Source organism: Desulfosediminicola flagellatus (assembly GCF_005116655.2).
In the GTDB taxonomy this organism is placed as follows: domain Bacteria; phylum Desulfobacterota; class Desulfobulbia; order Desulfobulbales; family Desulfocapsaceae; genus Desulfopila; species Desulfopila flagellata.
On sequence record NZ_CP050698.1, the window covers coordinates 5,302,743 to 5,360,413 of the forward strand.

The 57,671-nt window shown below is 45.4% G+C and carries 50 protein-coding genes and 1 riboswitch (2 of these 51 cut by a window edge); of the genes, 23 read left to right on the forward strand and 27 right to left on the reverse strand.

From position 1 onward, the window contains the following. Positions 1-469, reverse strand: partial view of a transporter substrate-binding domain-containing protein gene (locus tag FCL46_RS21940; RefSeq protein WP_136808895.1) — the 5' portion only. Its footprint begins 332 nt before the window's first position; only the first 469 of its 801 coding nucleotides appear in the window; the start codon lies at positions 467-469; its stop codon lies beyond the left edge, outside the window. A gap of 74 nt (positions 470-543) precedes the next feature. Beyond that, positions 544-705, reverse strand: a complete 162-nt coding sequence (locus FCL46_RS21945) for a hypothetical protein (RefSeq protein ID WP_167505965.1) — start codon at positions 703-705, stop codon at positions 544-546. A gap of 422 nt (positions 706-1,127) precedes the next feature. Here FCL46_RS21945 and FCL46_RS21950 point away from each other — a divergent pair, with 422 nt between their 5' ends. From FCL46_RS21950 to minE, 8 genes are all read left to right on the forward strand, one after another. After that, positions 1,128-2,048, forward strand: coding sequence for a DMT family transporter (locus tag FCL46_RS21950; protein ID WP_136808894.1), 921 nt, complete (start codon positions 1,128-1,130; stop codon positions 2,046-2,048). Positions 2,049-2,197: 149 nt separating this feature from the next. Then, positions 2,198-2,614: a GNAT family N-acetyltransferase gene (locus tag FCL46_RS21955; RefSeq protein WP_167505964.1), complete on the forward strand. Its 417-nt coding sequence runs from the start codon at positions 2,198-2,200 to the stop codon at positions 2,612-2,614. A 523-nt stretch (positions 2,615-3,137) separates the two neighbouring features. Continuing rightward, positions 3,138-3,356, reverse strand: a riboswitch (cobalamin riboswitch). A gap of 245 nt (positions 3,357-3,601) precedes the next feature. Next, the gene (locus FCL46_RS21960; RefSeq protein WP_136808892.1) at positions 3,602-4,180 is read left to right on the forward strand and encodes a PhnA domain-containing protein; all 579 of its coding nucleotides are present in this window, start codon (positions 3,602-3,604) and stop codon (positions 4,178-4,180) included. A 217-nt stretch (positions 4,181-4,397) separates the two neighbouring features. Continuing rightward, positions 4,398-4,814, forward strand: coding sequence for a GNAT family acetyltransferase (locus FCL46_RS21965; RefSeq protein WP_136808891.1), 417 nt, complete (start codon positions 4,398-4,400; stop codon positions 4,812-4,814). Between the two features lie 54 nt (positions 4,815-4,868). After that, positions 4,869-5,471 (forward strand): DUF3786 domain-containing protein, encoded by a 603-nt coding sequence (locus FCL46_RS21970; RefSeq protein ID WP_136808890.1) that lies wholly within the window; start codon positions 4,869-4,871, stop codon positions 5,469-5,471. A gap of 487 nt (positions 5,472-5,958) precedes the next feature. Further along, positions 5,959-6,666: a septum site-determining protein MinC gene (gene minC / locus FCL46_RS21975; RefSeq protein ID WP_136808889.1), complete on the forward strand. Its 708-nt coding sequence runs from the start codon at positions 5,959-5,961 to the stop codon at positions 6,664-6,666. Between the two features lie 18 nt (positions 6,667-6,684). Continuing rightward, positions 6,685-7,497, forward strand: a complete 813-nt coding sequence (gene minD, locus FCL46_RS21980; protein WP_136808888.1) for a septum site-determining protein MinD — start codon at positions 6,685-6,687, stop codon at positions 7,495-7,497. A 1-nt stretch (position 7,498) separates the two neighbouring features. After that, entirely contained in the window at positions 7,499-7,765 is a 267-nt protein-coding gene (minE, locus tag FCL46_RS21985; RefSeq protein WP_136808887.1) for a cell division topological specificity factor MinE, read from the forward strand. 344 nt (positions 7,766-8,109) lie between these two features. On the opposite strand, the gene FCL46_RS21990 is transcribed toward minE, so the two are convergent. The 3 genes from FCL46_RS21990 to FCL46_RS22000 all read right to left on the reverse strand — a co-directional run bounded on the left by FCL46_RS21990 (position 8,110) and on the right by FCL46_RS22000 (position 14,345). Next, a complete protein-coding gene (locus tag FCL46_RS21990) occupies positions 8,110-9,468 on the reverse strand; it encodes a TRAFs-binding domain-containing protein (RefSeq protein ID WP_136808886.1) in 1,359 nt (452 codons plus the stop codon). 280 nt (positions 9,469-9,748) lie between these two features. Further along, complete coding sequence (locus FCL46_RS21995; protein ID WP_136808885.1) at positions 9,749-13,189, reverse strand: AAA family ATPase; 3,441 nt, start codon at positions 13,187-13,189, stop codon at positions 9,749-9,751. 202 nt (positions 13,190-13,391) lie between these two features. Beyond that, complete coding sequence (locus FCL46_RS22000; protein WP_136808884.1) at positions 13,392-14,345, reverse strand: SPFH domain-containing protein; 954 nt, start codon at positions 14,343-14,345, stop codon at positions 13,392-13,394. Between the two features lie 400 nt (positions 14,346-14,745). Here FCL46_RS22000 and FCL46_RS22005 point away from each other — a divergent pair, with 400 nt between their 5' ends. Then, a complete protein-coding gene (locus FCL46_RS22005) occupies positions 14,746-15,255 on the forward strand; it encodes a ferritin family protein (protein ID WP_136808883.1) in 510 nt (169 codons plus the stop codon). Positions 15,256-15,259: 4 nt separating this feature from the next. After that, positions 15,260-16,168: a tRNA modification radical SAM protein MnmL/YtqA gene (gene mnmL / locus FCL46_RS22010; protein WP_136808882.1), complete on the forward strand. Its 909-nt coding sequence runs from the start codon at positions 15,260-15,262 to the stop codon at positions 16,166-16,168. A 133-nt stretch (positions 16,169-16,301) separates the two neighbouring features. On the opposite strand, the gene FCL46_RS22015 is transcribed toward mnmL, so the two are convergent. Then, positions 16,302-17,705: a hypothetical protein gene (locus FCL46_RS22015; protein ID WP_136808881.1), complete on the reverse strand. Its 1,404-nt coding sequence runs from the start codon at positions 17,703-17,705 to the stop codon at positions 16,302-16,304. Between the two features lie 270 nt (positions 17,706-17,975). Between FCL46_RS22015 and FCL46_RS22020 the strand changes: the two genes are divergently transcribed. Beyond that, entirely contained in the window at positions 17,976-18,536 is a 561-nt protein-coding gene (locus FCL46_RS22020; protein WP_136808880.1) for a DJ-1 family glyoxalase III, read from the forward strand. A gap of 416 nt (positions 18,537-18,952) precedes the next feature. On the opposite strand, the gene FCL46_RS22025 is transcribed toward FCL46_RS22020, so the two are convergent. Beyond that, positions 18,953-20,065, reverse strand: a complete 1,113-nt coding sequence (locus tag FCL46_RS22025; protein ID WP_136808879.1) for an META domain-containing protein — start codon at positions 20,063-20,065, stop codon at positions 18,953-18,955. A gap of 386 nt (positions 20,066-20,451) precedes the next feature. On the opposite strand from FCL46_RS22025, the gene FCL46_RS22030 reads away from it, so the two are divergent. The 3 genes from FCL46_RS22030 to FCL46_RS22040 all read left to right on the forward strand — a co-directional run bounded on the left by FCL46_RS22030 (position 20,452) and on the right by FCL46_RS22040 (position 23,259). Continuing rightward, a complete protein-coding gene (locus tag FCL46_RS22030) occupies positions 20,452-21,135 on the forward strand; it encodes a FadR/GntR family transcriptional regulator (protein ID WP_136808878.1) in 684 nt (227 codons plus the stop codon). Positions 21,136-21,242: 107 nt separating this feature from the next. Next, complete coding sequence (locus FCL46_RS22035; protein ID WP_136808877.1) at positions 21,243-22,256, forward strand: alpha-hydroxy-acid oxidizing protein; 1,014 nt, start codon at positions 21,243-21,245, stop codon at positions 22,254-22,256. Positions 22,257-22,464: 208 nt separating this feature from the next. Then, positions 22,465-23,259 (forward strand): sulfite exporter TauE/SafE family protein, encoded by a 795-nt coding sequence (locus FCL46_RS22040; RefSeq protein WP_136808876.1) that lies wholly within the window; start codon positions 22,465-22,467, stop codon positions 23,257-23,259. Between the two features lie 111 nt (positions 23,260-23,370). Here FCL46_RS22040 and FCL46_RS22045 read toward each other — a convergent pair whose 3' ends face one another. Continuing rightward, on the reverse strand, positions 23,371-23,871 hold the full coding sequence (locus tag FCL46_RS22045; RefSeq protein WP_136808875.1) for a molybdopterin-dependent oxidoreductase: 501 nt from the start codon (positions 23,869-23,871) through the stop codon (positions 23,371-23,373). A gap of 291 nt (positions 23,872-24,162) precedes the next feature. On the opposite strand from FCL46_RS22045, the gene hppD reads away from it, so the two are divergent. The 4 genes from hppD to fahA all read left to right on the forward strand — a co-directional run bounded on the left by hppD (position 24,163) and on the right by fahA (position 28,899). Then, complete coding sequence (hppD, locus tag FCL46_RS22050) at positions 24,163-25,248, forward strand: 4-hydroxyphenylpyruvate dioxygenase (RefSeq protein ID WP_136808874.1); 1,086 nt, start codon at positions 24,163-24,165, stop codon at positions 25,246-25,248. Positions 25,249-25,566: 318 nt separating this feature from the next. Next, positions 25,567-26,724 carry a homogentisate 1,2-dioxygenase gene (locus FCL46_RS22055; protein WP_136808873.1) on the forward strand — a complete coding sequence of 386 codons (1,158 nt, stop codon included), beginning with the start codon at positions 25,567-25,569 and terminating at the stop codon, positions 26,722-26,724. Positions 26,725-26,738: 14 nt separating this feature from the next. Then, positions 26,739-27,626, forward strand: coding sequence for a hypothetical protein (locus FCL46_RS22060; protein WP_136808872.1), 888 nt, complete (start codon positions 26,739-26,741; stop codon positions 27,624-27,626). A 25-nt stretch (positions 27,627-27,651) separates the two neighbouring features. Next, positions 27,652-28,899 (forward strand): fumarylacetoacetase, encoded by a 1,248-nt coding sequence (gene fahA, locus FCL46_RS22065; protein WP_136808871.1) that lies wholly within the window; start codon positions 27,652-27,654, stop codon positions 28,897-28,899. A 330-nt stretch (positions 28,900-29,229) separates the two neighbouring features. Here the strand turns inward: fahA and FCL46_RS22070 are convergent, their stop codons facing one another. From FCL46_RS22070 to FCL46_RS22080, 3 genes are all read right to left on the reverse strand, one after another. Next, positions 29,230-29,607: a PDC sensor domain-containing protein gene (locus tag FCL46_RS22070; RefSeq protein ID WP_136808870.1), complete on the reverse strand. Its 378-nt coding sequence runs from the start codon at positions 29,605-29,607 to the stop codon at positions 29,230-29,232. 691 nt (positions 29,608-30,298) lie between these two features. Beyond that, positions 30,299-31,900: a sensor domain-containing diguanylate cyclase gene (locus FCL46_RS22075; RefSeq protein WP_167505963.1), complete on the reverse strand. Its 1,602-nt coding sequence runs from the start codon at positions 31,898-31,900 to the stop codon at positions 30,299-30,301. Between the two features lie 167 nt (positions 31,901-32,067). Next, entirely contained in the window at positions 32,068-34,434 is a 2,367-nt protein-coding gene (locus FCL46_RS22080) for an SLC13 family permease (RefSeq protein ID WP_136808868.1), read from the reverse strand. Positions 34,435-34,907: 473 nt separating this feature from the next. On the opposite strand from FCL46_RS22080, the gene FCL46_RS22085 reads away from it, so the two are divergent. After that, positions 34,908-35,255 carry a phasin family protein gene (locus FCL46_RS22085; protein WP_136808867.1) on the forward strand — a complete coding sequence of 116 codons (348 nt, stop codon included), beginning with the start codon at positions 34,908-34,910 and terminating at the stop codon, positions 35,253-35,255. Positions 35,256-35,656: 401 nt separating this feature from the next. Continuing rightward, positions 35,657-37,435: a class I poly(R)-hydroxyalkanoic acid synthase gene (gene phaC, locus FCL46_RS22090; protein WP_136808866.1), complete on the forward strand. Its 1,779-nt coding sequence runs from the start codon at positions 35,657-35,659 to the stop codon at positions 37,433-37,435. Positions 37,436-37,559: 124 nt separating this feature from the next. Here phaC and FCL46_RS22095 read toward each other — a convergent pair whose 3' ends face one another. From FCL46_RS22095 to FCL46_RS22170, 16 genes are all read right to left on the reverse strand, one after another. Further along, positions 37,560-38,111 (reverse strand): nitroreductase family protein, encoded by a 552-nt coding sequence (locus FCL46_RS22095; protein WP_136808865.1) that lies wholly within the window; start codon positions 38,109-38,111, stop codon positions 37,560-37,562. A 41-nt stretch (positions 38,112-38,152) separates the two neighbouring features. Beyond that, entirely contained in the window at positions 38,153-39,571 is a 1,419-nt protein-coding gene (locus FCL46_RS22100; RefSeq protein ID WP_136808864.1) for an MFS transporter, read from the reverse strand. Between the two features lie 115 nt (positions 39,572-39,686). Then, complete coding sequence (locus FCL46_RS22105; protein WP_136808863.1) at positions 39,687-40,394, reverse strand: hypothetical protein; 708 nt, start codon at positions 40,392-40,394, stop codon at positions 39,687-39,689. A gap of 54 nt (positions 40,395-40,448) precedes the next feature. Further along, positions 40,449-40,910 carry a glycine/sarcosine/betaine reductase selenoprotein B family protein gene (locus tag FCL46_RS22110; protein ID WP_136808862.1) on the reverse strand — a complete coding sequence of 154 codons (462 nt, stop codon included), beginning with the start codon at positions 40,908-40,910 and terminating at the stop codon, positions 40,449-40,451. Positions 40,911-40,961: 51 nt separating this feature from the next. Then, positions 40,962-41,633 carry a DUF2293 domain-containing protein gene (locus FCL46_RS22115; RefSeq protein WP_136808861.1) on the reverse strand — a complete coding sequence of 224 codons (672 nt, stop codon included), beginning with the start codon at positions 41,631-41,633 and terminating at the stop codon, positions 40,962-40,964. Between the two features lie 42 nt (positions 41,634-41,675). Next, positions 41,676-42,302, reverse strand: a complete 627-nt coding sequence (locus tag FCL46_RS22120; RefSeq protein WP_136808860.1) for a LysE family translocator — start codon at positions 42,300-42,302, stop codon at positions 41,676-41,678. Between the two features lie 91 nt (positions 42,303-42,393). Next, a complete protein-coding gene (locus tag FCL46_RS22125) occupies positions 42,394-44,283 on the reverse strand; it encodes a transketolase C-terminal domain-containing protein (protein ID WP_136808859.1) in 1,890 nt (629 codons plus the stop codon). Positions 44,284-44,504: 221 nt separating this feature from the next. Beyond that, positions 44,505-45,272, reverse strand: a complete 768-nt coding sequence (locus FCL46_RS22130; protein WP_136808858.1) for an IclR family transcriptional regulator — start codon at positions 45,270-45,272, stop codon at positions 44,505-44,507. Positions 45,273-45,465: 193 nt separating this feature from the next. Next, positions 45,466-46,434: an ABC transporter ATP-binding protein gene (locus tag FCL46_RS22135; RefSeq protein WP_136808857.1), complete on the reverse strand. Its 969-nt coding sequence runs from the start codon at positions 46,432-46,434 to the stop codon at positions 45,466-45,468. Continuing rightward, positions 46,431-47,432: an ABC transporter ATP-binding protein gene (locus tag FCL46_RS22140; RefSeq protein ID WP_136808856.1), complete on the reverse strand. Its 1,002-nt coding sequence runs from the start codon at positions 47,430-47,432 to the stop codon at positions 46,431-46,433. The genes FCL46_RS22135 and FCL46_RS22140 overlap by 4 nt, the downstream gene beginning before the upstream one ends. A gap of 5 nt (positions 47,433-47,437) precedes the next feature. After that, positions 47,438-48,352: an ABC transporter permease subunit gene (locus FCL46_RS22145; protein WP_136808855.1), complete on the reverse strand. Its 915-nt coding sequence runs from the start codon at positions 48,350-48,352 to the stop codon at positions 47,438-47,440. Positions 48,353-48,355: 3 nt separating this feature from the next. Next, a complete protein-coding gene (locus tag FCL46_RS22150; protein WP_136808854.1) occupies positions 48,356-49,366 on the reverse strand; it encodes an ABC transporter permease subunit in 1,011 nt (336 codons plus the stop codon). Between the two features lie 123 nt (positions 49,367-49,489). Next, positions 49,490-51,088 carry an ABC transporter substrate-binding protein gene (locus tag FCL46_RS22155; protein ID WP_136808853.1) on the reverse strand — a complete coding sequence of 533 codons (1,599 nt, stop codon included), beginning with the start codon at positions 51,086-51,088 and terminating at the stop codon, positions 49,490-49,492. A gap of 277 nt (positions 51,089-51,365) precedes the next feature. After that, positions 51,366-52,682 (reverse strand): uracil-xanthine permease family protein, encoded by a 1,317-nt coding sequence (locus tag FCL46_RS22160; RefSeq protein ID WP_136808852.1) that lies wholly within the window; start codon positions 52,680-52,682, stop codon positions 51,366-51,368. A 215-nt stretch (positions 52,683-52,897) separates the two neighbouring features. Next, entirely contained in the window at positions 52,898-53,524 is a 627-nt protein-coding gene (gene upp, locus FCL46_RS22165; protein ID WP_136808851.1) for a uracil phosphoribosyltransferase, read from the reverse strand. Between the two features lie 235 nt (positions 53,525-53,759). After that, the gene (locus tag FCL46_RS22170) at positions 53,760-54,662 is read right to left on the reverse strand and encodes a DMT family transporter (protein ID WP_136808850.1); all 903 of its coding nucleotides are present in this window, start codon (positions 54,660-54,662) and stop codon (positions 53,760-53,762) included. Between the two features lie 433 nt (positions 54,663-55,095). Here FCL46_RS22170 and FCL46_RS22175 point away from each other — a divergent pair, with 433 nt between their 5' ends. The 3 genes from FCL46_RS22175 to FCL46_RS22185 all read left to right on the forward strand — a co-directional run. Beyond that, the gene (locus FCL46_RS22175) at positions 55,096-55,863 is read left to right on the forward strand and encodes a DeoR/GlpR family DNA-binding transcription regulator (RefSeq protein ID WP_136808849.1); all 768 of its coding nucleotides are present in this window, start codon (positions 55,096-55,098) and stop codon (positions 55,861-55,863) included. 249 nt (positions 55,864-56,112) lie between these two features. Next, entirely contained in the window at positions 56,113-56,577 is a 465-nt protein-coding gene (locus tag FCL46_RS22180) for a hypothetical protein (RefSeq protein WP_136808848.1), read from the forward strand. 64 nt (positions 56,578-56,641) lie between these two features. Further along, positions 56,642-57,671: the 5' portion of an ABC transporter ATP-binding protein gene (locus FCL46_RS22185; RefSeq protein ID WP_136808847.1), read on the forward strand. Its footprint extends 59 nt past the window's final position; 1,030 of the gene's 1,089 nt are visible here — the first part of the coding sequence; the start codon lies at positions 56,642-56,644; its stop codon lies off the right edge, out of view.

Here is a 57,671-nt window from a genome sequence, read left to right on the forward strand (position 1 = left end):
GCTCACCAGTGGTGCCAAGCTTGGAAGCAACAGTATATTTTGGATCGTTAAGATCTTTGTAAGACTTGATATCAGCAGCAATTTTGTTAGATACAATAATGGACTGACCGATTTCGATGTATGGAGATGCAAAGTTGATAGTCATGTTACGCTGCTGAGTCAGGGTCATACCGGACATGATGATATCAAACTTGTCGGTAAGAAGCGCAGGGATGATTCCGTCCCATGCGGTAGAAACCAGCTCAAGCTCAACGCCCATAGCTTTAGCCATGCGCTTAGCCATATCAACGTCAAAACCGATGATCTCACCTTTCTGGTTGGTAAGCTCAAAAGGCATATAGCCTGGCTCCATACCAACTCGAAGTGTCTTGCGCTTTGCAATATCATCAAGGGTACCAGCCATTGCAACACCGGTTGATACAACCATTGCAACCATCATGGCTGCGCATACTTTAAAAAATCTGTTCATACATAATCTCCTCGTGTTCTTACGTTACGAATAAAAAAAGGGTCCACCACGACCCTTTTTTCTATAATATCTCCTCAATACGACTTCCCTTCGTCCAGAAGCTCTTCGATTATCATTCTGGTGCCTTCACATTCAGGGTTCGGGCAGTGTGGAAGGTCCTCGATTGGAAGATAGACAATCATAGTCTCCCGGCATTTCGGGCAAACAAGCAGTACAGGTTCATTTTCACCACGCATGATTAACCTCACATACAGGTTCAGATTATACCTCGAAACACTGGTGATCCAGTCGCTCTTTTTAACATAGGAAAACAGGCAGGACAACAGCGTTTTCCAACGCCTGGCCTAAAAAACATACCACATTTTTGTAAGTATTGACCAAACCATTGCTCATATCATACTGCACAAATGGTGGTAAAGCGTATAAAGATATTCCAAATACACGAAAAACAAAGAACTCGACAAAGATGTAAAATAGCCGTATCCTCTGCCATTCTCAGTTGTGTGGTCACGATCAGAAAACCGTTCAAGTCATTTTAGTCAGACGTTTTACAAAAAATAACGGTTTGTCGATTTCTCTCAGATAATCTCCACAGAACTCAAGTTATGTGCCTTCCTGCTCCTTCAGCAATAATTTTAACAAGGCCAACTACTATCACATGAAACACAACTCCAGCCTCATAACCTATATCGCTCTGGCACTTGCTGTAATCTTTTGGGGATTTTCTTTTGTTGCAACCAAAGTTGCCCTAAAAAGCTTTACTCCTTTCTGCCTTATATTCTTTCGTTTTATTGTAGCTGCAACATTTTTTATCTGGCTGCTTATGCGAACAGGGTTTCCTTCATTCACTCGCAGCAACTTTAAAAAACTCGGTATCTTAGCCATATTTCAACCTGGACTTTATTTTACCTTCGAAACACTGGGGCTCCAATATACAAGTGCCACAAAAACGTCACTCATTATCGCGACGATACCTATTGTTGTGTTACTTATCTCGATAGTATTCCTTAAAGAAAAAGTACGGTTGGTTAATGCTCTTGGTATTGTTATTTCAATGGCAGGCGTAGGACTATTAATATTTGGCGGCGACAATGAAGCACCGTTAGGTGGAGCACTTCTCGGAGACCTTCTCATTGCCGGGGCGGTTATTTCAGCGGCTGTATATATGGTTCTTACTCGACATATCGGGCAGACCATAACTCCCATTCAGATTACAGGAATACAGATTATCTTCGGGGCAATCATTTTTTTCCCGGCCTTTCTATATGATCTACCAAACGTTAATTGGGCGGGTGTAAGCAGAGAAGGTATCGTCGCCCTTATAGCACTCACGGTCTTTGCCACAATAGGAGCATTCCTCTGCTATAATTACGCCCTCACCCTCATTCCAACTGCACGTGCTGCAGTTTTCCTTAACGGTATCCCGGTTGTGACTGCTTTTGGCGCATGGATATTGCTTGGCGAAACACTCTCCAACCTGCAATTCCTGGGAGGGGTGATAGTTGTTCTTGCAGTCTATCTTGCCAACTATTCTTCGCAAACGCCCAAGCATGAAGCAGAAGTTGTGTTGAATGTCTAAAATCGCAGTTTTTCGGTAATCAGCAAAAAATTTGACTCTGTATATGTTTTGCCGACAATACGAGCTATGGAGATTTGATAATAATCAATATCGAGGCCCTATAAATGATAACATCCTTCGACGTGTCCGATCTTAGTGATCTGAATACAATGATTCATTCAACAATCGATTATTCCTATCCCACAGTTTATCCTGGTCGAGCCGTCATTTTTTTTAAAGAATATCATTCTGAAAAGAAAATTTTAGATCGTTATCAAAAAGGTAAAGTTCTCGTCATTAAAAATAATGATTCGATTGTCGCGACCGGTTCCATCGTTGAGAATGAAATTTCAGGAGTATTTGTCGCTCCTGCAAATCAGGGAAGCGGTCTTGGGCAAAGCATAATGTCAGAGCTTGAGCACCTTGCAAAAGAAATGGGTGTTTCTGAAATCGAAATCCATTCCTCTTTACCGGCAAAACAGTTCTACCAAAAGCTCAATTATACATTACTCGCGAAAGCTCATTTAGATGTAGGCGATGGGCAGCACTTGGAGTATTGGCCTGGGACGAAAATAATCGTCCCTTAAGTGACAAATAACAGCCTCAAACCTCGTATTGAAGCCACCTCACCCTCACCAGAAAAACGCCATTTTGAACATGTCCTTTTTTCTCTGATACCACTACACCCAAATCAAATGGGCATAAAGCGAGTAAAGAGATTTGTAACTATTCAGCAGCACCCCACCTGCCCCCGATCGGGACGCTTCGCATAGGCATACTATAGCCAATCGTCCCGCTTGAGACCAGCTGGAGCACTGCTAAACAGTTACGGCCTACAGAAAAGGGTACGTATGAGGTCTTGACTGAATAGTTACAGAGAGATTTTTTTTAAATTCATTGTTAACTACATGGGATAGATGGTGAAGTGTCAAAAAGAACCGCGGCCTTGCTCCTCAGGTATGGGTGGTATCTGGTGGCGTAGAAGCAAGGCCGCAGGGAGGCGCGGTGATATGGGCATAAAAAAACCCCGAACCAATGTAAAAATTGATCCGGGGATGCCCTATTATCCACTCAGATTTGATGCAGGAATATCTGGTCCGCGAATAGTTCCTGTCTATATTGTCTCAGGTAGGTCTTCTGACTTTCCGTCTCCTTCAGCGGCCTTCCCGCTCTGATACAGAGCAGTGACACACAAGGCTGAGAGAGTTCCTCTGACGTTTAACAATGGTATTTCTGTCAGAGGCAGGATTACAGCGGCGGGCCCGTTCCGGATTTGCACCGGATTCCCTTTTGATCCACAAATGTGGAACCTGAATATACGTAATATTTCTACTAGTACCCGGCACGTATGTCAATATATTTAAGTGCCTTTTACTATTTCTCTAACACGAGTGGAAGCGATGTGTAACCTGTTAGGCTTAAGAGATATGAAAAATATAAATATTCACCAGGCTGGACAAGCGTACAGTCATCCAATAGAGTGCTTTTGATATTTCACCGGATAAAAGAATTATAACAATAGAATTTTCTCTGCGATTAGTCGCATTAGTATAGATTTTAAGGAAAAGTGAGAAATGAGTTTAGAAAACGAGCTACTTGCACGTAGCGAATCAAAATGCGAACTGTGCAATGCAACAGATGATCTTAAACCCTACGAGGTACCTCCTACCTCTCACGGTAGTGCCGACCAGTGTGTATTGCTTTGCGACACCTGCCTCAACCAGATCGAGAACCCTGACACGATGGACGTCAACCATTGGCGCAGTCTCAACGATACCATGTGGAGTCAAATACCTGCAGTGCAGGTAATGGTGTGGCGTATGCTCACCCGCTTACGTACTGAAGGCTGGCCTCAGGATCTACTCGAAATGCTCTACCTCGATGAAGAGACACTGCAATGGGCACAGGCAACCGGTGAAGGTCAGAGCGAAGAAGATACAGTTACCCATCGCGACAGCAACGGCACCCTGCTTGAAGCCGGTGATTCCGTAACACTTATCAAAGATCTAAACGTAAAAGGTGGAGGCTTTACTGCCAAACGCGGTACCATCGTACGCAACATTTCTCTTGTTGCGGACAATCCCGAGCATATTGAAGGACGAGTTAGCGGTCAGCAAATTGTAATCCTTACCCAGTTTGTCAAAAAGGCGTAATTTTACAGACTGTACTAACCCGTTTTTTCATCAAAGCCAGAATCTGAACGTGGTTTCCACTCGGGCTAAGCCATAACGAGTGACTATTTCGACAAAACATATTACATCGATATAGATACAGATAGAGAATCAACCCAGATTCTGGCGATTTATCATGCTCTTACCTGATGCTGATCGCCTATACGTTAATCACCAGTGCCTCAAATAAGCTCAGACAATGAAAATTCGACCCATTACAATCCAAGATGCCAATGCCGTCATTACTCTCTGGCAGGCTTGCGGCCTTGTGGTTTCCCATAACGATCCCCGAAAAGATATCGAGCGAAAGCTCAAGGTAAATCCCGAGCTTTTCCTGGTCGGGGAAGTAGATGGGGAAATAATCGCCTCTGTGATGGGCGGCTACGAAGGCCACAGAGGCTGGTTGAATTACCTGGCTGTCAGCCCGAACCACCGCCGCAAAGGTTACGGACAACAGATCGTCGCTGCCGTAGAAAAACTCATCGCAACCAAAGGTTCACCCAAAATTAACCTGCAGGTCAGATCTACCAACGCTGAAGTAATCGAATTCTATAGGTCCTTAGGTTATGGAGAAGACAAGGTGCTGAGTATGGGCAAACGACTCGTGCAGGACTGACCATCCTTACATCCATTTCGCTCACTCCACACCATCACCAGAACAGGAGCAGTCATGACAGAGATCATTAATCCAAAGCATTATGATGAGTTGGCTAAACTCGATCCTGCAGATGTATGTAAACGCGCCGTATGTATATACGATGATTTGAATAACTGTTACACATTGAATGTCCTTGGTTCAGATTATGTAATCTATCCCAAAAAACAGACAATAGAATGTGCTGACCATTCTGACCCGCCAAAAGATTTCCTGTCCCTTTTTGCCATCCACTATCTCCTGACATGCGTTGAAACCAGTCCAAGCGGTAAATGGATCTCCGAAAAAGACATGGTTGGAGGAGTAACCTTTTTTCGCGGCCCACACGAAATTCCAACCGCACTTATCTCAGATAACGTCAATAATTCACTCGAGCAATTTAACGCACTAGGCCAGAAGTTTAACGGACAAAAGCTCGATATGGGTGATGCTGCCTTTAGCTTCAAGGTTACCGAACGCATCCCGATGGCTCTTCTCTACTGGCAAGGCGATGAAGACTTTCCCGCTGAAGCTAAAATCCTGTATGACTCGAGCCTGCCAAAACACTTTGCACTGGATATTGTCTATGCCCTGGCAGTAGGATTATGCGAAAAGTTTGGAAAATCCTTTGTTGCCTGACAATACACGTACAGACAGGCAGGCAGGAGAGTAACTTAAGGACCACCACTCTCCTACCCCTTTGCTGGCCCACAGATGATATCTCATCTTTGTTCCTGTTTTCTTTTTTGCATCCCGACTCAAAACTCCTTTAACCAACCGAACCTTCAGGCACCATATCAGCACTTTACGAAACCAACACATTTGGTATCTTTATTTCAGGTCGTATTGTTGATTATTTTTTAGTGCCTATCTCGGTCTTAGATCTTTTTTTGTAGTGCGAGAGCGTAAAACATATGTTCAAATCGATCCCTTATTGAGCTTCAGTCAGGCCCATGAAAAAATCAACTCCAGCCTTTTTACCTGTAGCTCAACATTTGATACGACGACAGCTGTAAGTACCTCTTCAAAGGTAAACCTTCATCACCAGATATGCTCTACTCTGGTTGTGCAGGATACGGCTGATTGTCACACTGTTTCACTGAGTCGTTAAGAGGTTGCACCAACAATGCTGAAATCATTAAGTTTCACCATGCTTGTCGTAAGCGTCGAAAGCGAAAACTTGTCCCTGTTATCAGAACAACTCCATAAAAAACGGCTGATGGCCCCTGATTTCTTTAGTAATGCGCCGATAGTTGTTCAAATTGAAAATAGCTCTTTAGAATTCGATTTTAACGCATTGCATAACGTTGTTCGCGAGCAGGGGTTTATGCTGTCCGGTATTTCAGGTGATTTATCTGAACAACAAACAGAAGCAATACATCGCAATGGCATTGCGACCTTAACAAGCTCAATTCGACAACCCCGAAAAAAAGAACCGCAGGTTTCAAAAGAAATTGAAACAGTGGAATCCGAATCACCGCAAATGCCAACCAGTTATGTAAAAACCATTATTCATAGCGGCAGGGTTCGTTCCGGCCAGCAAATTTATGCCAAAGAAGGTGATCTTGTCATAAATGGTGATGTCGGGGCTGGTGCTGAGGTGATTGCCGATGGAAACATCCATATTTATGGCACTCTACGAGGTAAGGCTCTGGCAGGTGCAATGGGGGAACAAAACGCCTCGATTTTCTGCATCTCAATGCTCCCCGAATTAGTGTCAATAGCCGGTGTGTATACACTCAGCGAAGATTTACCACCCGAATATCAAGGAAAGAGTTGTATTGTTTCATTGGTAGACAAACACATTAAATTAGCAAATTTACTTCAGAATTAACTGATTTAAGGAAAAATTATGGCAAAAGTAATAGTCGTAACATCAGGAAAAGGTGGTGTAGGTAAAACTACAAGCAGTGCTTCTATTGGATGCGGCCTTGCGCTCACCGGTGCCAAAACGGTTGTAATCGATTTTGATATCGGCTTACGAAATCTTGATTTAATTATGGGCTGCGAAAGGCGTGTAGTTTATGATTTTATCAATGTTATTAATCAGGAAGCAAATCTGCAGCAGGCCTTGGTTAAAGACAAGCATATTGAGAATTTGTATATTCTCCCGGCGTCTCAAACCAAGAACAAGGACGCCTTAACTAAAGAAGGCGTTGAACGGATTATTGATGATTTAAAAGCAAGTGGCTTTGAATATATCATCTGTGATTCTCCTGCAGGTATTGAGCAAGGTGCTATGATGGCACTCTATTTTGCAGATGAAGCCATTGTCACAACCAACCCAGAGGTATCTTCTGTCCGTGACTCCGACCGTATTACAGGAATGTTATCCAGCAAATCCTACCGTTCAGAGCAGCAACTCAGCCCGGTAAAAGTCCATTTACTGATAACCAGATACTGTCCTGAGCGTGTGGAAAGAGAGGAGATGCTGAGTATTGAAGACATTGATGACCTGCTTGGAATAGATCTGTTAGGGGTAATTCCAGAATCTCAGGATGTCCTCAGCGCCTCAAACCTCGGCGAGCCTGTAATCATGAATCAGGACTGTGATGCAGGCCAGGCCTATCAGGATGCAGTTGATCGATTAATCGGTATTGAACGCGATCTTCGGTTTGTCACCTATCAGAAAAAAGGCTTTTTCAGCCGAATATTTGGAGGCTAACATGGGATTGTTACAATACTTCATGCCTGCCAAGGCAAAAAAAGGAAGCGCGAAACGAGCGAAAGATCGATTGCAGATAATCGTCGCACATGAGCACTCAAGTGCAGCCAAGCCAGCCTATTTGCCGCAGATGCAACAGGAAATTGTTACAGTAATTCGAAAGTATATGGATATTTCTGCAGACGATGTCAAATGTGAATGCAACTATAAAGCTGAAGATGATATTTCGGTGTTAGAGGTTAATGTTAATTTACCCAAATTTGGCTGATAGTTACCCAAAAACAGGACTAAGGACTAAGGACTAAGGACTAAGGACTAAGGACTAAGGACTAAGGACTAAGGACTATCGTCATCTGCTGACTCAAAGGATGCAAGAGATATTTATAGAGTAAATACGTTTTAGCAAAGGTACCATTCCAGCATGTCTCCCCGTGGAGGCATGCTGGCTTTCCACTTTTACAATCCTTACTGTACGTTGCACATCACACTGCGCAAAACCTTTCCACACCACATGAAGAGTCTCATAACATTAGACGTATTTCAAATTATCGCCTGCCTTGAACTTGAAAAATTTTGCAGGTTTTCGTTCAAGCACTACTTGAAAATATTTCTTTAGTTCAGCTCACGTTCGAACTCCTCCAATAACTCCTCAAGCCAGTCGACATCCTGCTTACGGTCTTTTCGCAAGGTGCAAATCATCCTCAGGTTATTTACGGTAGTGGCACCCTCCCAAGGCTCACGCATTTTTCCCAACGCCAGATTTAACTGGGTAAAAGCATCAGCTTTATCTTCTATAATCACAGCAAGCTCAAGTAGCGTTGCATAGTCCCAGTAATCCGGACTTGCCACAGCAATACGACGTTCGACAGCATAACGGACAATGGGGTAAAGCTCCATCTTACGCGGGTCTGGCGGCTCACAGTGCTCCATCAGGGTAAGCACATTGATTCCTGGATAAAAATCACGCCAGTCAGTCTCAAAACCTAACAGATACGAATTGATAGCCTGCTGAAGCAAACCATGCGCCCTGGCTTTCTTTCCGGCCTTAAGCGCCTGTTGCCAACGGTCTTTGTAAACCCGACCAAGGATACCGTAGGTTTCGCTTGAGGGTCCCCGTTCTTTTATCAACTCGTTTAACACCCGTTCGGCCTCATCACTGCGACCGTCACGGTTCAATGCCATGGCATACTGTTCGCGGACAAGTACAGTATCCCGCAGCTCCGGCGGCATAGCCTCCACAACCTCAATCATCCGGTGCCAGCCATCCACCGCCCTGTAGGAAAGCAACAGGTCGACAAGCACGCCAAAATCAGTCTCGGGGAAACATGTACATTGTGTATTGCAAACCTTATCCAGCGCAATAAGCGCAGCATCCTCGTCATTCTGAGCCAGGTCACGAGCCAATGCCAACTGTGCTTTAATCTCTTTCTCATACTGGACCCGGTCACGGAACACATCGGTCTTGTGATGCTGTACTTCGGGGAAATCTTCAACCAGCTGGTAGACAGGACTGTCCTTAGGAGGACCACCCACATCTGCTAGACAGGCTTTAAGCCGCCCGGCCAATGCTTGAATATCACTTTCGACATTTGCCGGTTTACCATCAGCCCCAAGTTGATACGGCAAACCTCGCAGACCGTTGACATCAAAAGGCAACTGTCCAACTCCAGTCGCAAACATCAGTACCGTTGCAGAAGGGCGCGCAGCATGACGCACCCCAAGCTCATAAAAAACATTGGCGTTGGCGGTGGTAAGATCGGCGATCGCATATTTGCAGAGAATCAGTCGCTCGAACATCGCCTTGTGTATTATACCACCATCCTGCTCCTCATCTGCACGCAGCGGCTCCATCTCAGCGAGTTTCACCGCCGGAACAATGATCTCTCTATATACAGCATCAAAATCGATGGTCCGGCCACCCGCCCCCGGTTTTTTACCAAAAGGCATCAAAATAAAACATAAGGGATCCATTCTCGCCTCCGCCCTTAGCTTTTCATTACATTATCGTATTTGATTACCACCAAAGCTCAGCTAAATGATGTGAGGCGTCAGGAGTGAGGGGTGAGGAGTAACTGCATAAAACGACAACACTCTACTTAAATAGATAGAAATATTACCAATTATAGCGGGTAGCCACTTCTCGACTTCCCACACCTCACACCTTACGCCTCTCCCCTCACCTTAACAGGCTGAGGATTAGTGGTAATCATCTTATCTTATGATATCTAATCACCTTGCGTTACACGGAATACTATTCTGCACCAACCTCCACCGCCTTACTGCCAAACAATTTTGATTTAATAGGTTCAAATACCCCCATAGCCTTCTTTATAACTCTCGGTTTCTTTTTCCCATGCTCCGCAAAGATAACATCGATTGAGGTGAACGGATCATTATCGGGATCGCTGATATACTCGCGGATTGCGCCGAGTTTTCTAATTATCTCTGCTTCAGCCTGCTGTCTGAGTATTGCTCTATTACGAATAATTTTTTCTTTAATCGCCTCATCCCGCTCGTTATGCTGGTATTTCTTGAGCTTGTATTTTATGCGCAGATCAATCAGTTCGAGCAGGGTTTTTTCATAATCATCGTTGAGCCAGATAGTTTCCGGGACCAGATCACCAAAATAGGTAACCGCTAAAATATCTTTGTTCTGGCTCCAGTAACCGAGCAGAAAATCGAGCTCCAGGCTTTTATAATTCTGCCGAGGCATATACATCCTGCGCAGATATTGAAGAACCTTCTCCGATTTCTTCTTCTGACCACCAATAATTACCGAACCACCGACCTCAGCTTTGGTAACTCCTTTGGTCCATGGTGCACCGGTGATACCAAAATCGTGATAGATCGGAATATGCAGGATAGCGGATAGCGTGTTGAGTGCCAGCGCATAACCCGCAGAAGGTCCACCAACATTATAGGATGCTGAAAGGAGTTGATGGTGAATGGTATATTTAGCCAGAAATTCACCAAGCAGCTTCACCATAGAAACTTCCGGGCTAAGCGCCTGAAAGTAATTTTTAACCAGAGTTAACGCTTCCTGAGCCGACTGCTGGGTCATCTGTACCGCCATCTCCATCTGGGCACCTTCACCACCTGAAGCCGAGACAGCACCTGTCACCAGCACTTTATCCGCAGACAGGCTATAGGTAAGGCTTGTGGCAATTGGTAACAACACGCCTTCGGTATCATTTGCACCAACCCCAACAATAAAGCCCTTTTGCGGTTCTTTGCTGAGTTCTGTCTCAAGAAAATCGTCAAGCTCAACCTTACCTTTTCTGGTCGGGCTCTGTGAGAGTTCTTTTCTGGCATTCAGCAAATGGGCTTCACAAAGTGGGTAATCACTATCGCGACTGATCTCAGCAAAACGGGCTATCACCTCATCATATTTATTTAAAAACGTCGCAGGAGATTCACGCAACACCTGCACAAGCTGATTACTATTTCCCAGTGCCTCAAGTATCCCTATAATGGTTTTCACATTGAATTTAAGGAACTTTTCCTGTTTTTCCCGTGGTAATGAAGTGATCGTCCTGAATTTTTTCAGCACCGTGAGTTCTGTTGATCTCAGTGATAATCCTTTTTCAACAAATGCCGAATAATCAGCCGGGGTATGACAAAGACCTTTTGCAGACTCAATCACATTCTCAGCTGTAAACCCGTCCGCCACAGGAATATTATGAAGCGCTGCGCCGATAATGCCGCTAATGTCCCGTCTGCCGAGCTGACCTGAGACCTCCATCACCTTAAGACGTTTAGAACGGATAAGTGCAGGGTCCAGCAGATCAAGCCTGTTGGTTGTGAGTACCGTCAAAACATTTGAAAGCGGCACTTCACCATCGATTATTGAGAGAAACTTATTGGTCAGACGATCTGAGGGATTTCCCCCGGTTGCAGATCGCCTGGGTGCCAGTGCATCACCCTCATCAAAGAAAACCACTGCAGGTGCAATCATCTTTGCAATATCGTACACTTTCATCAGGTTTTCGACAGTACCGTCAATGGGATTAGCAGGATTATGCAAGGTAGACGGGCTTGCACTTATATCATGTATTTTCTTGTTTTCGCTTAGCCAGCTACGTACCAGAAATGTTTTTCCGCTACCCGGAGGCCCATTCAAAACTACACCTTTTTCTTCGTTCACGTGGTAGAGCAGGCAATTGTTTGCCATCTCTGAAAAGGTATTTTTTATATCACCTACATAGTCGTCCCAATAGGCCGTCCGATCGATACGATTAACCACTTTTTTAAACAGATCACCAAAGGCATTTCGAGCCACCATCTCAAAAGCGTTTCGTACCAGCATACTGTCATCCATAAACTCGGAACTAAACGATCCCTTGATATTCACCAGAAAACCAACGAGCTTACGCACATAAGCTGGAGTTACCTGCAACGAACGCTCAGCAAAAACATGATACACTTTGCCGACAGCAATCATCAGGTCCTCGGGTGTGATCCACCGTATTGACTCATGCTGAAAATGTTGTTCCTTCGGTGCCACACGGATATTATGGCGCATTAACTCTATGCGGACTATTTCCCGCATATTTTTTTTATTTTTCCAATAATCAGAAACGTCTATAACCAGCCCTTTTTCTGTAAAGCGTCGATAAATTGCTGAATCAAACACTTCAGGCTGATCTGAAGTTGCGATTAATACACAATCCCGGCTACCGCTGATGATCTCATCGAGTATGATATTTGAGGTATCAACAAGTGTTCCCTGCTGCCGTTCAACACCACCACTTGCCCCACCCGTACTTTCTTTACGGGCAAAGGCGCTATGTGCCTCTTCAAGGTGTCTGATTGAAGTTTTAAGCGGATTACCAAATGCTTTTTTAAGGTAATTACCAGGTTCTCCGGCCAGAGAAGTTTGAAAATCATTTGGGGTAATTTTGGCGTAGTCGACCACCAGACTCTGCTCTTCGAGATCACTCAGGTTCCGGGCAATCTGTTTTTTCAAAATCCAGCTGATACCAGGTATACGCGACAAGGATTGATACCAGTGCAGACGCTTTCTCCGCGCCATCTCCTCTGCAAGGTCGGGAGAGACCTCATCAAGCGTCTTCCAGAATGGCACGCTTGCCATGATCCGTGTTTTCTTGAGGGAAAGATCAATTTCAGGTCGTACATCGCTGCCAAAGATCACCTGCTCAATGGCTTTTATCGCCGTGGCCGATTTACCTGAACCACTCGTGCCAATGAAGAGTATCAGCGGTGCCTGCGGCGCATCAGGATCAGACATATACTCCTTTCGTATATGCGCCCTGTATACCTTCTGAAAAAGTGTCGCCAACTCATCAGGCAGATGTACATCGTTCATCTCCTTATCGAGCAGAGCAAGTAGAAATGCTCTATCCTTGGCGGTTATCTCTTTTTCCAGAATCGCGTTCCAGGCCTTTCGGGGTGATGCCTGGCCTGACATTTCAAACCGCTTCTGCCAGTCAGTGATCATTTCAGGATCGCGAAGTATACTGAAATCATCCTTCTTTTTAGCTGTAATAAACATCCATTTCATGATGGAGTTCAATGTCCACCAGAACCCTTTGGGCGGACTGTACTGGTTGAGACGCGCCCGCATAAACTCCTTGGTCTCAAACGGCCAGGCTGCGACGATCTCCTCCATGTCCCTGATCCTTTTTTCAGGCAGGCAGATGTATTGTATCTTCTTTGTCAGTCTGCGAGGCATAAATTACACCATCCGGCTTATGATCCTCGGGAATTCACCAGTAGCCCCAACCTTCCTGAGCCAACAGTTCAGCTCCCGAATTTGTATTGTGATTATAGTGATACTGCGACTATCCGAGAATAGACTTCTTGCTCAAAATCGATAGATTGCAAAAAAATACCGAAGAATTTGACAGCTAAACGAAGACTCCGCAGCAAGGTCATTATCGGACTGCCTCCAGATTAGCTTGCACAGGGGTCTCTTTACTCAGTGAGGGCAGAGTAACCTGAGGCACATTATCAGTATTTTGAATCACTACAGTATTCTGGCCCGTCTGGTTTTTTTCGTATGCGGACGCCCACTTCTGCTGTACCAGAAATTTAAGCAGCGCATCATCTGAACTTCCGTCAGCGCGGCCAACTTCTTTTTGCAAGAGGCTGATACCCTCAAGATAGGCTGCGTAGAGTTTACGAATCCGACTCGCTTCCTGATCCGCTGCATAGTTCTCTGCCTCTGCGATCAACTCACGACGCTTTTTTTCATCCGATGCTGCTACCAGCTTGTCACCAAATCGTGTCTCTTTAAGCACAAAGCTGATAACTTCGATGCCATACTTCTGCTCAAGTGTTGGTCCACCTTCATTAATAGGTCGCGATTTCAGAGACCTGAAAATTGTTTCTTTAACCTGTTGCCTGTCACTGATAAGATTAGCCACTGTTTCGGCCTGAAGCTGATCTTTGACAATACCGTCGTAATCACCTTGCAGTAGTGTCATCGGCTGTAGATTCTCAATTGCCCAGGTGTCGAGATTTTTGATGCGATAAGTGAGCAGCGCCGAGGTCCAGAGCGCCACGTTTTCGCGGGTAATTATTCGCTTGGGGTCATCGCCTCCGCCAAGAAAGAGCGTCTGATTCATCAGCGTCACTTCCTGTTCAATTCTGGTAAAGAAGGGCAACCGTACATGCCAGCCCACATCTGTTACAGCGAGCCGGTTGCCTCCCAGCTTTTCCAGCACCACTGCATAATTCATCTTGACCTTGAAAATCGTTTTACTGGCGTATACTGCAGCAATAAGACTGTAGATAATGAATACAACGAACATGCTGAGCAGGGCGATTCGCCCCATACGCATAACAAATGATCGTTGAACGATATTCCACACCGGCTTCTCAGACATAGTGACTCCTTTACCACCGTTAAAAAGGGGACTAATCTGTTTAACTGTCAGGCATTACCCGATAATTTCAGTGCTCATTTTGTTGGATATGACTGTATTCGGATGCGACAGCAAATCTGCAACTACTGAATACGTACGGCTGGGCAGAAACTCCTTTACAAAGAGTATAAGAAAACCTTACTCTCTGTCAAATATCGTCTGAATTTTCATACATCTGCAAAAGTGCAGGCAAGAGTGTATACAACAGCGTGGTGTACCAACCACCTGCCCGCCGGAGCCATTGTATTGACAGCCGAACATCGACAAATGGACGTGAGGTTGGTATCGTATTGGTATCCAGTTGCGTTGGAAGCAACCACAAAAAATCTGTACAGAGATTCATATAATAAAGGGTGAAAAAATGGATTCAATTGAGATTTTTAAGACAGCAATCGCGTTTGAGGAAAAAATACGTGATCTTTATCTCTCTGCCGACAAGATAGTTGATGATAAACGGGGCAAAGCAATTTTCAAGGCTCTTGCTGATGATGAGCAGTCACATGTGGACTTTCTTCTCTATTCCATTAAACAATTGGAAGAAAGCGGTGTAATTGATCATGAACGCCTCACCAGCCCGATCCCTTCTAAAACGGAGATCGAAGCAAATATTGAATCGATGAAGGCTCAAATTCCCGAGCGGATGCTTGGAGATATCAAAACTGTTTTAAATAGCGCGCTGCAACTTGAGAAAGAGACCTCCGCCTATTATAGAGAAGCTTCCAAGAAAACAGATGGAGATATCAAAATAATAATGGAAATGTTTCAGGAAATCGAAGACCGTCATGTGGATGTAGTACAGATCGAACTGGATCATGCTTCCAACAACGGCATGTGGTTTGATTTCATGGAAGGTAATCTGGAAGTAGAATAGTTCGATGATCACTCCCCGTATCAACACATTTAGTCATCATTACCGAAGCATATATGGGGAGTCGATTGGCAAAATACCTATCGATACAGGAACTCTCTGCCCGAACCGGGAGAAAGGCGGCTGTATCTTCTGCAGGGCTGCAAGCTTCACTCCAAACTATCTGAGTAAAGAAGATTCATTAGACAACCAGATAGAACGAGGTAAAAAGCATATATTAAAAGGCAGATTTAAAAAATACTTTGCCTACTTCCAGCAGGAAACCTGTACTGCTTCTCCGGCTGAAGAGTTGCTTCACGCTGTACGATATCTACTCAATGATGCCAATTGTGTGGGTCTTATTCTCTCCACCCGCCCTGATCATGTGCCGGATGAACTTCTGGTACCAATTGCAGAGCAGATCCGCCAAGCGGGGAAAGCATGTCTCTGGGAATTAGGTTTGCAAACAATTCATGAGCAGAGCTTGCATCTACTCAATCGTAATCACAGCTACACAGACTTTACCGATGCCATACAACGAATAAAAATTTTCCCGGAATTTGAGGTCGGTGCGCATCTTATCTTCGGCATACCCGGTGAAAGTAATGCAATGATGCTTGAAAGTGTACAAACCACCTGCAATCTCGGTATCGATGCGCTTAAGCTGCACCATCTTCAGGTTATTGCCGATACCGAACTGCATAGAATGTACGACGAGGGGAATATACGCCTGTTTTCACTCAAGCAGTATATCGACTTTCTTCTTCTCGCCCTGCCTCTTATTCCGGAAAACGTAGTTATTCACAGGCTCTGGGCGACCTCCCACCCGAACCTACTTATCGCCCCGAAGTGGAATGTACTTGCCGCACACCTCAGCAACACGCTACAGGAGAAGATGGCAGAGCGTAATATCCGCCAGGGACAACAACAGGACTGAGGTTAAAGAGGATAGGACTGAGTACATTGCATTGATAATGTAATAAGCTTCTGAGGCACTCAGTCCTTTTGCCTTTGGGCCAAGTCCTCATGCACACTTCCAGTATATGTGGGTAATAAATAGGCAGCTCTCTCTAGAGGCGCGGTATGCTCCACATGCCGTCAGCACTGCGACAGGCAATCCCCAGATAGGATTTATGTAATTCACCAGCCTGTATCTGCTGCTCATACTTGCGGCATGAGATATTATCAGCCGCCACATAGCGATCCTGGGCTGTCATGCTGATAGTCAGCCTGCCGGAAGCAGTCATCCAGAGATCCATCTCGCCGTCTTCGTTGCTTTCAAGCACCTCCTGAAACTGCTCCTGCACCTGACGGGAATCGTCCGCCTCAGCTGTAAGAATTGAGAGATCCGGCACGATAGCCACAAGTTCTTTTCTACGTTCAGCTTCTGCACCCCGTTTTTCCTGTATCTCCAGAACCCAGTGTTGAATTTCCGGAGCATAGTACCAGGTACGATACTCTCGGGCGCGGTATTTAGGATATGAATAACTATCGGCATAGCGTGCACAGCCGATACGCCAGGTATCAAACTCTCCAGCCACAACCTGTATTTTTTCAGCAGCTTCAACATCACAACGCCAATATGAATCATAGACCCGTTCAAGCCCGTCAACTCCTATCCAACGCCCTTTTTCATCAAAACGGGTTTTATTACCTACTCCAAGAGGCCATAGAGATCCGGTAGGCTCGTCAAACAAGAACTCAGTGGGTTTAAAACTCCGCTCGCCCATGCTCCGGCTTGTCTCCCATTCTGCACGTTTGTAGGTAAAATCCACGCTGCCGCTGGAATAATTCCCCTGATGATTCGACCAGGTAATAGTTTCTGAGTTTATATCGTTTACCCTTTCCCAACTGCCATCCGAATAAATAAAGGCATCACCTATCGCATAGCTCGGAAGCGGTGTGGGCATAAGCAGAAGTTCATCAGTTGGTGAAGAGTTTTCTCCATTTGAGCTTTTGCTGTCACCTGACTGAACCGGAGTGAGCTCACCAAGTGCTTCAAGTTTCTGTAAAAGCCACTCAGTGGATTTGCTTTTGCCAAGGCCATCCAGTTCACCATACGGCGTTGCAGCTATTGCCATGGGATTATCCATCCCATCATTGATGTCGTTATCCGGGTCATCCGTATCTTCATCATCGGCATCATCGGAGCGATCATTGCCTTCGCTGTCAGCATCTCTTTCATCGTCACCGTTGTCATTACCGCTGTCATCAGGGCCGTCCCCACCTGAATCGCCTGAATCACCGGGGTCACCTGAAGTATCACCACTTCCGGCATCACCACCTGAACCGGGATCTGTACCTGGATCATCACCATCCGCTGCATAGGCAACACCAGAGATAGGAATAGACAAATATGAGCCACTCATTCCGAGCACAATCATACACACCAGCAGCAGATATAGAGCACTTTTCACTACTACTTTTTCACCCGAATTAAACGATTTCCGTAACAGTAGCCTGATCTTTCCCATTTACGTCTCCCTGCTTCAAACCCCAACCACCTGTTTTGCTTCACCTCTCCCCCAGGACATACCACATATGCAATATATATCAGCAATACGACGGTCTGCCACTACCGCAGCACTATAGCAAAAGCGATCGAAGAGTTAAAGGAGCGTAAAAAGAATTTCAGCGTTTAATTTCACGATTCAACCTTGCTTCAACCAGCCGTTTTATTTACTCTGGAGCATTAGATTGCCAGGCAGCATCTCACTCTCAAAACTCCAACCGAGGATCACACTATGGAAAAAAAAATCCTGGTACCTGTTGCAGACGGTATAGAAATGATTGAAGCCCTCAGTATCGTCGATGTTTTCAGAAGAGCGGGAGCCACCGTCGATATTGCATCAGTAAACGATAAAGTCATCACCTCCTCACATAATGTGAAAATCGAGGCGGATAAGCTGATTGATGAGTGTATGAATGAAGAGTACGATCTGGTCGCAGTTCCCGGTGGAATCCCCGGAGCCACCAACCTGAAAAATTCAGCTGCGCTTATTGAGATCCTGAAAAAACAAAATTCCGCAAACAAACTCTACGGTGCCATCTGCGCCTCTCCTGCTGTTGTACTTAAAGCACATGGTTTGCTTGACGGGAAAAAGGCTACCTCTCATCCACTCTTTATTGCCGACCTGAGTGATGTTGGTCAGGCTCAGGAGGCAAGAGTGGTCATCGACCAGAACTGTGTAACCAGTCGGGGAGCAGGCACTTCAGTTGACTTTGCTCTGGAACTTCTCGGCATCCTCATGGGTGACGAAAAAAAGCGGGAAGTTGCTAAAGGAATGGTTGTTGAGGTCGATTGATTTACAGATTTCGTTACACGTGTCATGATGTCGTAATAATCTGAAGCTTTTTCTCTTCCTGCAAGGCATGACTGATGGAGCATAGCAACGCTATGTAACTGAAGGAGTAACAAAGTCAGGAAGTGAAAAAGGCAAGTAGAATTAGACATCTGAGGCATGACAGCACACTGGCATTTAAGGCAACAGTCTCCAACTCAAACACCAGCTATAGAAAGGAGACTGTTCCTTCATGGCCGACCGAAAAGCACCAATTTTTTGTAACTTTATCGTTGGTCTCAACGTATAATCATCAGGTAAGCGAGGCACGAGACTCCAGGTAAGCGAGGCACGAGACTCCGAGATACTTTATGTATTCATCCGGTTAAATTTATCGATCGCCTTGAGCTTGAAAAAATTTGCAGGCTTTCGTTCAGGCACTACTTGGCTCCAGCCTTGAAGACTGCCCGTACTGTATCATCGCTATCTATGAGTTTAAGTTCATCCACCTCTATCTCAAACGATGCTGTCTCACGAAGGGCATCGAGAAAAGCATTTTCAAGCTCCAACCCTTTAAAGCAGGCATAACGCGGCACCGGCGTCCGGTTTATCTGCAGCATATCTTCTTGAAGCCTGAATGTGCCCGTCAAGTTGCGACATCCTCCAAATCCTACCATTGAAGAGTCCTGTTCAAGAAGGAAATATGGTGTTTTTTCTGCAACAAAATTTTCTAATTGGCGTCCGTTTAACTGCTGCAAAGTCCATAACGTTTCTGTGAGAGTCACCCGCATAATATTGCCCTCGCAGTCAATGCGTGGATAAAACTTTTTGAAGCCGGTAATAGTAATAGCCTCTTCTGCCTGATCATCAAAGTAATCAACCCTTCCGAGCACGCCCTCAAATTCAAGCAGCACAGGAGTACCATAACTATGCGGTATTGCAGCATAGCGACCTACAGCTTCTGTATAAAGGCCATAATTTGAAACAGGAAAAACATTCCCGGTAGAACATTCCTCTATAACAGCACGACCGTTCCCCAAACTGAACATTCCACGCATATGAACCATATCGTCAAATTGCTCCAGAGTAGTTACCTTGTGCAATTCTCGATTGAGCTGTGATTCCGGGTGAACATGTTCAATGTCGAGCAGTTCAATGGTATCATTGTCTTTGACTGAATAGGTTTGCATCACACCATCCACTGATGCGAGAACCACAACCTTCTCTTTCCGCTTATACCACCAGCGATTCATCATTGATTCGATATTGCTGCCCCCGTCCTCAGTACGATGAGACAGGCGTAGCTGATACAGTCCATCCGGTCGCAACGTCAGTACAATATCCACTCCCCGGCAATCAACACAACTCACCTTTCCTGAAAATGTTGCCGGCAGATTAAACCCTACATCTCTAAAATCTCGGTCCACGCCGGCTTTTTCACCAGTGTTAATTGATTGACAACCAGCAAGGCACAGAGCCATCAGCATTATGATTGGTATATAGCGTATAATGTATAAACTTAAGCGCTGACGATTAAAAACATCGGGCATCATACTTCTCCTTAATAGATCTGTTGACTCCTGATTTCTATCATCACCAGAAACGTCTTCCGGCAGTTCCTCAATTACTTTGCGGCAAAAGGTAGTATAAGGGTATTCTTTATCTTCTCCATGTATTATACATACTCAACGTCCCAATTAAAGCACACTGGCTGGTCAGGCATAACTCCTATCGTCCGCAGTCTTTCACTAAAAAAACCATTTCTCTTTTAAAACCATATAGAAGGAAGAGGAAAATTGAAAGTAGAGTGTGACGATTTATATTCCCATTCGCAGCCGCTGATACCCGGCACCTAAAATATTGGTTGGGCCAATTATGTTTTGACAATTTACGGCACAACTGTTATTGGTTGGGCCAATATCGAATTTCAGGGAGAGTTATGGCAGACAACAAGCGACATGATGAAATCGTCGGCATGATCGAAGAGTTCATTAAAAGCGGAAATTTTAAAGTGGGGGATCGCATCCCTTCAGAGCGCTTTCTTGCCGAAAAATTTCAAGTTTCGCGCAATACAGTCAGAGAAGCCATTAAATCTCTTACTGAAAAGGCTGTGGTCACAAGTAGAAGAGGTGCGGGAACGTATATCGCAGAGGGAGCTTTTAACTGCATGATCGAGGCAGTTACCCGCCAGAACCTTCGTTTAAAAGAAATTTTTGAATTACGTAAAATTCTTGAACCGCAAATTGCCCGACTTGCTGCAGAACGCATCTCGGATGAACATATCAAAGAGATCGATACGATAGTCAAGGCGCAGCAGACCGCTTTTGCTTCAGGAAAAAATAGCTCTGAAATGGATGAAACGTTTCACAGGCTTATTGTTAAAGCGACAGGCAACAGTGTGCTCAGTGATATATATGAAACACTCCATGATGTCCTCGCAGAGAGTAGAGCCCACACATTACAAACCACAGAACGTAACAAACTCTCACTTGAAAGCCACAAGAACCTTGCGTGGGCGCTAAAACAGCGATCCCCGGATATCGTCGAGGAACTTATGCGGGAGCATATGGAGCAGGTTGAAAAGAATCTTGAAGCCCCGGCCCCAAAAAAGAATAAATCGTGATTACTTCACAGAAGTAATCGTTTGGTAGAAACAATTAACGTGAAAAGGCAAACTGCAATAGCATAGCTTACCACCGGAAACACAAGAACACATTACAGGAGCACGTCGTGAAAGAGATTTATCAGAATGCCAAAGAAAAGATGAAAGGATTTTGTAGAGTCTGTCCAGTGTGTAATGGAAAGGCCTGCGCAGGTGAAGTACCTGGTATGGGAGGGCTTGGAACCGGCTCATCATTTACTGCAAACCTCGACGCATTAAGCTGCTACCAGTTCAACATGCGCGTAGTTCATGGAGTAACCGAACCTGATACAACAGTTGATTTCCTTGGCAAATCGCTTTCTATGCCTGTTCTGGCCGCACCAATCGGCGGGGTCAGCTTTAATATGGGCGGTGAAGTAAGTGAAGAGGAGTACATCGATGCCGTTGTAGGCGGTTGCCGTGCAATGGGTACAATCGGATGTACCGGAGACGGTGTTCCTGAGTTTATCCATGCTTCCGGATATGCTGCTATTGAAAAAAATGACGGTGAAGGTATTCCGTTTATCAAGCCATGGGAAGATGAAGAATTTTTCGACAAACTGAAGAAAGCCGAAAACTCAGGTACCAACATTTTCGGTATGGATATAGACGCGGCCGGCTTGGTCACACTCAGGAAAATGGGTCGTCCGGTCACCCCAAAGACTGTTGATCAACTTAAGCGCATTATCGAATCCAGCTCCATGAAGTTCATACTTAAAGGCGTGATGACAGTAGATGAGGCACTTCTTGCAGTTGAAGCAGGTGCAGACGCTATTGTTGTCTCCAACCATGGTGGACGAGTACTTGATTCTGCACCTGGTGCTGCCGATGTGCTTGCCTCAATCGCTGATGCGGTTAAAGGTAAAATCACCATCATTGCAGACGGTGGTGTACGTAGCGGCGGCGATGTTTTAAAGCTTCTGGCACTTGGTGCTGATATCGTAATGATCGGACGTCCTGTCTCTGTTGCTGCCGTGGGTGGATTGCAGCCCGGCGTTGAAGCGTACTTTGAGAAGATCAAAGGTGAGCTGATCCAGACCATGGTATTGACCGGAACAGCTAACGTACGTGAAGTTGGAAGGGAGATTCTTCTGACCAGATAAGTTTTTCACAATTTCATTTTTCAAAGCTGGTTCCCGGCCGGAAGAAGCTGTCGCTATCGCCCTGTAACTACGTGAGAGAAACATACTCGGGTTTATCAATATCGATCCCCCCCTTTTCGATATCCATTCTCCGTTTTTTTCATCCCTAATTTGCGTAAACATGGATAGCCTGCTGATTCCGGCCGGTTTCCTTAGGAAAGGTAAAAGTATGACATTCTTTTTACTTTACATGCTTGTTGGAGCAATAGCCGGAATTTTGGCTGGACTTCTGGGCATTGGCGGTGGCCTTGTAATTGTACCCATGCTGACCTTTTCATTTGTCGCACAGGGTGTCCCCGTTGAACATGTACTCCACATGGCCCTTGGAACATCTCTTGCCAGCATTATATTCACTTCAATTTCAAGCCTCAGGGCGCATCACAGTCGCGGTGCGGTACTATGGCCTGCGGTTATGCGAATTACACCGGGTATCCTTGTAGGAACCTTTTTCGGCAGCTGGGTTGCGGCACAACTTTCCACAAATTTTCTGAAGATTTTTTTCGCAGTCTTCCTTATCTGGGTGGCAACTCAAATGCTGCTCGGCATTAAACCCAAAGCGGCACGAGAACTCCCTGGAAATACCGGTATGTTCGGGGCTGGCGGGACTATCGGCATTTTCTCATCGCTTGTGGGAATCGGTGGGGGAACACTCTCTGTTCCTTTTCTTGTTTTTCATAACACCGCAATGCATCAAGCTATCGGCACCTCAGCAGCCATCGGCTTACCCATTGCCATTGCCGGAGCATGCGGCTATATCCTCAATGGCCTTGGAACAGAAGGACTGCCATCAGGAAGCATTGGTTTTATCCACCTTACCGGTTTACTCGGAATTGTAGCAGCGAGTGTGTTCACTGCCCCTCTAGGTGCCAAGCTGGCGCATAATCTTCCGGTGACAAAGCTGAAAAAAATATTTGCAATGCTGCTCTATATTGTCGGCTTCAGGATGTTACTTGGCGGACTTTAACCGGCAGTAGATTAAAAAGACGTGAACGTTTAGTACCTTAAAAGTTCACGCCTTTTTCAACCTGCAAACCACAATACCTCTATCCGCTTCTAACGAGATAATGACACTGCATTATCGTATAACGATCTTTTCAACCCACCAGACAAACTGATTTTTGAGCCGTATGGTATCATCCGGTTCCACATCCTCCATTTTTAAAGCTATGGCAAGTGGACCTTTATTATCATCCTTAAGCGTCGAATAATCCTCACCATTCATTTCGTAGGAGATAAGATGATCGTACTTTGTCACATCGTTCATCGTAATTTTTACGCTGTACTTATTACGCCCGATCACATCCAACACACTAATCTCATCCAGCCTGCCGATATGCTTTAGCAATGTGGCAAGAGGCACCCCTGTATATTTACGCTCCCGCCTATCCCAGGGGTCATATGTTAGAAAGGTTTTCTTTGGCATCAGCCGGATCTGCTTCTCTGTAAATGTTACAGGTTCACCACCCGCCGGGCCTTCAATTACGAGGATGACATCGTCAGCAGCTGCAGAGACTATATATCCAAAAATTGATATCCATAGAAAGAAAATGACAAATACTGGCCATCGAACCATCATAATTTTCCTCCATATTGGTTCTACGGTCTACGTCAGTACCAAGTAGCCATGACGTAAAAGTAGAATCAGGATCTATACTTTAGCCTATCTGTTTTGGGCTGCTGTGTGAAATTGTTTTAACCGAGCCTCCAGATAATCCGTAAAAATATACAGATCGCTATCAGGTTTTCACTCCAAAACACCCTTGTTTTACACATGCTATTTGCGATATCATTTACCGTACAAACTCAGTAATTGCTTGGGAGTACATATTTCTGCAAAACCTTCACACTCAACAGAGGAAAAGGTGCTATGGAAAAGTCTCTACCTGTCAAACGTATCCATCATATCGAATTCCTTGTAGGCAATGCATTGCAGGCTGCATTTTTCTATCGTAAAGCTCTGGGGTTTGACCAGATCGCCTATCTCGGGCCTGAAACAGGGTATCCCGACTGCGCCTCCTATGTGCTGCAACAAGGTAGGATAAGATTTGTTTTCTCAACACCGCTTCATCATGAAGATCCCCGGAATGTTTTTTTGCTGCTTCATGGTGACAGCGTAAAAGACATCTGTTTTGAGGTGGATGATGTTGAAGAAATCTATCAGGAATCCATTCGTCGTGGAGCACCATCAGCCAGAAAACCGTTTAAAATGCACGATGAAAACGGCACAATTCGGAAAGCTGCGATACGCACTTACGGTGATGTTATTCACAGCTTTGTCTCGTTGCAGGAGTACGATGGTCCATTTCTGCCAGGCTATCGTGATGAATTACGCAAAGGGATTGATGTGGGTTTCACACGGATTGATCATGTTGTAGCCAATGCAGAAGACCGGCAGATGGACAGATGGTGCGATTACTATAAATATGTCTTCGGCTTCCACCAGTTTGTCTCATATGATGACAAAGATATCTCCACCGAATTTACAGCACTACGCTCTAAAGTGATGGCAAATGACAGGCGTAATATCAAGTTCCCCATCAATGAACCGGCTTCGGGGAAACGAAAGAGCCAGATTCAGGAATATATCGACTTTAATTATTCAGCCGGTGTTCAGCATATCGCGCTCTACACTCCCGATATTCTCACAACCGTAAGCAATCTGCGTGACAATGGTGTCAGGTTTCTCAATATCCCTGACACCTACTACCAAACTGTATGGGACAGGGTAGGCAAGATAAAGGAGGACCGGGAACTGATCCGTAAATTCAACATTCTGGTCGACAGGGACGAAAATGGCTACCTGCTGCAGATCTTTACCAAACCGGTTCAGGATCGCCCCACATTGTTTCTTGAGGTTATCCAGCGGGCTGGTTGTGAGAGTTTTGGTAAAGGAAACTTCAAAGCATTGTTCGAATCCATTGAGCTTGAGCAGCGAAACAGAGGGAATTTGTAAGTGTACTATTTCGCAATTTCATGAGTAAACACTGTCTGAGCGAAAACCTGCAATTTTTCTGAGGTTCAAGGCGGCCGATACTATTAACCGGACGAATACATAAAGTATCTCGGAGTCTCGTACCTCGCTTACCGGGAGTCTCGTACCTCGCTTACCGGGAGTCTCGTACCTCGCTTACCGGGAGTCTCGTGCCTCGTTTACCTGAGGTTTAGAATTTGAGACCAACGAAGAAATTGGGATAATTGGCGGTTCTCGGTCAGGAACTAAATAGAGGTTCAATAACACACATCTTATCTGGCATCCTACGAGGAAAAACACATGGTCTACTATCATAAGCTGGGCAAGATTCCACCCAAACGACACACTGCTTTCCGCCAAAAAAACGGCTCCATTTACCAGGAACAATTGATGGGCAACCTGGGATTCAACGGCATTAAGTCGTTGCTCTACTCACTGCGTCCGCCAACCGCTCTAAAAAGTGTTGAGCGTATAAAAAGCCTTCACTGGGATATAGACCCGGACCCTACCCTCCGATTACGACATTTGCGCCCCCACAGATTGCAGAACACCGGAGCAAGCGCGGTGATAGACAGAGTACCACTTGTTTTTAACAACGATATTGCGGTTTCTATTGCCAAACCGTTTGTTGAAGACCAGTTCTTTTATCGTAACGGCGAGGGGGATGAGGTTGTTTTTGTTACCGAAGGTGAAGGAATTCTTGAGTCACAATTTGGTGAACTCGATTTTCGTCGTGGTGATTATCTGGTTATTCCACGAGGGATCATTCACCGCTACAGATTAACCGGCAACCAGAACATATTTCTCGTTATTGAAAGTAGAGGATATGTGCGTACGCCAAAGCGCTACCGAAACGAACATGGTCAACTTCTTGAAAACGCCCCGTTCTGTGAGAGGGATATACGCGCCCCCGCCCTGCTCAATACACGCGACATTGAAGGCGAGTTTGAAATAGTTGTCAAAAGCAGAAATGCACTGCAACGCATGATTCTTACTCACCATCCATTTGATACTGTAGGATGGGACGGCTTTTATTATCCATGGGCATTTAATATTTCTGATTTCGAACCGATAACCGGCCGCATTCATCAGCCACCAACAGTTCACCAGACATTTGAAAGTGACGGGTTTGTGATCTGTTCATTTGTTCCACGGCTCTTTGATTATCATCCGGATGCCATCCCGGCTCCATATAACCACTCGAATGTCGGCTCTGACGAGCTGCTCTATTATTGCTGTGATGAGTTCATGAGCAGAAAAGGTATCGAGTTCGGCTCAATCACTCTCCACCCAGATGGAATGCCCCATGGCCCGCATCCCGGCAAAGCCGAAGAGTCAATCGGCAAAAAATCGACCAAAGAAGAAGCGGTAATGATAGACACATTCAAGCCACTCTATGTTGCCAAAGCAGCCCTTGGTTGCGAAGATGACGATTACCAGACCTCCTGGCTTGAATAATACGATATGAGAAAATGAAAAAATCATTACATGCATTTCTGACCGGGCTAATTGATTATGCAGGATTCTTCCCACCTGCTCAACTCAATCTGGAGACTTCGCTGAATAATTTCGGCCTTTACCTAAGCCAGGATTACGGCTGGATGTTGAGCAGATGTATTCTCCCCTGTAACGAACTGGAGAATATTCAGAAAGATTACGATTTTCGTTACTCTGTTATTGTCAGCTCAGCAGTAACAGCAGAAGAAATAGAGAGCTTAAGTAAATTCTCTAAAAATATAACGATGATTGAAGTCAGCATAGCAGATTCCGACAGAAATTCGGCTCAATACACAGAGATGTTAGCTCATATCATCTCACGGCTTGAACTGGCAAATCTTTCCAATATCAGACTCTTTATTGAGGCAAATCAAATTGCCCCTGTTGTCGATGCTATAGTGCAATATAATTGTTCCCAAACCGGCAGTGGAAGCATAAGCGCGATAGGATACAAACTGCGATGCGGGGGGACAACCAGCAAGGCATTTCCTGCAGTTGAAAGGGTAGCAGAGGTTATAACCACCTGCAGCACCCGTAAAATACCGTTTAAATTTACGGGTGGCCTACATCAGCCACTCAGATATTATCACCCAGAAATGGCCATAATGCAACATGGCTTTATTAACGTTTTCGGTGCTTCCCTGCTATATGCAGCCAACCGGCTCCCGGAAGATCAGATCATCGAATGCCTGGAGGATGAAGATGCTACCAACATACACTTTACCGATGAACAGTTCTCATGGAAATCATACACGCTCTCAACCAGTGAAATAGACACTCTTCGGGAAAACCGCATAGTAAGTTTTGGCAGCTGCTCTTTTGAGGAGCCGCTTGAAGGGCTTGCCGGACTAGGGCTGTTATAACCCAGTACCTTTTGGAGCATACACGATGAGTACGACTACCGATCCAAATCTACGGTCTTTTATCGAATACGATACAGACTCCCACTTTCCTATTCAGAATCTCCCATTCGGAGTGTTCGAGGAACAGGGAAAGTGTCGTATCGGGGTGCGAATCGGCGACTACGTTCTCGATATGGCACTGCTGGAAGAACGGGATATATTCAAGCCGCTCTCATTACCAAAACTGTTTGGTACCTCCACTCTCAATCCATTTTTTTCGGAAGGCCGCAGAGTTTGGTCAGAGGTACGTAAAACTGTATCACGGCTACTGAGTTATGATGAACCTGAACTTCGCGATGATATAGAATTGCGTAACAGGGCCCTGCTCCCGGTGTCACAGGTCATTATGCAGATGCCTGTGGCCATTGGAGACTACACTGATTTTTATTCATCAAAAGAGCATGCGACAAACGTCGGCATCATGTTCAGAGGAAAAGAGAACGCTCTGATGCCCAACTGGCTACATCTGCCTGTTGCCTACCACGGTCGCTCAAGCTCAATTGTAGTTAGCACCACTCCTATACGACGTCCCAGTGGCCAGATGTTGCCGCCAGATCAGGACACACCAGTTTTTGCACCATGTAAACTTCTTGATTTTGAACTTGAGATGGGATTCTTTATAGGTCCGGGTTCAAAGCTTGGTGCTCCAGTACCGATAAACACTGCTGCAGAACATATATTTGGTATGGTGCTCGTTAATGACTGGTCCGCCCGTGATATTCAAAAGTGGGAATATCAGCCTCTGGGTCCATTTAACGGTAAAAATTTTGCCACATCAATCTCCCCATGGGTGGTACCGCTTGAGGCTCTTGAACCCTTTCGTTGTCAGGGACCTGAACAATCACCTACTCCACTGCCCTACCTGCAGACAACAGGTAAGCAGACCTATGACATCAATCTTGAGATATACCTGGAAAAAAGCTGCATTTCACGAAGTAATTTTAAATATCTCTACTGGAATATCTGCCAGCAACTGGCTCATCACACAGTGACCGGTTGCAACATCAATCCCGGTGACATGATGGCCTCGGGCACCATCAGCGGCCCCACACCTGACTCATATGGCAGCCTACTGGAATTATGCTGGAAAGGTACCCGAGAGATTCAACTTAAAAATGGTGAGATACGAAAATTTCTGCAGGACGGAGACACGGTAGCCATGACCGGCTGGTGTCAGGGCAATGGATACAGAATTGGATTTGGAGAGGTTATTGGTAAAATTCTTCCAGCTTAATTAACAACATTCAGATAAAGTGTTGCCACTCGGAACCACCATACATCACATAGAAAAAGCAGGGAAATCCACTGAGGACTCCCTGCTCTAACTCGTGCACCATTATCCTCTTTCAACTTCAGACGCTTTAGCCCGATTTTATCTTCTACTCAGATGACGTCAGGCCCATTGTTTGAGCACTGAACTATATCCCTTACGTTCATTAGTGAAACATTGAAGAATAAGAGGTCATAGCTACTGACATTCTGGGTAGAACCGGAGATGTTTTCCCGTTTCAGGCTCTCACATCCGTAATGTGTCTATTTCGTTTACTTGAGGAATGCAATATCCTTAATATCCACTACCAACTATGAGGTTATCTTTGGTTTTCTTGGCATAGGTATGCTTGACTTTACCTTGCCACTCATACTCAACCCACACGCCCTCAGGGGTAGCTTGCATTAAAGCTTCATAAACAGGAGGCGCCTTCTCGGCCAGGCTTTCACCCATAAGTGACGGATGTACCAGCATTTTCCCATCTGGTTCCATGACGAATGCATATGGCTGATATGCGTCAGCTTTGATCTCTTGAATATCCTGGCCACCTTCAATTCCGGCCACAATCATGTCAACATTCTTGCTGATAGCAGCTTCATCAACGCTTGCAAAAGTATAAGATGCAACTAAAAGAACGGAAAACAGTGATACGATAAAAGCTAATCTTTTCATATTTTTCTCCACATTTTTTATCGCAGCATTTGGTAGGTAGTGTGTGCTGCTCACAATGCAAATCTCTTAAGGACTAACAATCCCGTCACGTATCTACAGCCTGTAATGTATTAACCTGTCTGTTCACCTCCTATGCTTCATGTATTTTACAGGTAGAGGGTATGCTGAATCAGCCATACCTGTTACCCAAGTTCTATAAATCAACATATGTCTTATCCGGATCCCTCGACAATCGGTGTCACATGTTATTCTGACATATGTGACACCAATTATACGAACAGCCGGCTTGGGAGTGATGCTTCAGGCTGACATTCACCTTAAAGCATGTTCTATGCCAATATTCAAAACAAGAGGCAAGTAACTGTATGTTCGTGTATTATGAAGCACGCACATTCATGACAGGTTACATATTTTGCACACTCAATGTGCAAAAAGGAGCTTTGGAGAGAGTGAAAACACATCATTATTCCTGATAACGATGCCGTGTAGCGATTAGTCCATCCAACTTACAGAAACTTAGGTCAATTCCACTTACGATAAAGATGAACAACATAGCCATATTGAACCAAAGTGCATAACTGGTCAGGTAGAATTTTCAAAATTAAAACGTGCGAAAGAAAAAAAGAGAATGGAAAAAGAAAAGAAGCAAATAGTGTAACCAATTTTGCAAGATTTGCGCACAAAACATCATCTACCTGGAAAACCATCGTTTTTTTGGCTTTGAAACTAAGGGAGTATATACCATCACTGTGTTACGACCTGCATTTTTAGCTTCGTAGAGTGCGCTATCAGCGTTGCCTATAAGGTCGTCCTTTTTGAAATCGGGGTTTGCCGGCTGACCACAGCCAATCCCGATACTCACCGTTACAGCATAAGAATTATCCCCATCTTTAAAATCATGCCCGGACACCGCACGGCGCATTCTTTCCGCAACCTGTTTTGCCTCATCTTTCGTGGTTTCCGGTAGAATCACGACAAACTCTTCGCCTCCGTATCGTGCCAGCAGGTCGTACTTTCTGAGCTGCCCCACAACCACTTTACAGAATTCTATAAGAACGAAATCACCCACCTGGTGACCATACGTGTCATTGAATGATTTGAATTTATCGAGATCAATCATCAGTAAAGAGAGATTACAATCATCCACCCGACTTGCTCTGCTGATCTCCTCATCAAGAGCATTCTGAAAAAAGCGATGGTTCTTAACGCCAGTAAGGCCATCTATATATGCAAGATTTTCAAGAATCGTATTTTTATCCTCTAGCTCTCTGGTCAGTTTTTCTAACTGCACCTGCTGTTCAAGGAGTTTTCGATTAATCTCGTCATACGACATATTCAGAAGACTCAATTTTATATTGGCCTCCATTAAGGTTTCTTCAACCGATTTGGTTTGCTCAGCCTCCAACCCAAAGCCCTCAGCCGCCCTGTCCACCTCCACATGAATCTCTTTTAATATCTGATTTATTTCAACCGGTCGCAAGCAGAAATGGTCCTTAGCCGTGGTTCTGAAGAGTTTGTGATATTTCTGAGGATCTTTTTCGCTAAGGACTTTTGCCAGGATATCTGAAAGATGACACACCTTGGCATTGAGCGCCACTGCGTCATCATCACCCTCATATGAATCCGGTCTATGATGATACTTCAGTGGCTGTGCCAAAGAATCAGGAAAGCCCCATTCTTTGGCCATTACATAACTGGTAAGCGGATGATCCACCCCCAGACATGCAGTCTCAATTGCATCATCCTCAAGTTCATTCCCCTGTGCTTCCTGCATCTCCAGCACTTTATGGTAATCTTCATGCATAGTGTTGGCGAGAATGAGTTTACCAAGATTCTGAAGCAGTCCGCTAAGAAAAACCTGTTCATCATCTATTGCAAGCGGTGTCTTAAGCGTTTTGTAAATCAGCTTTGCCGCAACCGCGCGCGCAAGCGAACTATGCCAGAACTCCTTGTAATCAAAATTTACATCGTCGCGACCCTTTAATGAAAAAAATGCGACAGAAAGTACCAGATTCTGGACAGCATTTAAGCCGAGCAGATTAACTGCCTGGGAAATAGAAGCGATCTCATTTGGAAAACTATAAAATGCTGAATTAACAACTTTGAGAAGTTTACTGGAGAGACTCACGTCCATCGCTATAAGATCGGCAATTTCCGACATCTCAGTATCTTCTTTTGTGAGTAGACCGATAAGTCGTGCTGCTGCAGCAGGAATTGTCGGCAGATCCTCAGAAAAGAGAATGGCCTTTAAGATTTTTTCTTTTTCATTGTCTATACTATCAGATTTTTCCATATGACCCATCGCATACATGTCGAATAGCCGAATTCATTAACTAAACGGACCAAAACATTTTTACGATAACGTGTAATAAGAACCAACATCCCAGTCCTCTTTTAGAGTATAACGTACACAGATCATATGCAACAAATGCGACTTCGGAATTCAGTACACAATTCACATCAGGCTGTCAGCGGCCAGAATATTGGAATTATCACCATCAGGATCACAAGAATAACTAGTGTGAGCGGAACACCAACCTTCACATAATCTAAAAATTTATATCCACCAGGCCCCATGACCAGCACATTTGCAGGGTGCGAGATAGGTGAGGTGAAACTCGATGAAGCCGCCATGGCGATACCCATCATTAACGGATAGGGGGATATCCCTAACCCCGCAGACGTCTCAAGAGCAATCGGCACCATGAGCACGACCAGAGCCGCTGTAGGGATGATACTGGTAGCCAGGAATGTTATAACAAGCAGGCCAAATAATACACCGTATGGCCCCATAGGCCCCAGCAATCCGATTACACTTTCAGCAACAAGCGATGCTGCCCCGCTCTTATCAAGCGCCACGCCGAGCGGCAGCATACCCGCTATTAAAAACACCGCCTTCCACTCAATATATCGATATGCCTCTTCCATGGTAAGACATTTGGTCAGCACCATAAAAGCCGCACCAATCACCACAGCGATATAAATTGGCACCCATCCCATAATAACCGGCAGCAGAACTGCAGCCATTATCGCCAGAGCCGTTTTCGCCTTTTCTTCCCTGGCAACTTCCTGCATATTCTCGGTCAGGACGACAAAATCCGGCTCTCTGCCAAGTACTTCAAGTTTCTTCCATGAACCAAAAAGCAGTAGTGCATCACCTAACTGCAACTGCAAATCGCGCAGCCCAGTTCTAATGACTTCACCTTTTCGCCAAACGGCAAGAACTGTCAGACCGAATTTCTCCCTAAAGGAGATTTCCATGAGTGTCTGTCCGGTGAGCACCGAGTGAGGTGAAAGGATAACTTCAACAAAGCCGACCTTATCATCTTCGAGGAAGGAGAGATCTTCAATATCCCCCTGCCCTTTTTCAAAAACTGCTTCAAGGCCCTGCATAAGCAAAACAGCTACCAGGTCAGACATCCCTGCAACAATTAGCCTGTCGCCCGGTTCAAAGATCACATCAGAGGTAGCAACACATGCAGAACCATCTTCACGTATGACAGAGAGGATCTGTACATCGAGAGCATCGCCCAGACAACTCTCGGAGACAGTCATTCCAAGAAGACGGGAGCGATCCGGAATAGTAAACAGGCGTACCTTTCGACCATGTTCGTATTTATTGATAACATCCGATTTATCAAGCACTACAGGCGGCATTACGCCATTTACCCCAGCCAACTCGTCAATGCTCGTTATTGGTCCATGTACTACCAGCACATCTCCGGCACGCAACTGCTCGGACTTCATATGGTTAACTATTTTCCGGTCATAACGAATAACCTCAAGAATATTCAACCCATATTGATTTCGAAATCCCAGCTCCGAAAGGGTCTTTCCGACCCAGGCACATTTTGCTGAGAGCTGCACCTCAGCAATCTGCTGATCAAATCCGAGCAGGCCATGTTCTTCAGTTTCACCGGTCTCTGAAAGCAACTGCCCCCAGTTGTTCATCTCTTGAATACGATCCAGACGCCCTTCAACAATGAGTTCATCTCCGGCCAGAATTTCTTCCTGTATTTCTGGAGCAAGGAAAGTTTTCCGGTCTCTATTTATGCCGATAACATTCAACCCCAGCCTTGAACCGAGATGGCTGGAAGCCAGGGTATGCCCTATCAGTGCAGAGTTTTCAGGTATTTTGATTCGGAATAGTCTTTCCTGGATACGATATTGCCGGATTACTTGCTGTTCGTTGCTCACACCAGCATCAAGAGGATTGGTGCGTGGCAACAGTCTGATGCCGATAAAGGTGACAAATAGCATTCCTGCCGTCATGACGATTATTCCGACTGGTGTGAAATCAAATAAACCGAAAGGAGTTAATCCATTTGTACGAAGTGCCTCGCTCACCAGAATATTGGGCGGTGTACCAATCATGGTGGTCAAGCCGCCAAGCAATGAACCGTAAGCCAGTGGCATAAGCAAAATTGATGGAGAATGCCCGGTTTTTCTGGAAATATCCATAACGACAGGAAGCATTAGAGCAGCCACTGCAACATTATTCATAAAAGCAGAGAGCCCACCAGCGATAAGCATAATTAGAAGAATAATCCTGGCTTCGCCCGTTCCAGCGACTTTTAACAGATTCCTTCCCAGGATATTGGCAATACCTGTTCTGGTCAGGCCTCCGCTTAAAATAAATACCGCCCAGATAGTAACCACCGCAGGATTACTGAAACCGGCCAAAGCATCGGTCGGGCTTACCAATCCTGTGACAGCAAGCACTCCCAGCACAAGGAGCGCCAACACCTCAAGAGGCATAACCTCTGTCACCAATACGCCTATCACCACAACTAAAATACCAAGTACCAGAAGAATCTCCGGTGTCATTTCATAGCTCCATTTTTTTCATTTTAAATTACCGACAGGTCTGAAATCAGCAATGAGATAAGTAATTAGCATCCCCAAAACTCTATCATATACTTTAACATTTTACAGGTATTCATATGTCGAATTCCCGCTATCTCAACCAGAGATGCTTCTCATTATCATTCCTTTTGAAAGTACAATGCAGATTGCGTTAAAAAATATTTTTCTCATTTGCACACTGATTCAACTGTGTGATAGGATTCATTCGAATCAATAAAAAGCAATTCTTTATACGAATTTCATATTTACACTTCAGGGCCTACGGGATTTTCACTTCACTATCTCGAACGATTGATTTGCTCTCAGGCGATACTGCCTGGCGAACTGCAGTACAATGAAATTACAACCATATGATTGGTATGAGCGCTCTCGGCAAGTACTTACTCTGTGCTTACCGGATGTTTCCCTTTAACCCAACATGGAGAGTATGCCTAATGTACACAGAAGCGTTTAAAACATTTACGGAACAGGCAGAAAAAAGCCTGTCTCCAATGACCCTATTCAACAAAATGATGGCTAAAAATATTGAGCAGATGACTGAACTTCAGGTCAATGCAGTTCGTGCATACAGCGAACTGGGTGTCAACCAGATAAAAGCCGCAACAGAAATAAAAGATGTAACCAGCCTAGCCTCGTTCAACAGTAGTCAGCTCGCCACCCTGGCAAAAATTTCTGAACAGGTTTCAGAAGACAGCAAAAAAATTCAGGATATTGCTCAGGAGTTCAAGGACGAGTTGGACGCCCTGGTATCTGAAAACACAAAAGCGACTGACAAAAAGTGACCTAGTGTCATATCATGTGTCAGATGTCGTAATCATGTGAAGCTTTTTCTCTTCCTGCGAGGCACGAGTGATGGAGCATAGCAGCGCTATGTAACAGAACGAGTAACGAAGTCAGGAAGTGAAAAGGGCGAACAGAATTAGACATCTGAGGCATGACAGGTCACTAGTCCACATGGACAGAGAACAATCATTCATTCGAAATGATATCACAGTCTCCTCCGGCGTCGGACGGTCCTTTACCACTGTGTAACTGACCGTCTTGCGATTTTCCGATCACCCATCTCTAAATATGTACACATAACACAAATAACCTTGTGCCTGCAGAATCGCCTCTACCCACGTGCCTGCCAGGTCATTTAACCGAAAAATATCATACAAATTTCGGTCTCATGGGAGGATTCATGTTTCAAGATTATATATCAGGATTTGTAGATCAATTTCAGAAGTGCAATGATCTGTGGTTGCAGGAATTTGATCGCAACAAGGCTGCATTCAACACCCCGCTCAACAAAGCTATCTACGAAATGAATATGGAAGATTTCTTCAGATTTTTTGAAGGAGCTGCCAACCAGCCAGCCACTCTCCTTAAGGTTCAGATGAACTGGTGGGAAAGTCAGTTGAAAATCTGGCAGAATATTGCCCTGGCCGAAAACGACGAGCCGGTAGTGAAAACAGAGAAAACCGATAAACGGTTCGATGACGAGTCCTGGCAGAAGGAGATGTTTTTTAATTTCATTAAACAGTCCTACCTGCTTTATAGCAAGACCATGTTCGAAATGATTGAATCAATCGAGGGTCTTGATCCCAAAGTGAAAGAACGACTTGTATTCTTCACTCGTCAGGCAATTAACTCAATGTCACCGAGTAATTTTGTACTCACCAATCCCGAACTGCTCAGACTGACGCTTGAAAAAGACGGAGAAAATCTTGTTAACGGCCTGCAACAGTTACGAAAAGATATGGAGACGAGTGCAGACGTGCTGCGCATCAGTATGACAAGCGATGAAGCCTTCCAGTTAGGGGAACACATCGCCGCCACTCCCGGTGATGTTATCTTTAAAAATGAAATTTTTGAACTCATCCAGTTCAGACCGAAAACAGCACAGATATTCGAGACACCGCTACTGATTGTTCCGCCGTTTATCAATAAATATTACATTCTCGATCTCCGGGAAAACAACTCAATGATCAACTGGCTGGTTGAACAGGGATATTGTGTTTTCACAATATCCTGGCTAAATCCGGGCAAAGAACACGCAACTATCGGTTTTGAGGACTATGTGCTTGATGGTGTCGTGAAGGCGGTATCAGTCATTGAAAATATAACAGGTCAGGAACAGGTCCATGCAGCTGGATATTGTATTGGAGGAACCGTACTTGGCTGCGCTGTTGCTTACTACGCAGCAAAAAGGATGAAGCCACGCATAAAATCCGCCTCATATTTTACGACCCTGCTTGATTTCTCCCTCCCCGGAGAAGTAGGAAACTATGTCAACGAACCACTCATCAATGCTCTGGAAATGCAAAACGAGGTGAAAGGGTATATGGATGGGCGGACACTGAGTGTGATATTCAGCCTACTGAGAGAAAACTCGCTCTACTGGAACTACTACATCGAAAATTACTTAAAAGGCAGTTGTCCCAACGATTTTGACATTCTCTATTGGAACGGTGACAGCACTAATATTACTGCCGCAGCCCATAGTTTCCTGCTACGCGAACTCTACCTGAACAACAAATTGATGGAGCCTAAAGGCATTAAAATCGGTACCGTCTTTATGGACCTGAAAAAGATAATGACCCCGAGCTATTTTATCTCAACACTTGATGACCATATCGCGCTCTGGCAGGGAACCTATAAAGGTGCGTTAAAACCACGTGGTGACACAACGTTTGTGCTGGGAGGATCAGGTCACATAGCAGGAATAATCAATCCTCCCTCAACAAACAAATATGAGTACTGGGTGAACGATAACCTCTGTGACAACGCAGATGAATGGCTTGATGGTGCAGAGAATCACAAAGGTTCATGGTGGCCGCACTGGAAAAACTGGCTCACCGGAAACACCAGCAGTGAAATGGTTGAACCATATCCACAAGGTTCAAATACTCATAAAATACTCGCACCCGCACCTGGGGAATATGTAAAACAACGATTGCCTATCAGTGAGAACGTTTAATGCACAGAGAATACAGGTAACTGCAAAATTTCCAGGCCCCGTTCAACACATTATATTTATTACGGAGCCTGGGTTTGCGCCTCTACCTGCGAAAAACTTTATTGCTGAAAAAGCATAGCAAGCTCTATTTTTTAGAGAAAGTTTCGTTATGAAGAAAATCTGGAACTTCACGCCTTTTAGGTGGTGAAGGGGCGTGATCTGGATATCCCATCGGAAGGAGGGCAACCACTTCATACTCTGCTGGCACTTCAAGCAATTCCGCTGCCTTCTCATGGTTAAAAAATCCAACGACAACAGAACCAAGCCCTTCGGCATGTGCCGTAAGAGACAATGTCTGGGTGATCAGGCCCAGATCAAACATCAGCCAGTCATCAAATTTTGTTGACTGCTGGCCTTTATAATAACCTGATTGTTTCTTTTTCCCGCAGATAACCAGAGTGACAGGCCCTTTAGCTATTGCCAAAGTAGCCGGATTTTTGGGAGAGACCATTTCAGCAAGTGACTGTAACCGTTTCTCGTCTTTTACAGCTATAATCTCCCAACACTGACTATTGGCCCAGGAAGGCGTCCAACGTGCAGCTTCAAGGATTCTCATCATCTTATCGTCTTCAATTGGCCGGGACTCAAAACGCCTGATACTTCTTCTTGTGGTGACAATCTCCATAAAGCTCTGCATGCAATCCTCCTTACAAAAAAGTGATTTCTACAAATTCACCATCAACTCGACTGAACAGAGTTTTTGGCTGATGACTTCAACATCCTGCCGCGATACCATGAGAAATAGGTTCCAACTAAGCAAAACGATGCAGATATCATAAAGACCACCCGAATTGTCAGCAGAAAACGATCGTAGTTGTCTGGTCCGATAGCTTCTCTGCCAACCAGTAATGATAAAGCCACCGTTGCCACGGCCATACTGAACATCTGTCCCAGAAGCCGCATCGTAGCTACCAGTCCAGAGGCCAGGCCATAATGACGCTTTTCAACTGCGCCCATCATTGCGCTCATATTCGGTGAGCTGAACAGGGCAAAGCCGGTTCCGAGCAAGATAAGATTAGCAATAATCAATCCAATCGGTGTCGCGGCATCAAGTCTACTGAATAGGAAAACACCAAGAACTGTAATTGCCATACCGCTTGTTGCCAGTAATCGCGGTTCAATACGATCAGAAAGGCGGCCTGCCAATGGCGATAGTGTAGCCATAACAACAGGTTGCGCCATAAGTACGCTACCAGCCATCTGGGGTGATAATCCTTTGATAAATTGCAGGTATAAACTGACTAGAAAAGTTACACCAAAGGTTGCTGAATAGTTGAGCAGAGCCGCATAGCTTGAATAGGCAAAGACCTTATTCACTGCAAAGAGCTCCACCTCAAAAACGGGATGCTTGCTCCTGCCTTGATGCCATATAAAAAAAACAGAACCGATACAACCTGAACAGATGAGCACGATACCCAGTGCAGAAGGCAATCGTGTCGCGCCATAAACCAGGCCCATAATCGAAAATCCATACAGTAGGCAGCCAGCTATATCCAGCTGTTGGTCACGATCTCCGTACCATTCACCCACCAGATATTTCAAGGTTAACCAGATTGAGAGAGCACCCATGGGTAACATCAACAGAAAGATCATCCGCCAGCCAAGATAATGCGTTATATATCCACCCGCAAAAGGCCCCACTGACAGACCAACATAGACAGCTGCGACATAAATCCCGATAACTTTTCCCCGTCGGCTGGGTGGGAAAATGGAGGTGATTATCGCCATACCGGTCGAGACAAACATTGCTGCCCCAAGCCCCTGAAGCACCCTGCAGAATATGAGCACGGCACCACTCTCGGCAAAGACGGCTGCCACAGCTCCAACGGTATACACTGCAAGCCCGGCACCAAATACTTTCTTTCGGCCGTGGATATCAGCAATTTTGCCCGAAGGGAGCAGACCTACAGCAACAGCCAGCAGATATGCTGTTGATATCCAGCTGAGCTGAACTGCATCCATCTGCAGTTCATTCTGTATTGCAGGCAGAGCCACATTGACCGACGAGATCATAAACGGCCCCATAAACGAGGTGAGTGTGGCCACAAACAGGGCTGAACGCTCCTGTGCCGAAGTGTTATCTGGTGTTTTTTCCATACAATGCTCTTAAAGCAAACAGGTTTTCCTTAAAAGGGACTGGTTTCCTTAACCTTTTGAAACTTTCAACCTATCCGCTTCTTGCCTGCAAAACAATAGATTTTACAGTAAAACTTCATCCCTTAAAGCGGTACATCTGATTGCGAGGAATGAGTAAGAGATTACCCAGCAGTTGCATATCTTTGGCTTTTAATGACAAGGCTTTCTTTCGCACTTCATTAATGACCTGTGCTGCACATGTTTTTTGCCAAAACCAGTCAGAAAAATCCGTAGGATCAGAAATATCTTCGGATCTGGTGGAGAGTGCCTCAAAGTAGAAAGCTTTCAAATCCTCCGCTGCCATCCTGAGCTTATCAGCCAGATCAACTCTTTCACAGTTTGTGCTGACCAATTTATCATGCAAAAAATCACTCAGGAAAGAAGCCAACTGATCCGGCCCCACGCCACAGAGATCGGAAGTTGTTCGCTTTCGTTTGCTGCCTGATACGGTAAACCAGCTCATCATAGAGTTAATTTCGGCACTGAGTTGATTGAGCAGAGAATCAATTGGATCTGGAGATTCGTTAAAACGTGTAAAATCTACAGGACATGCCGGAAGAGATTGTATAGAAGTGTCATTTTCTACATCACACGGAAAATCTTCAAGAATCGGCCCCTGATCACGCTCGAGCAAGGAAAGTGCCTTTTCGATCACAGCCTGTTGAAATTTAGCATCACCAGGTTTTCCGAGTGGACGGCCAAGTGGAAATGAGACCCAGAGAGCACGGGGTGCCAACATTTTTAAGGTATGTTCACGAATCAGACTAATCTGCGTTGTGGCCATACCTTCAGCCTCTAGATAATGTGAGAGCCCGCCAACTGCGCGCGTGCAATTAGGTCAGACTGGAACCAGCAGAACAGCATCCACCTTGTCATCTTTGAGTAGCGAGGCAACGATTCGTGCCTCCTGCTCCATATTCACAGGGTCAGTTGCTCCCATAAACGAGTAATGGTATGTGGCAACTGATTCTATTTGCTTGTTTGCAGCCAACTCTTTAAGTCGGTCCAGCGGGAATACGAGATTCATGTCCAGCTGGAAACCAGTTCGATCAAAGTTTGTGGAAATATGGCTCATCACCAGATCATTGGGATCGATATCAGAAGGGATAATCCTGTAGCCGGTATCACCAACTCCAAATGGAGGATCCCCCCGCCTGTGAAGGCCAGCTGTAGAGACAATAGCCACCCGCGACTGCGTAACCTTTACTCCCGGAACCAGAGGGGTGGCCGCATAGGTCGGACAGGGAAGATTCTGTAAATGTTCTCTCTCATGCTCCTCAAACTCGCGTAATCGAACCATCCACTCTCCTCATTATTTGTAAAGGTGCGTTTATCTAATAGGCAAAAGAGTTCAGACAAGTGCTTTATACAATGGACATTCAGTCTCTATAGGTAGCCCCTGTCGATATCTTCTGAGCAACTCTTTTGAACGATCGGCCAGCATTCTGCGAACCTCACGGCGGCGTCCTTTAATACGTGCAATATGCATCTGATCATAGGCAGTGGTATTATGACGCATCCAGGCAATTACAGCAGCCTGCGCACGTTCTTCAACTGGGATTCGCTCGGTTCGGGCAACCGTTCCTGAGCCAACTGGAGTTGCATGTTCAGTGACAGAACGTGCAAGTTGTTCAGCGACTTTCCGGTGATCTGTATGGAAATTCAAAAAGCGCAATGTCTGCTGATAAAATTCCTCGACATACTGACTATGTTTTCGATCTCTGCGTTGCTTGTCAGCGGCTTTTTTTCTTTCGAACTCCGGGGTTGCTCGCTTTGCTTCAAGCTCTGCTTTTGCAGAAAGAATATACTCTTCTTTGGTCCAGATCCCTTTTGACATTGTACGCCTGCCCTTCTGCACCTGGACCTGCCAGCAAACACCAAGCTTTTTTACATTTCTGGTAAGCGGCCCGTCCCCAGCTGCCAAAAAGGCCCAATCTGCGGGTGGTGTCAACACTTCACGTTTTTCAGAAATTACTGTTCCGATCTTAAAACCAGGGCTAACTATTCTGTTCTTATCAGGCATAAATATATAAATAGTGTTTATCTTTATTCTTTGTTTTCCTGTCTAGCGTTTTACCATAATGAGCTTGAGCGCAAGTCCCGCAAAAACTGATCCTGCAATTCTGTTGAGTATCTTTGTTGCTCGCTCAGACTTTGCCAACCACTCACCAAATGTTCCGGCAAGCAGGCTCACTCCTCCAAATATGAGTATCGTCGATACAATAAAAAGTGCACCGAGTACCATCATCTGGGGAATGATAGGACCATATTCTGGATTAACAAACTGCGGTAAAAATGCCAGGAAAAATATTGAAACTTTAGGGTTAGTCACATTCATGATAACACCACGGAAATACAATTTGTTTAATTGTAATTTTTTAACCGCACCAGTGCTATCCACTCCACCTCCAGCCTTAAACGACTGATAGGCAAGGTAAATGAGATATGCAGCACCGATATATTTCAGAGCATTAAAGGCCAGTGCAGATGTCTGAAATATGGCTGCAACGCCAAGACTCACAGCAGCAGTATGCACGAGAATTCCGGTGCAGAGGCCGACCGTTACAACAAGGCCTGCCCGCTTACCATGCTGGGCTGACTGGGCTAATACAAAAAGATTATCAGGTCCGGGCGTCAATGCCAGCAGGATAGAGGTAGTGAAAAACACGAGTAATGTTTCAATCGGTAACATAACCAGCTCCAGAGAGTATTAAACAAAAAAAGAGGGCGAACCGGAAATCCCGATCGGCCCTCTTTATCAGACAGTCTAACTCAATTAATTATCAACCGAGAAGCGCCTTAACCTTTGCCTTGATATCATCAGCGCCCATTCCCTGAAATGGAATCTGCTCACTGAGTCCACCCTGGCCGATCTTACAGGTACCCATGGTACCGAATTTCGGTGCAAGACCACGCTCAAGCAACCAGGTTCCATACTTAGAACCGAGACCAGTTTTGGAGTTCTGAGTTTCGACAACAAGAGCCATAGGAGATGTACCAATCTTCTCCATCATATCTTCATCGATAACATTCAGTGTCGGCTTATTGATAAGACCTACATCAATACCTTCAGCTTTGAGCTGCATAACAACATCGAGGCAACGATAGAGCATCTCACCGTAGCTGACGATATATCCCACAGTACCTTCACGGACAACCTCGTCTTTACCTGGAACGAAGGTGTATCCCTCGTCGTACATTTTGTTACCTTGCTCGCTTAAGATCCATGGAGTTGCAGAACGGGTGGTGTAAACAAAACGCAGACCGGAATCATTGAAAACTGTATTCATCATTGCTTTCAACTGTAATGTATCAGCAGGGAAATAGAGACGTGTGTCATCACCTTCAGCAAGAGCGTTATCTGCAAAGAAATTGTTGATTCCGAAGTGGCAAGTGTTATCCGCCATATCATCAACACCGGAGTGTGAGAAATGGGCAATAACGTTCGCCTTGTTGAGACGAGCCATGGTGACTTCTGAGATTACCATTTCCTGGAATGCAGCAAATGTACCGAAAATCCCCTGACGCCCTGCCTCTGAACCAAAACCGGCAGCAACAGAGTAGTTGTTACGCTCCATTATACCAGCGGTTACGTAGACGCCAGGGTGATTTTTACGGATGTGATGCAGACCACATGAACCTTCAAGATCAGAATCTACTACAAGAACTTTCTTTTCAATATCATCCATGCCATCAAGGATTTCGCAGACAACTTTACCGAAATCGTCACGGCACTTGCCCATCTCAGGTGTTGATCCCTGATAAGTAGCTTTTACCTTGTCTACCTTAAAGTTTTCAAGCAGCTCAACAGCTTCTGTGTAGTTGCGTTCTTTAAGGTAATCAACCGCAAGATTGACAGGAATAACGTCATGACCTTTCGGCAGACCTTCAATTCCCGGAACACCAACAGCCATCAGTCTTCTGTTTACAAGAGCAACAGGACCATCGGTAACCATTGCCTTCTGCATACGTGCAAACAGCGCGTCAAGATCTTCACCGTCTCCAGCATTAACCTCAAGACCGTGACCTGCAAGAGTTTTAACCAAGTCGTAACCCTTCATATACTTGGTCGGGTGACCGGCGATGGTTACATCGTTATCATCAAGAAAGAGTTTAACATTGAGCTCGCGCATAACTGCATATCGGGCTGCTTCAGCATCATCACCTTCCATTTGCGAACCGTCACTGCCGAACATGACAACGATTTTATCTTTGTCAGCTTCAGCTACACCGTTTATATAACTCCACATGTGACCAAGACGACCGGATGAGAAGAAAACACCTTCAGCATCGTCACGCTCAGGATGACCATAGTACCCTTTACCAAATTCGCGATAATGCAGCAGAGACTCTTCATCACGATGACCATTAAGAACTGCCATCATGTACTGAATAGCTACGCGATGTCCAGCTTCGTCGAAGTATACTGGATGAACCTTGTCGGAACCCTTCATAAAGCCGTCAGCAATCAGCAACTCAGGTACGATATCAAAAGCACCACCGGTGTGACCGCCAAGCCCTTTAACATTTGCCAGTGCAGTAAAAAAGATAAGGCTGTCGCGCACTATACGGATATTCTCCTTAAGAGTAACGCGCTGCTCATCAGTCAGCTCTGTCTGGTTCAGGTCCAGCTTTAATGGGGTATAACCGCTAAGGTCAATAGGGAATTTCATTTCTTTCCTCCGGGGAAATTCTACTCAGATGGTAATAACGGGTTTGAAGTCTATTATACAGAAAGCCCGGTAATAGGCTGTATTCAGTAGATTTTTATGGCAACAACCAATACATGTAGCTATTAATCAGGCATGGGTATCGACACCATAGTGGTGTTGATACCCATACATACACATCTAGGATAAGGCTAAAGCCCTTATCTCATTAAATAAATGTTTGTTTATTCAGGTGCGCCAAGACGTCTTGAAAGTTCCTGGGCAGTGTCGATAACTTTATTAGTAATTCCAAGCATCTGCTCATAACTGTCGAGATCGGTGAGCGTTGATACACTCAGTGCAGCACACACTTCTCCGGTATTATCCCGGACAGGTGCGGATACGCAGCGGACCATTTTCCAGTTTTCTTCATCATCAGTTGCCCAACCGCGCTTACGTACCTCAAGCAGACTTGATTTGACCTCTTCTGCGTTAACTCGGGTATTTGGTGTAAGCTTGACAAAATCAACCTTTTTAAGAATCCTGTCGACTTCTTTATCCGGCTTCCAGGCTAACAGAACCTTGCCCATTGCGGTAGAATGCACACCAACTCGCTTGCCGGCCCAGGTATCTATGGATATTGAACCGTGTACATTCTCTTTCACAAGGTAAATAACCTCAGAACCATCAAGGATACCAAGATGTACAGTTCGTTGTGTGTCATTTGAAAGTGCTTTGACAAGCGGCCGCGCTTCAGTGGTCATATCCACATGAGCTGCTGCCTTTGCACCAAGTTCGATGAGGCGCAGGCCAAGGGTATACCTGGCACTTTCACCAACTTCACGAATAAATCCAAGGGATTCAAGGGTGCTTATAGTTTTATAAGTACTGCTTTTAGGGTGACCAAGTGTAGTATGGATCTCGGTAAATGAAGCTTCTCCACGCTGAAGGAGAAACTCGAGAATCTCGTTGGCCTTGATAAGTGCCGAAACGGCATAGAATTTTTTTGGCATAACTCAACACGATAACTTAGGAAACAGCAGTCTGTTTTCTTTTGCTGTTTGATTACAGCTTTCTTCTAAAGTTTCACTTAGGAAACCACATCTAGAAAATGCTCTTTCTTTGCCGTTATGTCAATATAAAACTACCTCCTGATCCCCCAGACACCTACGATTTTTACATTCCACGCCATTACTGTTACAGTTTTCAAGGCTTTGCCACATGGCAAGCAACCATACTTTCTCCAACTGGTCGTATTAGCGGTACCTCTTTCGGGCAGACATCAGTCACTACCGGACAACGAGGATGAAAAGTGCACCCGGAAGGCGGGTTCATCGGTGAGGGCAACTCCCCTTTAAGTACAATGCGTTTTTTCTCTTTAAAAGGATCAGCAACCGGCGTTGCCGAAAGCAATGCCTGGGTATAGGGATGTTTAGGGTTTTCAAAAACAGTGTCCCTGCTGCCTGACTCTACAGGAACCCCGAGGTACATAACCATTACATCATCAGCAATATGGTGAACAACAGAGAGATCATGGCTAATAAAAAGATACGCGAGATTAAGACGCTCCTGCAATTCAGCAATCAGATTAAGTATTTGTGCCTGAATAGAAACATCCAGGGCTGATACAGGTTCATCGAGTACGAGAATCTCTGGCTCAAGCATAAGAGCACGCGCTACCGCAATACGCTGACGCTGACCACCAGAAAACATATGTGGATAACGATCATAATGTTCAGGACGCAGCCCAACCATATCAAGCATTTCCCGAGCCAGCTTTTCACGTTCAGCTTTGGTTTTTTCTGTATTAACTAAAAGCGGCTCTTCCAGCGCATGTCCGATTTTCTGTCGTGGATTGAGTGAGCCGTAAGGATCTTGAAAAACAATCTGCACCTTGGAGTGATAGCCTCTGCGTTCTGCCGGGCTCAGATTTGCAATATCCACACCGTCAATTTTCAATACACCCGAGGTTGGCTCCTCAATCATCGTGACAAGTCGCGCCAGTGTAGATTTACCACACCCGGATTCTCCAACTACGGCAAGAGTCTTGCCACGTTGAAGACTGAAAGAGGCACCATCCAGAGCCTTCACCACTGCAGGATCCTTGAAGGTTCCCCTGCTCACATAGTAATGACGCGCAATATTATCTGCTTCAAGAACTACTTCATGTTTCATGCCGCAACCCCCTTGTTCTCTGGATGCCCTATTGGTTTGCCATCAAGAAGAGGATAGTGACATAGTGCCCTGCCAACCTTCTCGTCTGCTGCTTTTGGAGGTGTAGTGCGACACAACTCAGTAACAAATGAACACCGCGGGGAAAACAAACATCCTTCAGGTCGGTCAAACTGACCAGGAACAACGCCCAGAATTGATGGAAGAATTTTTGCATTACTTCGTTCAGGAAGAGATGCAAGCAAGGCGGCTGTATACGGATGATGCGGATCTGTGAAAAGGCCTTTGACATGCTGCTTTTCAACCTGCTGACCTGCATACTGAACAACAACCCTCTCTGCAGTTTCTGCCACAACACCCATATCATGAGTAATCAGGATAAGTGCCATATTCTGCTCGTCCTGAAGTTTTAACAGTAAATCAAGAATCTGAGCCTGAATCGTCACATCAAGAGCTGTTGTAGGTTCATCAGCAATAAGAAGACGGGGGTTACAACTGATAGCCATAGCAATCATAACTCTCTGACTCATACCGCCTGAGAGTTGATGCGGAAAAGCTGACAGCCGTTTCTTAGGTTCAGGAATGCCGACCAATTCAAGCAATTCAAGTGCCCGTGCATACCGATCTTTCCGATTCATATTTTTATGAACCTTGAGTGATTCAGTCAGTTGAAATCCAACTGTAAAGCAGGGATTAAGGCTGGTCATCGGTTCCTGGAAAATCATGGTCAACTCACAACCAATGATAGACCGCATCTGCTTGGTATCCATCGTCAGCATGTCGCGACCATCAAACCGCAACACATCGGCGGTTACGGTTGCAGTCCAGGGCAAAAGACCCATCAGAGCCAGCATAGCCACAGATTTACCGGATCCGGATTCCCCTACAATAGAGACGATTTCGCCGGGGTTAACATTCAACGTCACCCCATCCACTGCCTTAAACTGTCCACCGGCAGTCAGGAATGAGACTGACAAATTTTCTATTTCAAGTAATGACATCTTTACTAAGACCGTTTGAGTTTCGGATCAAGGGCATCACGCAGGCCGTCACCCATAAGATTGATGGCAAGCACCGTAAGTAAAATCGAAAGACCGGGAAATGTTACAACCCACCAGGCGCGCAAGATAAACTCCCGGGCCTCGGCCAGCATGGTTCCCCATTCAGGAGTTGGTGGCTGAGCCCCCATTCCAAGGAAACCAAGCGCTGCAGCATCGAGAATTGCGGTTGAGAAACTGAGTGCCGCCTGGACAATCAACGGAGCCATGCAGTTCGGCAAAATTGTAACAAACATCAGTCGTAAACGTTTTACCCCGATCACCTGAGCAGCCGTAACATAATCCCGCGTCATCTCACCCATAACTGCAGCCCTGGTAAGACGGACATAATGCGGCTGCTGGACAATCGCGATAGCTATCATAGCGTTTATTAAACTCGGCCCGAGCAAGGCAACAAGTACCAGAGCAAGTAGTAAACTTGGAAAGGCCAAAACGACATCCATAACACGCATGATTGCAGTATCCACCTTGCCACGGAAAAAGCCGGCACAAAGCCCAAGAAAAATCCCGGCAAAAAGGGATACAGAAACGACAATACAGCCGATAAAAAGGGAAAACCTTGAGCCGTAAATCAACCGAGAAAGTAAATCCCGACCAACAGCATCAGTACCCAGTGGAAAACGCAGGCTACCGCCATCCTGCCAGAATGGTGGTTGAAGAAACGCTTCGCGGTATTGGTGATTGGGAGCATGAGGGGCAATAAAATCAGCAAAAATCGCAATCAGTACAACGCAGACGAAAAAGACCATCCCGATGACTGCTCCGCGATTCTCACTGAAATACGACCAGAATTCCGCGAGCAAAGCCATCCGGCCTCCCGTGCGGGTATCTAATGTATTCGAAATAGTAGGAGCTTCTGACATAATTTAATCTGTGTGTCGAATTTGTGGGTTAATCAGGCCATAGAGTATATCTACAACAAGGTTGACCAGCATTACCACCGCGGCGATAAGTAACAGACCACCCTGCACAGACGGATAGTCACGTCTGAAGATTGAATCGACCATCCACTTGCCAATTCCCGGCCATGAAAAAATGGTCTCTGTAAGAATCGCTCCGGCAAATAAAACGCCGACCTGTAGACCAATAACAGTGATAACCGGAATCATTGCATTACGAAGCGCATGTAAACCTATTACACGTCCAGGTCCCATACCTTTTGCCTTAGCTGTTCGCACATAATCTTCACTAAGCACTTCAAGCATGGCTGAGCGGGTCTGGCGCGCAATAACCGCAAGCGGAATGGTGGCCAACACTATAGAAGGCAGGATCAGATGAGAGACTGCTGAGGCAAACGCCCCTTTCTGCCCGGAAAGCAGACTGTCTATCAACATGAATCCGGTGACCGGATCAAAGTAATAGAGTAGCGATATTCTACCAGAAACAGGTGTCCATCCAAGCGTACCGGAAAACAAAATAATGAGTAGAAGTCCCCACCAGAAAATTGGCATAGAGTACCCTGTTAGAGCACCCGCCATGACTGAGTGGTCGAATACCGACCCTCTCTTAGTTGCGGCTATCATCCCTGCGGGTAGTCCGAAGAAAATGGCAATAACAATTGCACACAGGGAAAGCTCAAGTGTCGCAGGAAAGAGTGTGAAAAACTCTTCAGTCACAGGCCTTTTAGTAATAATTGAATTACCTAAGTCACCATGAACAAGACCATCAGCATAGGAGATGTATTGCTCCCAGATAGGACGATCAAACCCGAACTCCTTCATCATCTGAGCATGTCGCTCTTCGGACATACCACGTTCTCCTGCCATCAGAAGAACAGGGTCACCAGGAAGCATACGAATAAAGATAAACGCAACCACGGTCACCCCAAAGAACGTAGGCAGTAGAATACCCAGCTTCTTCAATAGGAATTTAAACATTAGAAATTACTTCAAGAGGTTTTTCATAAAAAATTCATAAGGGTACTAAAACGTATATTACAGGTACCCTCAAAGGAGTCGGGCCGGATAATTGTTGAGATTATCCGGCCCGCAGAGCCTGTACTATTTCAGGTCAACGCCATAAAAAATGTGACCGCCAAAAGGATCGATTTTATAATCGACAACTTCCTTACGAATCGGCTCATATACAACAGAGTGTGCGATGGTAGCCCAAGGAGCCTGCTCCTTGAAAACAACCTGTGCCTGCTCGTAAAGTTTGGTACGCTCAGCAGGATCTGCAACAACTTTTGCTTTCTGAATCAGATCTTCGAACGGCTGATAACACCATTGAGCACGATTGGATCCACCAACACCGTCACAGCCGAGAAGCACTGCCAGGAAGTTGTCTGGATCTCCATTATCTCCGGTCCAACCAAGGAGTACGGCACCATCACGATCTTGATCTTTGGAACGTTTGAGGTACTCACCCCACTCGTAAGATACGATCTCAGCTTTTACACCAACCTCAGCCCAATCAGCCTGAATAACTTCAGCCATACGACGTGCATTAGGGTTATACGGACGCTGTACAGGCATAGCCCAGATCTTAGTGGTCAGATCTTTAATACCAGCATCCTCGAGCATCTTTCGTGCTGCAACAGGATCATAGCTGTCATCTTGAACAGCATCATTATATGACCAGATTGTTGGAGGAATTGGATTCTTTGCAATTTTACCGGCACCTTGGAAAACCGCATCAAGGATAGCCTGCTTGTTTACAGCCTTGTTCAGCGCTTTACGTACGACAGGGTTATCAAATGGAGCCATCTTGGTGTTGTAGGCAAGATACCCAACATTCAAACCTTCTTTCTGCATCAGGTTAACATCCGGATCTTTAGACATCGCTTCGATATCGGCAGGATTCGGGTAAGGCATAACATGACACTCGCCAGCCTTAAGCTTCTGATAACGTACTGAAGCATCTGGAGTAATAGCGAAAACAAGATTATCGATAGCTGCTTTTCCCGCCCAGTAGTCAGGATTGGCTGCATAACGGATAACAGCATCTTTCTGGTATGCTACAAGCTGGAAAGGTCCGGTGCCTACGGGGTCCTGGTCAATAACTTCAGGAGTACCGGCAGCCATTAACTTGTCTGCATACTCTGCGGAAAAAATAGAAGCAAAATCCATTGCCAAGTTGGCAAGCATCGGTGCTTCTGGCTTCTTCAGCATAAATTTCACAGTATAATCATCTACCTTCTCGATTTTCTGAATCAAGTCGGGCATGCCCATACCATCAAAATATTCATAGCTACCACCAGATACTTTATGGAACGGATGCTCTTTGTCGAGCTGACGCATAAAGGTGAAGATAACGTCATCTGCGTTAAATTCGCGGGTCGGTGCGTATTTTTTAGTGGTATGAAATTTTACACCTTTGCGTAAGTGAAAGGTATATACCAAACCGTCATCAGAAATTTCCCAGCTCTCAGCCAAACCCGGTACGATCTTGGTTGCTCCACGCTCGAATTCAACGAGTTTATTAAAGATCTGACGGGATGTTGCATCGAAGGTTGTTCCCGCAGTATAAAATGCTGGGTTAAATCCCTCGGGGCTACCTTCTGAACAGTAAACCAGAGTTTTAGCCTGGGCACCGAGTGCTCCCACTGTTAATAGGGATACACCACAAAATGCTGCAAACAATTTTGTCGTTTTTCTCATGTGTTTCTCTCCTCATGTGTTGTTTTAAAAGATGATACAAACTCGTCTTGAAAAAACTGTGCTCTACTTTTGTATACAGTTACACATCCTCTAAATAGAGCTATAACTGATTTGACGTTTAGGTCAAGTATTTAGAACAAAATTCGGTTAAATCAAACACGCTGATCAACATTTCACTTCGGGAACCACACAGGAAATATACACTTTGCACCACGAACAGAACTGATGATGCAAAGTGTTACCAACAACAACTACCTTAAGGGAAATAGGTGATAAACTATTTCTTTTCCTGTGGCAGGATAAGATTAAGCAGCAGACCGAGAATACCGGCAAGACCAATCTTCTCAATAGCAAATGCGCCTGCGGTGAATTTCATTCCACCTATACCGCAAACAAGAATCACCGCAACGATGATCAGGTTACGCGGGGTTGTCAGATCTTTTCCGGACCGGACCAGAGTATTGATACCAACAACTGTAATCATACCGAAAAGCAGAATCATAATTCCGCCCATAACAGGTGTTGGAATGGTCGCGAGGATAGCTCCAACCTTACCGACAAAAGAGAGCGTGATCGCAGTAAGAGCCGCCCATGTCATAATCGCAGGATTAAATGCTTTGGTCAAGGCAACCGCACCACTTACTTCAGAATAGGTGGTGTTTGGCGGACCGCCGAGCAGAGAAGCAATTGATGTCGCGATACCATCACCAAGCATGGTCTTCTCGATACCGGGGTCTTTTACATAATCTTTTCCGGTGATGGAACCAACTGCCAGGACATCACCAAAGTGCTCAATTGCCGGAGCAATAGCCACTGGAATAATGAAGAATATCGCTTCCCAGTTCCACTCCGGCATAGTGAATGCCGGCATAGCAAACCACGCCCTATCTGCAACAGGTGCCAGAGAGATGAGCGCTGGTGCAGTCCAGTTCTGAAGATCACCGGGAACAAAAGCCGCCTGCGTGGCGGCAGTAAAACCTGTGAGATCAAGCACTACTGAAGTGGTATACCCTGCTATAATTCCGCAAAGAATAGGAATAAGTTTTAACCATCCACGACCAAGCAGGGAAACAAGAGCCGTGGTCACAAGAGAAACACCCGCGATAATTATCGCAGTTTTCTCAGGAACCAACCAGGCAGAGCCGTCTCCGGTTCGACCCATTGCCATATGAACAGCAACGGGGGCCAGGACCAGTCCTATCACCATAATAACCGGGCCTGTAACTATCGGTGGCAACACCTTATGCAGAATGTCTGAACCGAAAATTCTGATGAGAAAGCTCAGGATTACATAAAAGATACCGGCCGCAGCAAGGCCGCACATGGTTCCAGGAATACCCCATGTCTGAACGCCGTAAATAATTGGTGCGATAAATGCAAAAGATGATGCCAGAAAAACCGGAACCTTTCCTTTTGTAATTACCTGAAACACCAGAGTACCAATACCGGCAGTAAACAGGGCCACATTAGGATCAAGACCCGTCAGTATCGGAACCAGGACAAGTGCGCCAAATGCCACAAAGAGCATCTGAGCACCAAGTAAGCTGTCACCGATTCGGAACCGGTATTCAGTGTTTTGTGCGTCTACAGACATAATGCATTTCCTCCCTTTTTCGAAATCTATTTCTATAAGTACACACCTGGTTACAGTAATTGTAAAAAGGCAATTGTAGGTAAAACTATATAACGCAACACAAACGCTATCCCTCCAGTCCGAGGAAGTAACTTTCAGCAGTGCTGTTAAATAGTTACTTGCAGATATTGCAGGCAAAAAAAAAGTCATTACAGAAACTGTAATGACTTAATTGGCTACTTAGTGCCGAAGATCTTATCTCCGGCATCCCCTAGCCCGGGTAATATGTAACCCACATCGTTAAGCTTCTCATCAATGGAGGCGACGAAAATATCAACGTCCGGATGAGCTGAGGTGATTTTTGCAAGGCCTTCAGGGGCTGCAACCAGGAATAAACCCTTAATGTCTTTACAACCAGCCTTCTTTAGTGTCTCTATGGTCGCAAGAAGCGTACCACCAGTTGCAAGCATAGGGTCGAGAATAAGCGCTGTACGCTCTTCCATCTGAGTTGCAGTTTTAACATAATACTCAACCGGCATCAGCGTATCTTCATCACGATAATACCCAACAACACTTACCTTGGCAGAAGGAATAAGGTCGATAACACCGTCCATCATTCCAAGACCTGCGCGCAGGATAGGAACGATAGTAATTTTCTTACCTTTAATTTCTTCAACCTCAACAGGACCAGCCCACCCCTGAATAGTTTTCTTCTGGGTCTCCATATCCTTGGATGCCTCATATGTAAGCAACCTGGCTACTTCCGATGAGAGGTCTCTGAAGTCCTTGGTGGAGATATCGTGCTGGCGCATAAGGCCGAGCTTATGTTTAATGAGTGGGTGATTCGGGACATGTACAGCCATAGTATTCTCCTGATGGTGGCTTTAGTATTTTAGAATATGGCAGGCAATAACCCAGGTGAACCAATGTGTACAACACGTGAGCACACAACGGCTTTCACGGATAACAAAAATCACGCTGTTTTCACTACCTGACCAAAATCTCCCTAAACGCTATTCTCCGGTTACGACAGGTCATCTGTTATATAACATACCGGAAAAAAGCAAGGCTTTTCAATTGTTGAATTGAGCTCCTGGCTCAGTCGAGAGCTCTCGGTCTTCCCAGCCGGGTCAACGGCAAAAGCTCAACAGCCACAATGCCGCTCAGAATCAGGAGGGCACCTGACATCTGAAAAAGAGTAAGCCTCTCAGCGAGGAAAAGATACCCTGCCAGCGCTGCAAACACTGTTTCAGAGCTCAAAATAATCGCAGCATCAGCCGCCTGCGTATAGCGCTGGCCCACAACCTGTAGTGTAAAAGCCATGCCTACCGAAAACACCCCGACGTACCCGATGCCAAAAAGAGCGCTTTCAAATTCAGCTAAGCCGGGTTGTTCAATAACGGCACCAAAGATGAGCCCAAGAAATCCGCATACGAAAAACTGAAAGGTTGCAACAACCAGCGGTGCGCGAGTACGTGAAGCGATATATCCGACAAGAAGTACATGGGTCGCCCAGAACAATGTGCTGGAAATTACCCAGAAATCACCAAGGCGTAATGCAACCTGCTCAGCACCACTCATTATATATGTGCCGACAAAACAACCGATCGACGCAGGCCAGACTGACCAGTGCACCCGGCGACGCAACACTACCAAGCCGATGACAGGCACCATGGGCACATAAAGCGCCGTAAGAAAACCTGCGTTGGTGACCGTTGTGTTCAATATGCCATATTGCTGCAAAGCTGCGGCGGTAAAAAGCACAGAGCCTGTAACAGCAAGGATAGCCCAGTCCGAACCAACAAATTTACGCTCAACAGTATTAACTTTTTTAAACTGCAGAATCGCAAAAGGCAGCACCACCAGTCCACCTACCATGAAGCGGGCACCTGTAAAGCTGATCGTCCCGAGGTTCCCTGTACCTACCTGCTGCGCCACGAAGGCACTACCCCAGATTATTGCAGCAAGTGTAAGAAGTAAATTCGCTTGGATACGACTCATGCTAACCCCGTTTTTTCACGATTTTCGATAGAACGTCCATTCCGTCCTCCCGGCAACCCCAGAATTTGTAAACCACAGTAAAATGGATATCTCTGTACCAGATACAAGAAGTTTGAACAGTTGTATGCAAAATCGTGCTATGCAGTTGCAGTAATGTATTTAACTACACTTTTCTATGCAGTTTTCACCAAATATTTGGGCGAAATTTGCGCACGGCAGTATACAGTCAAAAATCTATTTTACAAGAGCATGCGCAAAAAATGATAAAATTTCCCATTTGCCTGTCGCTGCAAAGGAGCGTTTACCTCTCAAATCACGTTCGTTTTTATGCAGCATAGGTTTCGAACGAAATTGAAATTGACATTGTTATGCAATTACAGAATAATACACCGAAACACTTAGCAACCTTAAGAATCTACCGCAGGAAACAACTATGGATTATCTTTCCGCCAGACAAAATAAAATCCTTACACTGGCCAGAGAACATGGCCGTGTCGATGTGGATGAACTGTCCCAGTCGTTTAAAGTCTCTCCACAGACCATCCGTAAGGATCTCAATGAACTCTGCGAAAAACAGATGCTCCAGCGCATCCATGGCGGTGCCATAGTCGGATCCGGAATTGAAAATGTCAGTTATGAGGCACGACGCCTGCTCGCTCCGGAAAGTAAAAGATCAATCGGTGAAAAGGCCGCTCAGCTCATCCCGGACAACAGCTCCCTCCTAATTAATATAGGTACAACAACTGAGCAGGTGGCCCATGCCTTAAAAGACCACCACGGACTGCTGGTAATTACAAATAACGTCAACGCAGTTCATATCATGAAAAACTTCATGGGAATCGAACTTATCATAGCTGGTGGACTTGTCAGGCGTTCGGACGGTGGTATTGTCGGTGTTGCTGCAGTCGATTTCATTAACCAGTTCAAGGTTGATTATGCTGTTATCGGAGTCTCTGCTATTGATGAAGACGGCTCATTGCTTGATTATGACTTCAGGGAAGTTCGGGTTGCCCAGGCAATCATTGCCAACGCCCGTCACGTTATCCTCGTGGCTGATCTGATCAAACTTGAACGCAATGCTCCTGTTCGAATCGGACATATTTCGCAAATAAACACTATGGTTATAGATGGAGAACTACCACAGAAGCTACGCTCCATATGCCAGGACCACGGTGTTGATGTTGTAATTGCACCTTCATAACAGCACAATGAAAGGAGCTTGAATCTACTAAATTGCAGAGTGACAAACTGCACACTATCACTCTGTTTTTGCATGTTTTTACTGTGTCACAACATGTCTGCCATTTTTTCGATTGATTAATATTTTCACTTGAATTGATATTTGATTTCGATTAATTATCTGTCAAGGTATTATTCGAAACTTTTTTCAAGCCAAGATGAAACTCAGTTCATCAAAAACGCACCCACACTCAACACGGAGGGATCAGTCATGAAAGCTCCTGTATTCGACATAGCAGTTATTGGCGAAGGTGTAAATGGGGGCAGAATTGCGTGTGATACTGCAGGCAGAAACCTTTCAGTTTATCTATGCGAACACAACGACCTCGCCGGCAGTTCCTCGTCAACATCCAAAGAATTCATTCAGAGCGATCTTCGTTATCGTGGGTATTGCACGTTTCATTCGGTTCGGGATCCACTCACCGCCAGTGAAGGTAAACTCAGCCCATCCTTTCTGCTCTCAATCCATAACTGCAAGATCACCACAAACCTAAAGCTTGACGAGTGCCGGAATATCCAGAAGACAGAAGATACAGATCACTATTTTGGAGAAAACCTCTATGAGGTTGAGGTCTCTTATCTCATCCGAAATAGATTTGCCAGGACCGCAACTGATACACTATGCGCCGGACCAATCCTGGACTGGTGTTTACTACCCGGAAAGCTGGAGCACTAGCCGACTGGACGGATAACAATACGAGTTTAGATACAAAACTCTCTCATTAACAAAAGGCAAAACAATGCAGCTTGAGTTACAAAATGTCTGCAAAAAGGTCGGCAGGGACTTTCACATTCGTGACGTCAATCTGACCTTGGAAGCTGGAACTCTTAACATCCTGCTCGGACCAACGCTTTCAGGAAAAACATCCCTGATGCGACTTATGGCAGGCCTCGATAAACCGACCTCAGGTAAAGTCCTTGTTGACGGTGTCGATGTTACAGGTGTTCCAGTGCAGAAGCGAAACGTGGCGATGGTCTATCAGCAGTTCATCAACTATCCAAACCTGAGTGTTTACGAAAATATCGCATCGCCAATGCGGCTCGCCAAAATACCCAACAATGTCATCAAAGACAAAGTCCAGGAAATGGCCGAACTGCTCAAGCTCACAGAGATGCTCAAACGTAGCCCACAAGAGCTCTCTGGTGGCCAGCAGCAGCGTACTGCGCTTGCCCGTGCACTTGTAAAAGGCGCTGACCTTGTACTGCTTGATGAACCGCTGGCTAACCTTGATTACAAGCTGCGTGAAGAACTCCGGGAGGAATTCCCGCGTATTTTTGCTGCAACCGGTTCAATTTTTGTCTACGCCACCACGGAACCTTCTGAAGCACTACTGCTCGGTGGACATACAGCCCCCCTTCATCAGGGTCAGGTCACTCAGTTTGGCGAGACAATCAAGGTATTCAAAAAACCGGATAATCTTATAACAGCTCAGATCTTTTCCGATCCGCCACTCAACCAACTTCCGGTCACTAAACTTAACAACACCATGCTCTTTAAGAGTCATGTCGATGTCCCGCTTATCGGCAAACTGCCAGATCTACCTGACGATGACTACACAATCGCCTTTCAGCCAAACCATCTCTTTCTTGAACGTCAATCTGACCGGGATATAGAGGTTAAGGCCAAGGTCGCAGTAACCGAGATTACCGGTTCTGAGAGCTATATCCATATTGATGTAGCCGGTCTTCGCTGGTGTGTACTCGCACATGGAATCCATAACATCGCTATCGACACAACCATCGAAGTATACCTGGATCCTTCCAAGTTTT

Coding starts and splice junctions, on each gene's coding strand:
- upp (WP_136808851.1), bottom strand. CDS start 53,524: ATGGCTGTACATGTCCCGAATCACCCACTCATTAAACATAAGCTCGGC.
- fahA (WP_136808871.1), top strand. CDS start 27,652: ATGAGTACGACTACCGATCCAAATCTACGGTCTTTTATCGAATACGAT.
- FCL46_RS21960 (WP_136808892.1), top strand. CDS start 3,602: ATGAGTTTAGAAAACGAGCTACTTGCACGTAGCGAATCAAAATGCGAA.
- FCL46_RS22015 (WP_136808881.1), bottom strand. CDS start 17,705: ATGGGAAAGATCAGGCTACTGTTACGGAAATCGTTTAATTCGGGTGAA.
- FCL46_RS22150 (WP_136808854.1), bottom strand. CDS start 49,366: ATGTTTAAATTCCTATTGAAGAAGCTGGGTATTCTACTGCCTACGTTC.
- FCL46_RS22145 (WP_136808855.1), bottom strand. CDS start 48,352: ATGTCAGAAGCTCCTACTATTTCGAATACATTAGATACCCGCACGGGA.
- FCL46_RS22135 (WP_136808857.1), bottom strand. CDS start 46,434: ATGAAACATGAAGTAGTTCTTGAAGCAGATAATATTGCGCGTCATTAC.
- FCL46_RS22100 (WP_136808864.1), bottom strand. CDS start 39,571: ATGGAAAAAACACCAGATAACACTTCGGCACAGGAGCGTTCAGCCCTG.
- FCL46_RS21955 (WP_167505964.1), top strand. CDS start 2,198: ATGATTCATTCAACAATCGATTATTCCTATCCCACAGTTTATCCTGGT.
- FCL46_RS22070 (WP_136808870.1), bottom strand. CDS start 29,607: ATGAAAAGATTAGCTTTTATCGTATCACTGTTTTCCGTTCTTTTAGTT.
- FCL46_RS22140 (WP_136808856.1), bottom strand. CDS start 47,432: ATGTCATTACTTGAAATAGAAAATTTGTCAGTCTCATTCCTGACTGCC.
- FCL46_RS22170 (WP_136808850.1), bottom strand. CDS start 54,662: ATGAGTCGTATCCAAGCGAATTTACTTCTTACACTTGCTGCAATAATC.
- FCL46_RS22155 (WP_136808853.1), bottom strand. CDS start 51,088: ATGAGAAAAACGACAAAATTGTTTGCAGCATTTTGTGGTGTATCCCTA.
- FCL46_RS22045 (WP_136808875.1), bottom strand. CDS start 23,871: ATGATGGTTCGATGGCCAGTATTTGTCATTTTCTTTCTATGGATATCA.
- FCL46_RS22125 (WP_136808859.1), bottom strand. CDS start 44,283: ATGAAATTCCCTATTGACCTTAGCGGTTATACCCCATTAAAGCTGGAC.
- FCL46_RS22110 (WP_136808862.1), bottom strand. CDS start 40,910: ATGGTTCGATTACGCGAGTTTGAGGAGCATGAGAGAGAACATTTACAG.
- FCL46_RS22080 (WP_136808868.1), bottom strand. CDS start 34,434: ATGACACCGGAGATTCTTCTGGTACTTGGTATTTTAGTTGTGGTGATA.
- FCL46_RS22130 (WP_136808858.1), bottom strand. CDS start 45,272: ATGCCAAAAAAATTCTATGCCGTTTCGGCACTTATCAAGGCCAACGAG.
- FCL46_RS21950 (WP_136808894.1), top strand. CDS start 1,128: ATGAAACACAACTCCAGCCTCATAACCTATATCGCTCTGGCACTTGCT.
- FCL46_RS22105 (WP_136808863.1), bottom strand. CDS start 40,394: ATGGCCACAACGCAGATTAGTCTGATTCGTGAACATACCTTAAAAATG.
- FCL46_RS22075 (WP_167505963.1), bottom strand. CDS start 31,900: ATGGAAAAATCTGATAGTATAGACAATGAAAAAGAAAAAATCTTAAAG.
- FCL46_RS22005 (WP_136808883.1), top strand. CDS start 14,746: ATGGATTCAATTGAGATTTTTAAGACAGCAATCGCGTTTGAGGAAAAA.
- FCL46_RS22120 (WP_136808860.1), bottom strand. CDS start 42,302: ATGTTACCGATTGAAACATTACTCGTGTTTTTCACTACCTCTATCCTG.
- FCL46_RS22020 (WP_136808880.1), top strand. CDS start 17,976: ATGGAAAAAAAAATCCTGGTACCTGTTGCAGACGGTATAGAAATGATT.
- FCL46_RS22000 (WP_136808884.1), bottom strand. CDS start 14,345: ATGTCTGAGAAGCCGGTGTGGAATATCGTTCAACGATCATTTGTTATG.
- FCL46_RS22040 (WP_136808876.1), top strand. CDS start 22,465: ATGACATTCTTTTTACTTTACATGCTTGTTGGAGCAATAGCCGGAATT.
- FCL46_RS22055 (WP_136808873.1), top strand. CDS start 25,567: ATGGTCTACTATCATAAGCTGGGCAAGATTCCACCCAAACGACACACT.
- FCL46_RS21945 (WP_167505965.1), bottom strand. CDS start 705: ATGCGTGGTGAAAATGAACCTGTACTGCTTGTTTGCCCGAAATGCCGG.
- hppD (WP_136808874.1), top strand. CDS start 24,163: ATGGAAAAGTCTCTACCTGTCAAACGTATCCATCATATCGAATTCCTT.
- mnmL (WP_136808882.1), top strand. CDS start 15,260: ATGATCACTCCCCGTATCAACACATTTAGTCATCATTACCGAAGCATA.
- FCL46_RS21965 (WP_136808891.1), top strand. CDS start 4,398: ATGAAAATTCGACCCATTACAATCCAAGATGCCAATGCCGTCATTACT.
- FCL46_RS22175 (WP_136808849.1), top strand. CDS start 55,096: ATGGATTATCTTTCCGCCAGACAAAATAAAATCCTTACACTGGCCAGA.
- FCL46_RS22060 (WP_136808872.1), top strand. CDS start 26,739: ATGAAAAAATCATTACATGCATTTCTGACCGGGCTAATTGATTATGCA.
- FCL46_RS22025 (WP_136808879.1), bottom strand. CDS start 20,065: ATGATGCCCGATGTTTTTAATCGTCAGCGCTTAAGTTTATACATTATA.
- phaC (WP_136808866.1), top strand. CDS start 35,657: ATGTTTCAAGATTATATATCAGGATTTGTAGATCAATTTCAGAAGTGC.
- minC (WP_136808889.1), top strand. CDS start 5,959: ATGCTGAAATCATTAAGTTTCACCATGCTTGTCGTAAGCGTCGAAAGC.
- FCL46_RS22085 (WP_136808867.1), top strand. CDS start 34,908: ATGTACACAGAAGCGTTTAAAACATTTACGGAACAGGCAGAAAAAAGC.
- FCL46_RS21995 (WP_136808885.1), bottom strand. CDS start 13,189: ATGCCTCGCAGACTGACAAAGAAGATACAATACATCTGCCTGCCTGAA.
- FCL46_RS22030 (WP_136808878.1), top strand. CDS start 20,452: ATGGCAGACAACAAGCGACATGATGAAATCGTCGGCATGATCGAAGAG.
- FCL46_RS22160 (WP_136808852.1), bottom strand. CDS start 52,682: ATGTCTGTAGACGCACAAAACACTGAATACCGGTTCCGAATCGGTGAC.
- minD (WP_136808888.1), top strand. CDS start 6,685: ATGGCAAAAGTAATAGTCGTAACATCAGGAAAAGGTGGTGTAGGTAAA.
- FCL46_RS21970 (WP_136808890.1), top strand. CDS start 4,869: ATGACAGAGATCATTAATCCAAAGCATTATGATGAGTTGGCTAAACTC.
- FCL46_RS22095 (WP_136808865.1), bottom strand. CDS start 38,111: ATGCAGAGCTTTATGGAGATTGTCACCACAAGAAGAAGTATCAGGCGT.
- FCL46_RS22180 (WP_136808848.1), top strand. CDS start 56,113: ATGAAAGCTCCTGTATTCGACATAGCAGTTATTGGCGAAGGTGTAAAT.
- minE (WP_136808887.1), top strand. CDS start 7,499: ATGGGATTGTTACAATACTTCATGCCTGCCAAGGCAAAAAAAGGAAGC.
- FCL46_RS22115 (WP_136808861.1), bottom strand. CDS start 41,633: ATGCCTGATAAGAACAGAATAGTTAGCCCTGGTTTTAAGATCGGAACA.
- FCL46_RS21990 (WP_136808886.1), bottom strand. CDS start 9,468: ATGGATCCCTTATGTTTTATTTTGATGCCTTTTGGTAAAAAACCGGGG.